Raw genomic sequence first — 57,102 nt, 5'->3', positions numbered from 1 at the left:
TCGAAGAGTTCCCGCGCACCGCTGTAGAAGACGTAGCCGCCGGCTTCGGGTACGCCGATCATCGGGGGCACAGCCATGATGCCGCCGTCCAGATAGCGGGCGCCGCGCTCGCGGGCCCACGTGGCACGTGCGCGTGCCTGCGCGGGAGTACTGGTGGTCAGGTTGACCAGGTCCTTGCCTGCCACGTCGGTGTGGGCCAGCACCTCGTCGACCGAGGCGTCGTCCAGCAGACACAGGACGACGAGGGTGTTCGCGGCGACCGCGTCGGCGGCGGATTCCTCGGCCTTCGCTCCCTCGCCCGCGAGCGTCGCGGCCCGGGCCGGACCTCGGTTCCAGACCGTGAGCGGATGGCCGGCGGCGAGCCAGGTACGAGCCAGCGCGGTGCCCATCGCGCCGAGGCCCAGGAGTGTGAGCGGAGTCTTCTCAACTGCGGTGTGTGTCATGCGATTAGGCTGGTCGCAGGTCCCGTGATGATCAAGTACGCACTTGGCAGTGGGTGGTTACCCCGGGGTGAGCAAGCAGGTCAGGAGGGTGGGGCATGACGACGCTGAATAGGCCGGGCACACCGCGGGGACACATCTGCGGGATCGACGCCGCCATGGAGGTGATCGGCGGCAAGTGGAAGGTGCTGATCCTGTGGGCGCTCCATGAGCACCCACAGCGCCGCTTCGGCGAGCTGCGCCGGCTGCTTCCCGGGGTCACCGAGAAGGTGCTGGCCTCGCACCTGCGCGAGCTGGAAACCGACGGCATCGTACGGCGCGTGTCGTACGACGAGGTGCCGCCCCGCGTCGAGTACTCCCTGACCGCCGCCGGCCGGCGCCTCAATGACGCGCTCCAGCCCCTGGCCGTCTGGGGCCGCGAGTGGTCGGCACCGCAATGAACGGGGGCGAGAGCGCTCAAACCCCGTGCTGAGAGCGCCAGTTATCGCTCAGCGAGGCCGTCGGGGCGGTCGGAGCACGGCGGCCGGGGCCGGCCCGGCCCTCGGTGCGTGTCACCACGGGACGGGCTGCCCGAAGCGGTTCACGTACGCCAAACCCTTGGTGTTCAGGTGGGAGAGGAGCACGTCCACGAGGAGGGGGACGCTCTCCTCCACGGTGTAGGGCGCCTCGTCGCCACCGAGGGCCGTACGGATCCAGCCGGGAGCCAGCAGCAGAAAGGCGCGGTCGGTGTCGGCCTCGCGGACCGCGTAGCTGCGCAGAAACATGTTGAGCGCCGCTTTGCTTCCTCGGTAGACCTCGTGTCCCGCGCGGGTGTTGTTGGTGATGCTGCCCTGCCCCGAGGACATGACTCCGATGAGGCCGTTGGGCGTGACCAGGTCGTCCAGGGCTTCGATGGCCCGCAGCGGACTGAGCGCGTTGGTCACCATGATGTCGGTGAAGTCCCGCGTGGGGACCGCTCCGATGGGTGTCGCGTCGTTGTTGGTGGTCCCCGCGTTCACGAACAGGATGTCCAAGGGGCGGCCAGTCAACCGCTCACGCAGCGGCGCCAGTTGCTCGGGCTCGGTGATGTCGAGGTGTTCGATGCTGACGCGTTCGGGGTGCTGGTCGGCGAGGTCGTGGAGTGGGGTGCGGGCGGCGTCTCGGACGGTGCCGATGACCGACCATCCTCGCTCGGCGAGTTCGCCGGCCATGGCGCATCCCAGTCCACGGGACGCGCCGATGATCAGGGCCGTGGGGACGGGGCCGGGTGTGTGCGGCTGAGGCATGGCGTGTCATCTCCAGAGGTACTGATACGGGTGGATGGTGTGCGCGAGTGGGACAGCGGGGCCCGCCGGTCAGGACCTCATGGGGTCGATGCCGAAGAGGGCGGCCGCGTTGGCCGAGCGCACCTTGTGGCGGTCTGAATCGGTGGCGAGGTGTTCGAAGAAGGTGTCGATGTCTTCCCGGCTGGGCCGCTGGAAGGGGTAGTCCGTCGAGAAGATCAGCCGGTCGGTGGTCGTGACGGTCAAGGCGTGGTGCAGCAGGGCCGGGTTGAACATGCCCGAGGTGGTGATGAAGACGTTGGCACGGATGTAGTCGGAGACCGTGCGCTGGAGACCGGCGAGGCGCGCGAGGCTGTCGGCCCGGTCGAGCCAGAAGAGCAGCAGTTCGCCCCAGTGCCCAAGGACGATCCGCAGCTCGGGGTGCCGGTCGAAGGTGCCGCGCAGGATGAGCCGCAGGGCGGCGGTGGCGGCTTCCAGGTGCCAGCCCCAGCCGAACGTGGCGAGGCCGAGGTCGGTGAGTGGGTCGAAGCCCCGGTAGGTGGCGTCGCGCAGGGGGTCGGAGGGGATCTGGGGATGGATGAAGACGGGCTGGCCAAGGGCGGCGGCGGTGGCGAAGAAGTCGTCGTAGACGGGGTCGTCGAGCAGCAGGTCGCCGGATCTGCCGTAGACCATGGTGCCCACGTGGCCCTGGGCTGCGGCCCGTTCGAGCTCGGCGGCGACATGTCGCGGGGAGGACATCGGGAGGCTCGACAGGGACCGGAAGCGTGCCGGGTGGGCGCGGACCGCTTCGGTGGCGGTGTCGTTGGCGAGGCGGCTGAGGTCGACTGCCCGCTCGGGAGGCAGGGAGTGCGTTCCGGGCGGGGTCAGGGCCAGGACGGCCAGGTCGATGCCCTGGGCGTCCATGGCGGCGATCCGGCCGGCGCCGAGGTCTTCGAGCCGCTGGAGGGTGTCGCCGTGTTCGTTGAAGGCGAGGCTTTCGTCCGGGCGAGGTACGGCCTTGAGGGCGGACGTCAACTCCGGCAGCATCCAGTGTTCTTCGATGGCGATGAGGGTCATGGGCGGCCTTCCTTGGGCGGAGTGAACGCACGGCCTGACGCGGCAGGGCTGCGGCGGCCGGCGGCGTCCGCCCGGTCGCTTCGTTCCGTACCCCGGCGAAGCTAGGCGAGACCCAGTTACCTGTCAAATGATAGCTATCCCACGACAGGTAAATTACACTGAGGACGTGGACAAGAAGCGGGACGAGAAGCAGGTCGTGGACGAGAAGCAGAAGGCCAGGCTGTTCGAGCTGGCCGACCTGATCCTGGCGATCGGCCGGCACATCCATGCCGCCAAGTCGGACCCGGCGGAGGCATGGACACCGCTCGAAGCGGCGGTCATGCGCTTCGTCGACCACCAGCCGGGCGCCACGGCCGGCCAGGCGGCCGAGGCCACCCGGCTCATCTCCAGCAACTTCAGCCGCGCCCTGCGCAAGTTGGAGGAGAAGGGCCTGGTGCGCAGGGAACCCGATCCCGATGACGCGCGACGCGTGCGCCTGTATCCGACGCCGAAAGCCGGTGAGAATCTGCGCCGCCTCGAGGACGTCTGGGGCGGCCTCCTGGCCGAGGCCGTTCCCGACGGTGCCGAGGCGGACGGCATGATCGTCGTGCTCCGGCGCATCGAGGCGCAGCTGCTTGCCCGAAGCCGCGGCGGCGCGCACCGCGACTGAGCCACGGCCGCGCGCGGTGGCGCCGCCCGTCGGCGCGGTGCGGCGCCGCACGAGTACCGGCCGGTGGGGTCCGGGGCCTCCGGTCACGGCGTGTGTCCGGTCGGGCCGTCGCGTGGCCGCCTGTCCCCGCTCATGGGGTGTCGGCGAAGATGGGGCCAGGTCCGTTCGCCGTCCGAGCAGAGGAGTGCTGGCGCAGATGCCCGCTTCCGGTTCCCCCTCCCGTGCCAAGCCGCCGACGATCGCCGATGTCGCGCGCGCCGCCGAGGTGTCGCGTACGACGGTGTCGCACGCGCTCAACGGCCTCGGCAAGGTGGACCCCCGGACCCGGGAGCGGGTCAAGCGGATCGCGCTCGAACTCGGCTACCGGCCCAACTTGCGCGCACAGCGGCTGCGTACCGGCCAGGCGAAGGCCATCGCGCTCGTGTCGTCCATGCCGTTCGCGGTGGCCGGCGGGCCCTCCCGGCTCGGCTTCTACATGGAGGTGGCGGCGGCCGCCGCCGAGAGCGCGCTCGTCCACGATTACGCGCTGGTGCTCGTGCCGCCGGTGCGCTCCGGGTCCGCGCTCGACTCCCTGGACATCGACGGGGCCATCGTGGTCGAGCCCGACATCGACGACGCGGCCATCGCGCAACTGCGCGGGCGCGGACTGCCGTACGTCACGCTCGGCCGGCCGGTCGCGGCCGACGACGAGGCGCCGTACGTGGATCTGTGGGGAGACCGGGTGGCGACCGTGCTCCTGACGCACCTGCGGGAGCAGGGGGCCGGACATCCGGCGCTCATCGTGGGGTCGGGCGCGCGGCATTCGTCGGTCGACGCCCGGGCCGCGTACGAACGGATGGCGGCCGAACAGGGCTGGGATCCCATCGTCGAAGCGTGGCCCGAGACGGGGGGCGAGCGGGAGGCGTACGAACGCTGTACGGCGCTGCTCGCGGCGCACCCCGGGATCGACGCGGTGTGCGCGCTGGTGGACGCGTTCGCGGTGGGAGCGGTCCGCGCCCTTCAGGACAGCGGGCGCTCCATTCCGGACGACGTCCTGGTCGCCACCCGCTACGACGGGCTGCGGGCCCGCACCTGCCAACCGCCGCTCACCGCGGTGGACTTGCATCTGGACCGGGCGGCTTCCGACGCGGTGGAACTGCTCCTGTCGGGGCTGCGCGGCGCCGAGGCCCCTCCCCCCGGGGCCCCGGCGCCCGCCCCCGCGCTGATCGCGCGCGCCTCCTCGCTCAGAGAACGCGGGGAGTTCAGACACCCGCGATGAGGACGGTGCCGGAGACCAGCGCGAAGACCAGCACGAACAGCCTCATCCTGCGCGCGTCGATCCGCTGGTGCACCAGCCGGCTCAGCCACGCGCCGAGGGCGATCGCCGGGAGCAGCGCGGCCGCCCAGCCCAGGTCGGCGACGCGTCCCTTGCCGGTGGCGAACAGCAGCGCCAGCGAAGCCACTTCACCCACCAGGAAGCAGGCGGCGACGGTGGAGCGGAGCTCGGCGGGCGGGCGGTGCTGGTAGACGAGCGCGAGCGGGGGGCCACCGACCCCGGTCGCGGTCTCCGTGAGGCCGGTCACCAGGCCGGCGCCGACGTATGCGGTCCGGCCGGGCGCGAAGGCAGGGGCGGCCAGACTGACCAGCGCCGCGAGGACGGTGGCGCCGCCGACGAACAGTCCGATGCTGCGGTCGGGGATGAGCCAGAGCAGCGCGAGTCCGCCCGGCGTCGCCGCGAGCCGGGCCACGGTGATCCAGCGCGCGCCGCGCAGATCGAGTGAGCCGCGTTCGCGCCACGCGACGTACAGGTTGAGCGGGATCATCGACGCGAGGACGAAGACGGGCAGCAGGGACGGGTCGAGGATGCCGGCGACCGGCGCGACGACCAGCGCGAAGCCGAGCCCGCTGCCGCCCTGGACGAACGCGGCGATCCCCACCGTGACGGCGAGGATCACCAGGGTCTGAGTGTTCACTGTGCGGTGCTCCGGTTCCGTGCCGAGATGTCGCGTGCCGTCGCCGACGTGGGATGGACGCGCGTGACGGGTGCGCGCGCCACGGCCGTTCTGGCCAGGGCCGTGGCGCGGCGCACGAGTGCGGGGCCGTCCCAGTCGGTCGGCTCGCCGTGCCACATACGGAGCCGGCCGGCCACGAACACGGCGCTGATCTGGTCCCGGTTGCCTCGCCGTACCAGTTCCCAGGGCAGGTCCAAGGACAGGGCGAGTTCGGGGGTGGACACGTCCACGAGGAGGAAGTCCGCCGCCAGGCCGGCCGCGATGGTGCCGGTGCGGCCGCCGAGGCCGACCGCGTCGGCGCCGCCCGCCGTGGCGTGCTCCAGCCAGGTCCAGCCCGCTCCGCAGGAGGAGTCCCCCGTGCTCAGGCCGTACGCGATGCGCTGGGCGAACTCGGCGGCCTCGGCGAGCCGGAAGCCGTCGCCCCGGGTGCCGTCGCTGCCGATGCCGAACCGGACGCCGCGCTCGGCCAGGGCGGTGGCGGGGGCCACCGCGTTGCCTTTCCAGGCGCTGGCAACGGGGTTGTAGCTGACGGCAGTCGCGGTGTCGGCGAGGAGCGACACCTCGCGGGGCGCGAGCAGCGTGGTGTGGGCGGCCAGCAGGTGCGGGCCGAGGGCCTTGACGCTGTCGAGGTGTTCGAGCGGGCGCAGGCCGTGGCGCAGCAAGGAGCGTTCGACCGCCGCCAGGTGTTCGTTCACATGCATCTGGACGACCGCCCGGGCCTCGGTGGCGAGGCGGCCGGTCGCGTGCAGCATGGCGTCGGTGGCGGCTTCGGGAACGGAGATCGCCAGGGAGGGATGGATGAGCGGGTCGTCGGTGTAGGCGGCCAGGTGTTTCTCCGCGCGCGCCAGGATCGCGCCCGAGTCGGTGTCCGTGCCGGTGTCGTCGCAGATCAGGCCGAGGACGCAGCGGATCCCCGCGTCCCGTGCGGCGCAGGCGACGACATCGGTGTCCACGTCGGCGCGCGTCCCGGCGTCGGTTACGGTGGTGAATCCGCCGCGCAGCGATTCCAACGCGGCGAGCTTGGCGGCCACATAGGCCGATTCCTCGTCGAGTGCGCCTTCGAGCGGCACCCAGACCCGGCGGAAGATCTCCGAGGGCTCACCGAAGGCGAGAGCCGCGCCGAAGCTCTGGGTCAGATGGTGGTGGCTGTCGACGAAGCCCGGCATGAGCAGGTGGCCGGACAGGCGCAGGGCCTGGAGATGGGGATACCCGCGCTCCAGTTCCTCGGTCGGCCCCACCGCCTCGAACGAGCCGGCGGACACGACCACGGCGTACAACTCCCTGACTCCTTCGGGGAGCAGGACGGCGTCCGGGATGAGGAGCAGCGGGCCGCGGGTGCGCAGCCGGTCCTGGATGAGCTGGTTCATCGGTTGCCTTCGGTGCGGGGAGCGGGGCGTGGGGACAGCCGGGCGGCGAGCGCCGGCCGGACGTGGTGGAAAAGGACATTGAGTACGGCCGCGACGAACGCTCCGACCGCGACACCGCTGTCGAGCAGGATGCGGACGGTGGAGGGGAATCCCTGGTAGACGTCGGGGACCAGGATGGGCAGCAGGCCGAGTGCGAGGGCGACGGCGCAGATGAACGTATTGGTGTGGCGGTCGAGGTCGCAGCGGGCCAGCATCTGCACCCCGAGCACGGTGATCACGGCGAAGACGACCATGGCCGTGCCGCCGACGACCGGCGCGGGCACGACACTGATGGCCCGGGTCACCGGCGCGAGGAACCCGATGGCGATGAGGACGACTCCGGCGGCCGCCGTCACGAACCGGCTGCGTACGCCGGTGACGCGGACGATCCCGATGTTCTCCCCGCTCGTCACCATCAACGGCATCCCGAACAGGCCGCCAACGGCCGACACGAGCGCGTCGCCGCGGATCGTCCTCGGAACCGCGACGCGTCGGTCGATCTTCTTGCCCACGGCCTCGGCGTTGATGACGGTCTGGCCGGTGGCCTCGGCCATGGAGGCGAGGCTGTAGAGCATGAGCGGCAGGGCGGCCAGCACGTCGAATCTGGGCGGGCCGAACGGCATGAGCCGGGGCAGGTCCACCCAGCCGCCCTGGCTCAGATGTCCAAGGCTCACGTCGCCGAGGTACAGGGCGAGGACCGTGCCGGCGATGAGGCCGAGCATGACGGAGAGCTGACGCGCCAGACCGCGGCAGAGCAGATGGCTCAGGACGGTGAACCCGATGGTCGCGAGGCCGAGCGCGAGGTGGCCGGGGTCGGCGAAGCCGTGTTCGCCGGGGCGTCCCGTGACCAGGACCGCCCCGACCTTCACCAGATTGACGCCGACGATCACGATCATCGTGCCGATGACGAGCGGCGGGAAGTACGTCAACAGGCGGGCGAAGAGCGGCAGTACGGCGAAGGTGAACAGGGCGGTGAGGAGGACCGCGCCCGCCGCGACGCGCAGTCCGTGCTCGTCGGCGATGGCCAGGAACAGGACCAGCGGCGCGCCCCCCGGCAGCATGACGAACGGCAGCCGGGGCCCGAACTTCCACAGTCCGAGCGACTGGATCAGCGACCCCACGCCTGAGAGGACGAAGGCGGCGGACAGGAGATCGACGGTCAGGCCGGCGTTCAGCCGCAGGGTGGCGCTCATCAGGAAGATGGCGGAGATGGGCGTGGCCGCCATGACCAGCACGTGCTGCAACCCGAAGAGCAGGATGCGGCCCAGGGGGCGGGACTCGTCGACGGGGTGGACAGCCACCTGCCGGAGGTTTTCGGATTCCGTACGGGGCAAAGCCTCGGACAGCGTGGTGGCGCCGCGCGCTTCGGGCGGCGGGGCGGGGGCCCGGTCCGGGGCGGTGCCTTGGGCGGGTGCGGGTGGCGGGGTGCGGCGAGGACGGGACACGTGCGAGCTCCGTTCGGGTCGCGAGCGCGGAATTCAGCCGTGCACCGGCCCGGACGGGAGCCACACACGATCGGCCAAATCGATTTGGCCGTCAGTATGGGGAGGCCGGAGGAGGGGAGTCAAGGGTGGGGGCGGGCTAAGTGGAGCCGGGGGTTCGGGATTTGCGGGGCGGGCGCCTGAGCGGGGCGGGCGCCGCACCGGGGCGGGCGCCGCACCGGGGCGGGCGCCGCACCGGGGCGGGGGCGCCGCACCGGGGCGGTTCGCCGGTGCGTGGCGTCTCACCAGGGCGGACGGCGCACCGGGGCGGGCGCCTCACCGGGCCGGGTGCCTCACCAGGGCCGGGCGCCTTGCCGGGGCGGACTTCACCGGCGCGTGGCGCCTTGCCGGGGCGGACTTCACCGGCGCGTGGCGCCTCGCCGGGGCGGACTTCACCGGCGGGTGGCGATGTGGGCGAAGCACCCGAGGGTCACCACGCAGGCCAGGGCTACGTAGCTCGCGTACAGAGCGGGGTGTCCCGCGTGCCCGGCGGCCGCCGCCAAGTACGGGGCCGTGCCGCTGAACACGGACACGGTCAGGCAGGACCGACGGGGCTTGGGCGTCCGGCTCGTGGCGGCCCCGCTCCCCCGCCGTGTGCGTCTCGGTCATGCGGCGCCGGAGCACATACGCGTGACCGGCGAGACCGGCGCCGCGCAGAAACGGGATCCGCCAGCCCCAGGACGCCATGTAACTGTGCGTCAGAGGCGTGGTCAGGACGGTCCCGAGCCCGGCCGCCAGGAGGTTGCCGAGCGCGTCGCTCACGCAGAGGGCACTGGAGCAGAGGCCCTTGCGCCCGGCGGGAGCGATCTCCACCACACAGGCGGACGCGGCGGCGAACTCGCCGTCGGCGGAGGGGCCTTGAACCAGCCGCACCACGAGAACGGTCAGCGGGGCGGCCCATCGCGCCGCTGCGCAGGTGGGACACAGGGCGATGAGCGGACTGCCCGAGGCGGCCATGAGCGCCATGAAGAGAGTCAGCGCCGCGCGCCGCCCGAAACGGTCGCCCAGCGTCCGAGGGTGTCCGTCGCCCCATGAACCGGCCGACGGGCGGACGCGAGACCGCCCGGGCCTCAACCGGCCCCGGTCACCTCGGTGTCGGCCGGGGCCGACGGCTGGAAGCACGCCGTCACGTTCTTGCCGCGCGGACAGGGATAGGCGTGCCACTCGTGCGACAGGGCCTCGATCAGCACCAGGCCACGCCCTCCCGGCGCGTCGGCGTCCGGGGCGCGCTGCTCGGGCAGTTGCGGCGAGGAGTCGTGCACGGTCACGTGCAGACACTCCTCGTCCCAGGTGAGGATCAACTGCGCCGCGCTGTGGGCGTGTACGTGGGCGTTGGTGACCAGCTCGGACACGGTCAGGAGCACCGCGTCCACGACCTCAGGCGCCCGCTGGGCCCAGTCGAGCGTCGCCAGATGGGCCCGCGTCCAGTCCCTGGCCTCTTTGACGCCACTGTCCAGCGGCAGGGAGCGCGCCCACCCCACGGCTTTGAGTGATGAGTTCTTCGCCACTGGTTCTCCTTGTCCCTACGGGGGTTCCTACGGGGCCGGCACCCCTCCCGTGTGCCCCGAAAGACCCGGCCCAACTGCGCGCCGGTATACGTCGTCGGGTGCGCCCGTGCGCCGCGAAGAACGCAGCGCGGCCGGATCCGTCACGCCGCCGGGAAGGCGCACGAGCCACCCCAGCTGTCGCAGAAGCCCTTTGGCGCTCGTGACCCTCCAGGAACGCACGGCCATGAATGTTCCACGTCGCCACCGCTCGGGCATGACGTCAGGAGGGGGCGCACAAATGGGCGCGCACGCATACGGATTCCCTGGGAGACGGAGAACGTATCGAAAACGCTCTCGGCGCACTTTACGATTCTGAATGCGCCGGGAAATGCGCGGGGGCATACCGTCGACCCAGATATGCGCCCCAAATCCTTTGCCCAGCAGCCCAAGGAAGGTGAGAGCGCCCCGAATCGAAGCCTTGCGGCCTGGTCAACGCGTAGATCACGGCGGGGTCGGCATCGCACACCAACGGTCCGAGCGCCTGACGAGCAAATTCCGGAACTCGATTTCCTGCATGTCATTTCCGGACAGTGGGACGGTGTTTCGCGTCACCCCGTTGAGACCTGTCGGCCACGCTCGCCCCACACCTTCCAGCGCGCTTGTTCGATATCCCAGCAAGGGAACACAGGTTCCACCTGCGAATCCGAGCACGATGACCTTGCGCCTTGTCGCGAAATTCCGTGATGGCGGATGCCTGCCTTCCGTTCCGCTTGAGTGACGCCTAGGTTTTTTCTGCGAGCGTGCGCCGTCCCAGCACCGCTCGCCTTCTCCTTCCGGCTTTCTGCCGAGCCCCGCGCCTCCCCCTGAGGAAATCCGCGGCTGAACCCGAAGGTGGTATCGCATGACGATCTCGGAAGATCGCACAGTCCTGCCCACGGACCCGGTGCCGGCCACACCCACCCTCAGCTTCGCCTCCTTCGTAGGGGGCAAGGAGGTGGAGGGCGAGGCGGACTGGGCGTACACCGTTCGTGCCGCCGCGTTGATCGACGACCCGCTGGGAGCCACCGCGTACAAGCGGTCGCTCGACCAGGGAAAGATGTCGCCCAGTGAGTACCCGGAGATCGTTCTGGGCCGGTGCGCGCTGGCGGGACCCGAGCTGACGCAGGCCGCGCTGCTGGCCGCCGCGGAAGCGGCCGTCCCCTGGGCCGCGGTGCCGTTCGACCGGCGTCTGCGGTTCGCCGAATCGTTCCGGCGGGCGGTCGAGGAGCACGTGCCACAGCTGATCGAGCTCCTGGTCGGCGAAGGGCACCCGCGGCGGCTGGCCGTGTCGGAGGTCTCCAACCTCCTCGCGTTCTTCGGACCCCAGACCACGGGCTGGTGCGCCGCCCAGATGCTCACCGAAGTACAGGACGGCGACCGCGCCCTCACGCTGCGCCGCCGGCCCGACGGCGTGGTCTGCGTGCAGCCCCCGCAGAACACTCCCCTGCTCAGCGTGGGTGTCGCCCTCCAGGCGCTGATCGCGGGCAACAGCCTGGTCGTCCGGCTGTCGCGGCAGGCACCGCTGGCGGCGATGCATCTCGTGCAGCGGGTGGCCGCTCCGGTCCTCGCGGAGCTCGGTGCGCCACCGGGAGTGCTCTCGGCGCTGTGCGCGGACCCGGGCACGACGCTCTCCGCCTGGCTGGCCAGCCCGTACGTGGACGACATCATCTATTTCGGCGACAGCACGCGCGGCCTGCGGATCCAGCGTGACTGTCTGGAACGCGGCAAGAAGCCGGTGCTCGAACTGGCCGGCAACGATGTGGTCGTGGTCTGGGACGACGCCGACCTCGACCACGCCACGGAAGCCCTCACCGAATCCTTCTACGCGGCCGGCCAGATCTGCTGCGCCCCCAACGTCGTGGTCGCCCATCCCGCGATCGCCGACGAACTCCTCACCCGCCTTGTGAAGGTGGCGCAGACGCTGCGTCCCGGCTACCCGGAGGACCCCGAGGTGGTCCTGGTCCCGACACCCAGCGCGGCGGGCTACGACGCCGCGTTGGCCGACGCCTCCACACACGGCGCCCAGGTCCTCACGGGAGGACGGCACTTGGACGTGGACGGTCAGGAGCGGGACACCGGCATCTTCCTGGAGCCCGCCGTGGCGCGCGTGGACGGCCTGGACCGGGCGCGCCGGCTGCGCGCCGTCAGCCAGGAGACGTTCTTCCCGCTGCTGACCGTGGTGGTTCCCGCAGCCGAGGACGACGCGCCGCTCCTGGACGCCGTCCTGGACTTCGCCGGGGCGAACGCGTACGGACTGCGCTGCTCGCTGTGGGCGCGCGACGAGCACGTCGTCGCGGAGTTCCTTGGGCGCACCGCGACCTACGGCCAACTGCGGGTGAACGACTCACATCTGCTGTCGGGACCGTACCTGTCCAACCACGGCGGCACCGGGCTCAGCGGTGGCCCGTTCGGCGAGGCGAACTATCCGATGCTGCGCACCAGCCATCTCCAGACGGTCTCGGTCGCCAGGGGGGCCTCGCCGCGCGGGATGCTGAGCGAAGCCGTCGAGCGGACGGTCAACGGCGTTCCCCTTCCGCTCCGGGTTCCGCCGCCGGTTCGCGGCAAGGAGACCCACCCTCGGGGGTGGCCGCCGGAGGATCTGCCCGGTGGCTTGCCCGCCCCCTTCACCCCGCGCTTCCAGCAGGACCCGCACCCCACGCTCAAGTGGCTGCGGGAGAACCGCCCGGTGAGCCAAATCGTCACACCGGACGGTGTCGGATGGCTCCTGACGCGGTACGACGACGTACGCACGGCCCACCGGGACAAGCGCGTCAGCTGCGACAGCAAGCGCACTCCGGCCGGGATCCTGTGGGGCGGCGAATGGCCGGCGGAACTGCGTGAGCGGCTGTTCACGCATCTGCTGGACACCGACGACCCGCGCCACGGCGAACTGCGCCATCTGATGGCCCCGCTGTTCACCCCGCAGCGACAGAAGGAATGGCACACCCGGATCACCGAGATCGCCAACGAGCGCGTCGACCGGATGGCCGCTCGCGGCCACGGGGACCTCATGGCCGAGGTCGCCTACCCGCTGGGCGCGCACGTCCTGTTCTCCGTCCTCGGCGCCCCCGCCCCCGACCTGCCGCTCCTGCGCGCCCTGACCTGGCGCCTGGTCGACTGGAACACCACGGTGCCCTACTTCCGGGCGCTGACCTACCAGGCCGACGACATGATGGGGGCCATCCTCGCCGAGAAGCGCCGGCAGCCGGGCGATGATCTGCTCTCCCTGCTCGTACGGGCCTGCGACGAGGAACGGCTCATCACCGAGGACGAGTTGCAGGGCATGTTCTTGCTGATGCTGGTGGCGGGGCAGGACCCCAGCATCAACAGCATCGGGAACAGCATGCACACGCTGCTCACCCACCCCCGGGAGATGGAGCTGCTGCGGGCCGAGCCCGAACTGCTCCCCAGCGCGACGGACGAGCTGCTGCGGTACAACAGCCCGCTGACGTTCACCAGTTGGCGCGGCACGCTGGAGCCGGTGGAGTTCAGCGGGGTGACCGTCCCCGCCAACGAATCACTGATCGTCTCCCTGGGCTCCGCCAACCGCGACGCGGCCCGGTTCACCGACCCGGACGAGCTGGACTTCCGGCGCAGCCCCAACCCGCATCTGGCGTACGGACACGGGGTGCACTACTGCCTGGGTGCGCAGATCGGCAGGCTGACCGCCGAGACGGCGATCGGGACACTGCTGCGGCGGCTGCCCGACCTGCGCCTGGCCGGCGAAGTGCGCTGGCGCCCGGGCCAGTTCGAGCGGGGTCTTGAGGCCCTGCCGGTGGCCTGGAGCCCGGACGCCGTCCGCCCCCAGTGACACCCGCGAGAAGCGGCACTCGCTTCCTCCACTCACCAGGAGCGCGGGGAGCGGGTGCCCGACGGACGCAGAAGGGAGGGCCAGCCATGGCCAGGCAGGACATCGTTCGGGAACTGAGCGCCATCCTCCAGGACGTCACGGACACACCGGCCGAACGGGTCGGCGAGAGCGCCGCGTTCGTGGCCGACCTGGAGCTCGACTCCCTGCGCATGGTGCAGGTCGTCGTGGCCGCCGAGGACAGGTTCGGCGTCACCATCAGCGACGAGGACGCCTGGGAGCTGCGGACGGTGGCCGAGGCGGTGACGTACATCGAGCGGGCGCTGCGGTCCGCCGGACGCGACGTACCAAGCGCTCCGGCGGCGCCCGGGCTCGGGGCCGGGGCGGGGGGTTGGGGCGCATGAGTTCCTTCGCGCACTGCCTAAGGGAACAGGCTGAACGGTTCGGCGACAAGCGGTGGTTCGCGTTCGTGGACCACCGGGGGGACGCGATGGTGGAGACCGGGCGGATCACCTTCGCCGAGCTGGACCGCCGGGCGCGCTCCCTGGCGCTGCGCCTGGGCGAGGAGGGCGTGACCGACCAGGCGGTGCTCCTCCTCTACCCGGCGGGCCTGCCGTTCCTGAGCGCCTTCTTCGGCTGCCTGTACGCGCGCTCCATCGCGGTCCCGGCCCCGCTGCCGGCCACCGATCCACGGGCGCTCGAACGGGCGGAGAAGATCATCCAGGACACCGGCGCCCGGCTGATCCTCACCGACTCGGCGCATGTGGACGCGTTGCGGCGCTGGCTGGGGACGGTCGGCCGGGCCGGCACGGTGGAGTGCCTGGCCACCGACACCGCGCAGCTCCCCTCCGGCGACGCCTGGGTCCCGCCGGCCGTGGACGAGGGGACCACGGCCTATGTGCAGTACACCTCGGGTTCCACGGGTGAACCGCGCGGAGTGGTCGTCTCGCACGGGAACCTCCTGCACAACTCCGCCGCGATCAACACCGTCATCCGCTCGCCGGAGTCGGGATCCGGGGCCGGCTGGCTGCCGCACTACCACGACATGGGTCTGGTCGGTCAGCTGCTGCAACCCGTCTACGGAGGGGGCAACATGGTGTTCACCTCCCCCATCACCTTCGTCGCCCGGCCCCTGATCTGGCTGCGGATGATCGACGAGTACCGGGCCGCCTTCACGATGGCTCCCAACTTCGCCTACGAGTGGCTGCTGCGCGGCACGCGGGACGAAGACCTCAAGAAACTCGACATCTCCTGTCTGCAATGGGCCCTCAACGGCGCGGAGCCGGTCCGCGTCCCCACGCTGCGCAAGGTGGTCGACCGGCTCGGTCCCATCGGTTTCGCACCGCGCGCCTGGGCACCCGCCTACGGCATGGCAGAGTCGACCGTCCTGGTGACCGGAAGCCCGCGCGGCCTGGGTCCTTGCGTGCGGCGCCTCGACCCGGCGGCCCTGGAACGCCATGAGGCCGTCGCAGCCCAACTCGGCGCGCCAGGGGTTGAGTTGGCGTCCAGCGGCCGTCCCGTCGGCGCGGATCTGCGGATCGTGGATCCCGGCTCCCGTACGCAGCTTCCGGCCGGCCGCGTCGGCGAGATCTGGGTGGCGGGGCCGAGCGTCGCCCAGGGCTACTGGCGGCAGGAAACGGCGACGCGCGACACCTTCGGGGCTCGCCTGGACGACGGCACGGGGCCCTTCCTGCGCACCGGCGATCTGGGGTTCCTCCTGGACGACGAACTCTTCGTCACCGGACGCCTCAAGGAAATGATCATCTTGAACGGGCGCAATCTGTACCCCCAGGACATCGAGGAGGCCGGCCGGGACGCGCACGCGGCCACCGGGGCGGCGGCGGCCTTCGGGGTCGACACCGGACGCGAGCACGTCGTACTGGTCCAGGAGGCCGACGCGAAGAAACTCGACGGACTCTCTTACGCCGAGCTGGGCGCTCGCGTCAAAAAGAGCGTGAAGGCCGCGGCCGGCGCACCGGTGAGCCTCTTTCTGGTGGCGCGCAACACCGTTCCCCGCACCACCAGCGGAAAGATCCAGCGCGCGCGGACGCGCGAGGACCTGTTGACGGGCCGCATCGACCCGCTGTACGTCGACGCGCACCCTGAGATCAGGGCGTGCCTCCCGGTCCCCTCTGCCCCGTCCACACCGTCCACACCGTCCACACCGTCCACACCGTCCACACCGTCCACCGCATCAGGATGACGGCCCCTCCGTGGCCGGGGCGGGCGCCCCAACTGGCCACACGGGTCCAGCACTTCAGCGCATCGCGGGCCCGCGCGTCCGTGCCTCGAGTCCATCGTTCGGCACCATCCCTGCACCACCCCGGCACCACCCGACAGAAGGACGGCTCAGCATGACGCGACACCGCAGCGGCCTGTCACGGTTCCTCCACGACATCGTCGCCGACATCAAGGACCTGCTGGACGACGTCACCGACTCACTCGGCGACGTCGAGCACGACACCCGTGCCTCCGTGAGCCGTGCGCTGCGGCCCGACGACCACGACCGCCGCGACGGCCGCGACGGCGAACGGCGGCGCGAGCGGTACGACGACCGCGCCGGGGACCGCGCGGACGGTTTCGCGTCGGAGCTCACCGGGCTGCGGGAAGAGCTGCACCGGCTCGTCAAGCTGCTGGAGAAGGACGAGGAGTCCACGCGAGCCGGGGCCAAGACCGGCTCCGCCTCGAAGTAGCCCACGCGTGGGGTGGCCGTGGCCCTCTTCGGCGCTGCGGCCGCCCCGCGCCCTCCGCCCCCTGGGCGCCCCCCAGGCACGTCATGTGTCCCCCGGCGCGCACCTCACGCGCTCCCGGCGAGGTGTCCTCCACGGTGCGCGAACGACCCACAGGAGACAGCGTGGCCCTCCCACAACGGCAACCGGATCCCCTCAACACCGCGCCGCGCGAGCCCCGCGCGCGGGCTCCCTGGCGTGGCCCGACCGACACGCCCTTGACAGGTGGCGGGGGCGAGCGCCGCCGCACGGCCGGTGCCGCGCCCACCCGCGAGGTGTATCGCAGCCACGGGGAACTGTTCGACGGCGCCTCCGGCCGACGGCTGTGCGTGCACGACCTCATCGCCGATCTGCGCGACAGTGGACGGTTCACGGTGACCGACGCCTCGACCGGCCGGGACCTGACCCTGGACACGTTGCTCCAGGCCGTCTCGTTGGGAGTGGACCGACTGGGCGCCTGGCTCGACCAGATCCAGCGCAACCTGCTGGGAGACCCGTCGCGTCACCACCACTGCCGCGAGAACACCAGCGCTGCGCCGAAACCCTGCTGCGGCGCACCGGAAAGCGACCGTGACGCACGCCCGGCGCCGGGGCGGACCGCCGAGTCCTCCCCGGCGGCCTTCGCCTCCCGGCCCTTCCCGGGAGAGCGGGCGTGAGCCGGGCCCGAGCCCAGCTGCTCCTGAAGGTGGTGGCCCAGCTGGCCGCACGCGAACTGCCCCGCCGGCGCGGCCCGGCCTCTTCGGACACCGGGGACTGCACGGACCGGGCCCGCCGCCGCGCCGCGGACATCCGGGCGTCCCTCGAACGGCTCGGCCCGCTCTACATCAAGATCGGCCAGATCCTCTCCACCCGCCAGGACCTCGTCCCCCAGACCCTGGCCACCGAACTCGAAAGCCTCCACGACCAGACCACGGCCCTGCCCTTCAGCGCCATGAGGCCCGTCCTCGAAGCCGAACTCGGGCCGGCCTGGGCAAGCCGGTTCAAGGACTTCGACGTGTCCCGGCCGCTGGGATCGGCCTCGCTCGCCCAGGCCTACAGTGCCCAACTCACCACCGGGGAGAGCGTGGTGGTGAAGGTGCAGCGGCCGGGGGTGCGCGAAATCGTCAGCGAGGACATGCGCATGATCAGGGCGGCGGCCCGCCTCGGCGCCAGGCGCGCGCCCTACTTCACCATGACCATCGATCTGGAGGCCATGCTCGGCGTCGTCTTCGACGCGATGCGGCCGGAGTGCGACTTCACCCTCGAAGCGTCCAACATGGACGCCGCGCGCCGGTCGGTCTCGGGGTTCGACAACCTTGAGGTGCCCGAGGTGGTCCACGCCACGCCGCGCGTCCTCGTCCAGACCATGGCTCCGGGCACCAGCATCCGTGACGCGGACCCCACGGCGTTCAAGGATGAGGAGCGGGAGGCCATCGGTACCAGCCTGCTCACCTTCATGTACCACGGCTATTTCACCGACCGCAGATTCCACGCGGACCCCCACCCCGGCAACATCTTCGTCTGCCCCTCGGGTCCGACCACCTTGATCGACTGGGGCATGGTCGGCCATGTGGACCGGCGCATCAGCATGAGCGTGGTTCTCATCCTGCTGGGGCTCGCCCGCAACGACGGGCCATCGGTGGCGGCCGGCTGGCTGGAGATGGGACGGCCGACGCAGTGGGCCGATGTGTCCGGGTTCGGCCAGGACATGGCCGCCCTGGTGCCCAAGATCCATGCCGCGTCCCTGGAACACCTCAACTTCGGCGCCGCACTGGGCAATGTCCTCAAGTGCTCCACCAGACGCGGCATACAGACGAGCCCCATGATCTCGATACTGGCCAAGTCCTTCGCCAACATCGAGGGGTCGGTGCGCTATCTGGCCCCCGAACTGTCCGTCACGGACGTCTTCGTGGAGAACATGCGCGACGTTCTCTTCGCCTACGCCTGTGAGGCGGTGTCGGAGGAACAGCTCGCCACCCATCTGATGCAGGTGATCGCGGCCGCCGGGTCCCTGCCGGGCGAACTGCGTGCCATCATCCGCGCTCTGGCGCAGGGCGATCTCACGCTCCAGGCGGCGCCCGTCCAGGCCGGCCGGCTCTCCCTGGTGGAGAACCGCCTGGATGACCGCACCCGGTACCTGACCCGTCGCCTGGTCGCCCTCGGCGCCCTCGCGTGGTGGGCCCACGCCCGCCGCCGCCCGCGCACCTGAATCTCCACCACCGCCCTCGCAAGATGCCACCCGCCCACCGCGACACCCAAGGAGCGCCGCATGGCCGTTCTCAGTGACGAACTCGTGGAGTGCCTGATCCAGGGGCTCGGCGTGCCCCCCGACACCATCGCCCCGGACGCCACCTTCGAAGACCTCGGTCTCGACTCGCTCGCCCTGCTCGAACTCACCGTCATCTACCAGGAGAAGACCGGTTACGAGCCCACCGGCATCACCCCGCAGTCCACGCTCCTTGAAGCCAGCACCGCGCTCCAGGCGCATGACGACCCCGCGGGCGCCGCTCCGCCCCTCGCCAAGGGGACGCCGTGACAGGGGCGGCGGCCATCACCGGCATCGGCCTTGTCACGCCGTGCGACGTGGGGACCGAAGGCTCGTGGAACGGGCTCCTCTCCGGCAAGTCGACTGCCTCCAGGGACCCGGCCCTCGCCGGGATGCCGGTCGACTTCTCCTGCCAGGTGCCGGGTCTGGACGCGGGGTCGAGACTCACCCCCCGGCTCGCGCTGCGCCTCGACCGCTTCACGCAGATGGCACTCGTCGCGGGCCGGGAAGCCGTCGCGGATGCCCGGCTCGATCCCCTCGTCTGGGACGGCGGCCGCGTCGCCGTCGTGATCGGTGTGGGGACCGCGAGCTTCGACCGGCTCGAAAGCGAGGTCGTCAAGCTCTCCTCGAACCGCGTCCGCGCCGTCTCCCCCCTCCTGATCCCCCGCAGCATTCCCAATATGGCCGCGGGTGAAGTAGCCCTCGATCTGCACGCCCGAGGACCCAGCCTCGCCACCAGCACCGCGTGCGCCTCGGGTGCCACGGCGCTGGGGACGGCGCTCATGCTGCTGCGCACCGGCGTCTGCGACATCGCCGTCGCCGGGGGCGCCGAGTCCGTCTGCAACCGCGTCTCGTGTGCCGGGTTCTCCCAGCTCGGCGCGCTGTCGCGCCGCGTTCACGACCCGGCGGGCGCCTCCCGCCCCTTCGACGCCGAGCGCGACGGCTTCGTCCTGGCGGAGGGCGCCGCGCTGCTGGTCCTTGAGCGCCCCGCGCACGCCCGGGCCCGGGGCGCGCGGGCCCACGCCCTGTTGGCCGGCTATGGGGCGACCTGTGACGCCCACCATCCGACCGCCCCGCCCAGCGACGGCCGGGGCGCCGCAGACGCGATGCGCGCGGCGCTCGCGGACGCGCACCTGAGCACCGCCGACATCGACCACATCAACACCCACGGCACCAGCACGCCGCTCAACGACGCGGCCGAATACCGGGCCATCCGCAGCGTCTTCACCGAGCCGCCCGCCGTGACCGCCAACAAGGGGACCTGGGGGCACGCGATCGGGGCGGCCGGCGCCATCGAGGCCGCCGTGACCGCGCTGTCCCTGGAGCACCAGACCATTCCGCCGACGGCCAACCACACGACGCGGGACCCGGCGTTCGACCTCGATGTCGTCACCCAGGAGCCGCGCCCCACGAGGCTGAGGGCGGCCCTGAGCAATTCCTTCGGCTTCGGCGGTCACAACGCCGTACTCGTCCTCACCACCGCGTGACGCGGGTGCCGGCCGGTGTCTCTCGGCGGAACAGAGCGGCCCACAGGAACCCGCGGCCGAAGTGCGGCGACCCGGAATCCTGCTCACGCATGCGGCGCACTTCCACCTCCGACAGATCGGAGAAGATCCAGCGCAGCGCTTCGGGGGTGTACGCCAGGCCGCCCCCCAACGCGGCTGCCCGGTAGAGCTCTTCGTCGGTGAGCTCGCAACCCATGCCCTGCTCGCCGGCGGCGAAAGAGGTGAGGGCGAGATGGCCGCCGGGGGCCAGTACGCGATCGAGGAAGGCCAGGTAGGTGACGCGGCGGTGCGGGGCCAGGTGGTGGAAGCAGCCCGAATCGACGATCAGGTCGTAGGGGCCGTCAAGGCCGGGCAGCGCGAAGGCGTCACCCCGGTGGAAGCGGATGTCGAGACCGGCCTCGCGCGCCCGGTCCCCCGCCCAGGCGACGGCGACGGGGGAGAGGTCGACCGCGTCCACCTCGAAGCCACGGGCCGCGAGATGGAGAGCATTGCGCCCCGGCCCACACCCCAGGTCGAGCGCCCGCCCGCACGCGGGGATCACACCCCGGTCGAGGTGGCCGGCCAGGTGCTCGTCCGGTTTCGCCACGAAGAACGGGACCGGCCGTGACCGGTCCGCGTAGAAGCCGTCCCAGAAGTCCTCGCCGTCTCCGGTCGCCAGGCGGCCCGCTCCGGGTTCGGACGCGAAGAGCCCGTCCAGAAGCGTCAGAACGTCTTCCACCGTACGTACGGTCCGGTCCATCCGGCCCCCCTTCCACAGGGCCTCAGATTATGATCGGGTAGGCGAAAAGACCAGGTCAGAGTGTGTTTAGGGGAGTTCCTGGCAGGGCTCTGCGGGGCGCGGGGGTGGTCGGGAAGGGGCCGTGTCCGGCGCGGGCTGCGCGGGGCGCGCGCGGTCCCGTCAGGGGGCTTGGGGAGGTGTTTCAGGGCCGCGCGGGGCCCAGCATTTCAGCGGGTTTCCAGGCCGGACTCGCGCAGCACCAGGTCCGTCGTCGCGCTCAGCGAGCTGGAGGCGGGGATCACCGTCTCGACACCGCCGGGCAACAGGTCCCGTACCTGGTACCACTCCCGCAGGTCCTTCTCGGTGACCTGGTGGGCGATCGGTTTCGTCGCGTGCCGGAGCAGGGTCTCCTCGAAGGGCACGTCCAGATAGAAGCAGTGCGCGCGACTGCCGAAGTCGCCCAGCAGTCCGGCAAGCATCTCGCCGTAGTGCGCGCTGTACAGGATGCCTTCGAGCACGGTGTGGAAGCCGTGCTCCAGCGCATGACGCACGGTCAGGTCGATCAGGCCGATGTTGGCGCCGCCGGGGACGTCGCGTTCGCGCAGAACGACGCGTCGCAGGTTGTCCTGCCCGACCAGGGCGAGGCCCCGGCCGTATCGCGCCCGCAGCTCGGCGGCGACGCTGCTCTTGCCGCTCGCGCTGTTGCCCCGCAGCACCACGAGCCGGGTGGAGGTGGAGGTGGTCGTCGACACGGGTCCACCGTACGACTCAACAAGGCTTCCGGGGAGGGGAGTTGAACGGCCCGGGCGTCCCGTCGTGGCGCCCGGGCCGGGCCCCGTACTGCGTCAGGCGCCCCGCTGGACCGGTCCGACGACGGTTCCGGCGTGGACGGTCAGCGCGCCGTGGGCCGAGGACTTGCCCGGGATCTCGCCGCCGGGCGCCATGAGGGTGAAGGTCGCCTCGTCGGCGCGGGCGCCGGGGGCCGCGTTGGGGACCTGGATGTCGAAGTGGACCGGGTGGCCGGGGCCGAACGTCACCGCCGTGTGCTGCGATCCGTACCGCCCGACGGCGACCGGGTCGAGCGAACCACGGTGGTAGAACCGCACGTCGGCCGGTGACCCGGCGAGCCGGCACGGCGCGTACCCCGGGGCGGCGGTGAGAGTGACGCGGTAGTGGCGGTGCCCGGAGGAGGCGGGTGCGGGCGTGATCTTCGCGGTGTGGTTGGCGGGACGGCACGCGGAGGGCGCCCCGCCGCCGGCGGCCGCCGAGGGTGACGCGAACGCCACTCCCCCTCCCAGGGCCAACACGGTGGCGGCAGCGGTAGCGGTGACGGCGGCGACAGTGGTGATCTTGTGGACGATACGCATCGCGCGTACTCCCCTCCTGTTCGGCGGCCCACGCGGGGCCACGGGAACGCTGGTCGAAGCCATCCCTCCCCGCCGGCCCGACGGACCAATGTCATAAAGCCGTCACAGTCACGCCATACGCACCACGACCGGCACTTCGGGCGCCTGTCGGCCGGCCGCGCGGCGGGCCTGTCCCGGAGTGGAGCCCGTGGCCAGGACGCGGCCCTCGGCGACGGCGAACCAAGTGCCCTCCGCAACACCCTCCGGTACGGGAACGGCGAGCGCGTCCATCAACTGACCGTCCGGCAGGGCATGTTCGGCGCGCGGCCGGGACATCACGGCTGTGCCCGCGCGCCAGTCGGCCGTCGTGCGCTCGCTCCCGTACCGCCGGGTCCACAGGAGGTACTGCGCCACGATCAAGGGCCCCAGCGCCGTCAGGAGCGGGAATCCCGCCGTCAGGACGCCGAGCGCGAACAGCCGGCTCACCACCCCCGTGACCGCGATGCCCACGCCCGCCGCCACGAACCCGGCGCGACGGCCGAACGCGCGGGTCGCGACGAGGGGGAACAGGACGAGCAGCAGCAGGTCGCCGAGCCCGATGGCCACCGGCCGGTCGCCGCCGGTCAGCGCGAACAGCGGGGCGAAGGGGCGGCCCCGCACCTGGGTCACGAAGTCGAGCGTGACGTGCGTCAGAGCGGTCGCGACCAGGTCGTAGCAGGTCAGGACCGCCGCGAACGACGCCACATGCACCGGCCGCATCCCGCTCTGGGCCCAGAGGTTGGCGACGCCCATCACGGCGACGGCGAGCAGCACGTCCGTGAGGACGCGTACCGCCACCGCGTGCCCGGTGAGCGCGGCGGACACGGTGAGGGCGGTCGCGACGAGCGCGATCAGCCAGGACCAGCGGCCCCCGCAGAGGGGCGCGAGGGTGAACTGCGCGGCCAGGCACAGAACCAGGCCGAACAGCGCGGAGACGGCGGCGCCCGGCAGCGAGAGGTAGAGCAGCGGCGCCACGACGACGCCGCCGCTGAGAACGGCGATGTCACCGGCGGCGTAGACGCCCACCGGGGGCCGTGGCATCCGCACCCGGGCGAAGTAGCAGCCCGCACCCGCGATCAGGGCGGCGACGCAGACGCTGAGCGCGACGAGGGCCAGGGGGTTCATATGCCGCTCCCGGTACGGGTCCCGGCCGCGCGGGCCGTTTCGAAGGTGTGTTCCCGCAGGTCGGCGCGGACCGGCGCGGTGACAGGTAGCGCGGCGCGGTCGTCGTACAGGACGATCCCGTCCAGCGGCAGCGCGCCGGCCGTCGCCCGGTCCTCAAGGCGGCCGAGCAGACCGGTCGCGGGCAGCGCCCGCACCAGGAGGTGCAGGCGGGCGCCGGAGCCGGGTTCCTGGGTGAGCACGTACCGGGCGGGCAGCGGGACCTCCGGTTCGGCCTCGATCAGGTCGAGCAGGGCCCGGGTGGGCAGTTCGGCGCTGAGCGGGCCCGTCCAGCGGCCGAGCACCGCCGAGGTGGCAGGCACGTGGGCCAGTTCGCAGGTGGGCTCCGTGGCGGGCCTGCGGACGAGGTCGCCGGTGGCGTAGCGCAGCAGCAGGGTGCACTCGCGGTAGGGCACGTACGGGGTGTGCACGATCATGCCGGTCGCGCCGGGCGGCGCGGGCTCCCATGTGAGGGGGTCCAGCACCTCGAGATGGCCGAACTCGCTGGTGTGGTGGAGATGTCCGGCCGCGCAGGGGGTGGCGCCCGAGGGCAGGGTCTCGGTCATCAGGTACGAGGTCGACACGGGCGCGCCGAAGGCGGCCTCCGCCCGGGCGGCCAGGGGCGCGGACAGCACTTCGCCGCCGACTCCGATGCTTTCGAGGCCGAAGTCGGCCGCCCGCCATCCGTCGCGTTCGGCGAGTTCCACCAGGGCCGCGAGGTAGGAGGCGGCGACCGTGAGGTGGGTGATCTGCGGGGACTTGCCGGGCAGTCCGAGTGGCGCGGCGAGGCGGTCGAGTGCGACGGCCGGGTCCACCGTGCCGAACTGGACGAAGGACGCGCCGACCCGGGTCGCCGACTCGGCCGCGTTGAGCAGCGGCAGCGTGGCGCGCGAACAGCCCGCGTAGGCGAGGGTGTGCCGGGGGCGCAGGCCGAGGCCCAGGGCCGCGGAGATGGTGCTGAGCGCGATGGTGGTGTCGAGTTCGGCCCGCGAGTACCAGACGGCGGTGGGCACGCCGCTGGTGCCGGTGGTCAGCGCCATCAGGGCGGGTACGGCGGCGGCCGAAACGAACGCGGTGGGCATGGAGCGCAGCGCCTTCTTCGGCGTGACCGGCACGCGAGCCCAACTGTCCACGTCCAACTCGTCCGGTTCCAGGCCCAGTTCACCGAAGACCTGGCGGTAGTACGCGGTGTGCCGGGCGGCGGAGCGGGCGGTGGCGCACAGGCTGCGCCGGGTCACGGTGCGGCGCACCTCGGGGTCGATCCGGGCGGCCTGCCCGGCCTGGCCCGGCAGCAGCGCCGAATCGTCGCCGGGTTCGCCGAACTCGGCGAGGGTGGCCACCAGGTCGCGGGCGATCCGCTCCAGGTCCTGCGGGCGTATGCGCCGGTTGCGCAGGATCGCCATGCCGTAGCGGAGCTGGCTCAGGGCGGTGCCGAACAAGGGGCCTCCTGGACTGGACCGGACGGTGTGTCGCCCGGCCCAGGCCGGGGCCGGATCAGGTCAGGCCATGTGCGCGAACATCGCGGCGGTGAGCGTGCTCAGTGCGTACTTGAGGTAGTGCTTGACCATGTCGGTTCCTCCCTCGTCGGGCGGCGGCTCGGTGCCGGCCACTGCGCGGTGCTGAGCTTTCCGACCCGGATCGGCCGGTTGGCAGCGGCAGTCTAGGGACTCTGGGGAGAGCTTCACCAGATGTGGTCACCACCGAATGTTCACGCATTGCCCGCACCCGCCTCACCATTGCGGCGGGCGGGCTTTCGGCGCTCGGGTTCAGTGGCTCCGTCGGCGCCCGTGGCGGGGACGCGCGTGGTCGGAGCCGTACGCGAGGATGACGGCCATGATGAGTGGCGGAAGCGAAAGCATTACGAACGTCATGCCATGGGCCTGCCCGGCACTCCCGCGATGATGCGCCCCTCGTTCGGGTGCCGGCCGCCGCTCACACATCCTGCGTTCCGGACGCCCGTCCGGGCGTCGGCGGCCGCGCGCGTCGTCGCCGTCACCGCCGCCACCACCCACGCCGCCACCCATGTGGAGTAATTCGCGCATCGTCCCGTGGAGCGCCCGGACGAGGCGTGGCGCGGGTGGTGGCCGTTTCGCGCCAAGAGTTGCGGTAGCTGGGGCGGGCGGGTTGTGGCGGGGTTGGAGGGAGAGGTGCGGCGCCACACGGGATGCCGCGCCTTCCCCCACACGTCAGGAGTGATCCGCATGAGCACTGGTGACATGTTCAACCGCCCCGAGGGGCTCAAGGGCCTGGTGGCCTACGACCCGGAGGGAGAGAAGATCGGCGGTGTCGAACAGGTCTACCTCGACGACGCGTCGGGCCGCCCGGAATGGGTGACGGTCAAGACGGGTCTTTTCGGCACCAAGGAGTCGTTCGTGCCGCTGGCGGGAGCCCGCCGCGACGGCGAGGCCCTGCACGTGGCGTACACCAAGAGCATGGTGAAGGACGCCCCGCGCCTGGACGCCGAGGAGCACCTGGACGCCGACGCGGAACGTGAGCTGTACCGGCACTACGGCGTCGACGGCGCCGGCACGCGCACCCCCGGCCCCGGCGGAGCCGCCGGCAGCGTCGACGTGCCCGGCAGCGCCACCGGCACCAACGTCCACGACCGGTACGCCACGGACCAGGAGGGCCTGGTGCGCTCCGAGGAGCGGCTGCGGGTCGGCACCGAGAACACGGAGGTGGGCCGGGCACGGCTGCGCAAGGTCGTCGTGACGGAAGACGTCACCACGACCGTTCCGGTCAGCCACGAGGAGGTACGCGTCGTCCGTGAGCCCCTGGGTGAGGGCGACCGGGCCCGCGCCGACATCGGCGAGGCCGAGACCGAGGTGACGCTTCACGCCGAGCGCCCCGTGACGCGCAAGGAGACCGTCCCGGTGGAGCGGGTGCGCCTGGAGACGGAGAAGGTCACCGAGCAGCGCGAGGTGAGCGACACCGTCCGCAAGGAAGAGATCCAGTACGACGACGCGACCGCCAAGGACGAGCGCCGGCGCGGCGAGGGCAACCGCGGCGACAGAGGTCGCCGCTGACCGCTCCGCGGTCGTTCCCGGCCGCTTGCCGCCCCGGCTGCCCCGGGGCGGCAAGCGGCCGTGCGCGTACGTCGGACCCGGTCGCGCCGGGTGCGCCCAGGCGTGCACCTCTAAGCCGGTCGACGGCCGTGTTGGCGCGCCCGCCTCAGCCGATCGACGGCCGTGCGCACCCGTCTCAACCGGCCGACGGCCGTGCGCGCTCGCCTCAGTCGGCCGACGGCCATACGCGCCCGTGCATGCGCCGCTCAGCCGGTCGACGGCCCTGGCCGCACCGGCCTCAACGGGCACCTTGCCGTACACGCTCATCTCAGCCGCCCGGCGGTCGTGCGCCCGTCTCTCAACCGGCCGACGGCCATGGCGAACCCGCCTCAGCGAATCGACGGTCGTGCGCATCCGCCTCTCAGCCGGTCGACTCGTGTGGCACGGGGTGGTCGGGGCGGGTGCTGCCGGAGTGCGGGGCGCCCCGGCGGCCGGTGCCCGCCTCGTCGGTGTCCGGGATCTCGGGGTCGGGCTGGTCACCGCGCGGGGTGCCCTCCGCGCCCTCGGCGTCGTCGGCGGCTTCCCAGGGGTCGCCCTCCGCGCCGGCCTGCTGGTCCGGCAGGTCCCGGGGTATGGGCTCGGGTACGGGCGCTCCGGCGTCTCCTGGTCCTTCGGGCCTGCGGTCGCTCACGACGATTACTCGCTTTCGCTCGGCGTTTTGTGCCGGAACGCGTACCCCGGCAGGCCGTGGTGATACCGGCCGATGTGCGACGTGGCCCGGGTCACGCCCCCCGTAAGGGCTGCTCTTCCCCGCATTCCCCGGATCCCGGCCGGATGGATCCTCTACGGTACGAACACGCCGCCGCTCGGCGCGGTCCGTACGGAGGAGGAATCCTGTGCTGTCTCGCTACGGCCCCCAGAACGCCCCCGCCGGCGACGTGGGCACCGCGCTGATGCTGATCGATTCCCGCCTCAAGGGAATTCACAGCGGCTCGACGGACAGCGATCCCGAACAGCAGGAACTGACACGGCAGTTCACCGAGTCGCTGAGCTTTTCGGCCATGGACGACGTCCTTGACGGCACCTGCACCCTCATCTACATGTTCATGACGTGGCTGCGCCATGCCCACGAGGAGCACGAGAAGGACGTCATCGAGTACGTCGTGCCCAACCTCGTGGCCACCATGCGGATGATGCCGAGGAGCATCCGTCCCGAGGCCATCCCCACCATGGCGGGCCTGGTCATCGCCGCGGGCACCGGTCTGAGCCCCAATCTGTGGCGCAAGCAGTACGGAGACTGGACGGACGCGGAGATGACTCCGCTGGAGGCCACCGCCTTCCTCCTCGCGGAGCACATCAACCGCATCGCCGACGACCCCGACTTCGCCACGCGCCTCATCGCCGAGGCCCTTCCGACCTCGGACGACGACGTCTGAGTCGCCCGCCGCGTCAACTTGCCTGTAGAGCAGGCCAGTTGAGCCAATGACGTACGCGCCGCCCTCTGTTGGCGGCGACCCGGCACGGCACGGCACAGCCGATGCCGCCACGGTCCGGGACACTGACGAGGCCCCACAAGCACGCGTCCCGGCCGGCGCGCGTCCTATCCGGCGCGCGCCCCGGACCGGCGTGCGTCTTGACCCGGCGCGTTCCCGCCCCGCCCGCCCGGCGGCCCAACCGGCGCCCCTGGCCGTGCTCGACGCGGGCATCGCCGCCAACCTCCCCTCACGCCAGGTGACTTGACCCCGGCGACGCGACAGGACGGCCCCCGCGATTCTCTCTCGGGCCTCGAATAGGGAAACCCCTCACACTCCGCGCAGTGCCTGGCAGCCGCCCCCCGGAGTGCGGACACTCATGCGTCGGCGCGGCTTCACCCAGAGCCGCGCCGTCCGCCCTCGCACGTGTCCGCCGCCCATTCGGCTTCCCCGCGCGCGGCGATGGCGGACGCCCCCTGCCCGAGGTGAGAGGAACCCCCACTCCCATGCAAATACCAAGAGCCGCGAGACTCTTGACGGTCACGCTGGCCTGTGTCACCGCGTCCGCCATCGCGCTGCCCGCCGCCACGGCGGCCCCGGCCGCCCGGCCGCACCCCGTGCCCGCCGGTGCCTTCGCCCCGGCCCCCTACACGGCCGACCCGACGCCCGGCGTGCGCGCCGGCGTCGTGGACGCCGCGCAGAAGGCGCTGGCAGCGCACGCCGGCGCCGCCCACAAGGCCGACGGGGACGCCTTCTCGGTCCGCAATCTGGTCGTCGACAAGGACGGCGCCGCCTCCGTCCGCTTCGACCGCACGTACAAGGGTCTGCCCGCCTACGGCGGCGACGTGGTCGTGCGCCTGAAGAAGGACGGCGCGTTCCAGTCACTGGCCACCGGGTCCGAAACCTCCGGTGCGGTCTCCACCGAGCCCCGCCTGGCGGCCGCCGACGCCGTGAAGGTGGCACGGGCCGCGTTCAAGGGGCGGATCGGCTCGGTCTCCGCCTCGCACCTCGCGGTGCAGATGGCGGGCACCGACGCCACGCTGGTCTGGGAGACCGTCGTCAGCGGCGTACGCGAGGACCAGACACCGAGCCGCCTGCACGTTCTGGTGGACGCCCGTACCGGCAAGGTCGTACGGACCAGTGACGAGGTGAGCACGTTCGCCGCCGAGGGGGCCGCGAACGCCGCCACTTCGAAGGTCGGTGCGGCGGCTCCCGCCGCCGCACCGACGGTCGCCGGGACCGGCCAGTCGATCTACAGCGGCCGCGTGGCGCTCGACGTCACGCAGAGCGGCAGCGGCTACTCGATGCAGGACCCCTCGCACGGCAATGGCTACACGACCAATCTCAACCACGCCACCAGCGGCACGGGTTCCGTCTTCACCAGCTCCACCGGCAACTTCGGCAACGGCTCCACCAGCGACCCCGCCTCCGCGGGCGTCGACGCGCACTACGGCGCGGCGGAGACGTTCGACTACTACAAGAACGTCCAGGGCCGCAACGGCATCTTCGGCGACGGGCGGGGCGTGCCGTCGCGGACGCACTACGGCAACGCGTACGTGAACGCGTTCTGGGACGGCACTCAGATGACGTACGGCGACGGGCAGTCCAACGCGCGTCCGCTGGTCGAACTGGACGTCGCGGGCCACGAGATGAGCCACGGCGTGAGCGGCGCCCTCACCGGCTGGGACGAGACCGGTGAGACCGGCGGCATGAACGAGGGCACCAGCGACATCTTCGGCACCATGGTCGAGTTCTACGCCAACAACCCGGTGGACAAGCCCGACTACACCATGGGCGAGCTCATCAACATCAACGGCGACAACCGGCCGCTGCGGTACATGTACAACCCCTCCCTGGACGGCTCCTCGCCCAACTGCTGGGACAGCGGCAACGGCAGCCTCGACCCGCACTACTCGATGGGCCCCCTCAACCACTGGTTCTTCCTCGCGGCCGTGGGCAGCGGCGATCACGGGTACGGCAACAGCCCCACCTGCGACAGCTCCACGGTCACCGGGATCGGCAACGACAAGGCCGCCAAGATCTGGTACAAGGCGCTGGCGTCCTACGCCAACAGCAGTGAGAACTACCACCAGGCGCGCATCGACTCGCTCAAGGCCGCAGCCGACCTCTACGGCACGCACTGCGCCGAGTACAACACCATCGACGCCGCGTGGGCCGCGGTCAGCGTGACAGGCGCCGACCCCGTACCCGGCAGCTGCAACAGCCAGCCGGGCTCGCCCTCGGTGACCAATCCGGGCAACCAGAGCGGCACGGTGGGCACCGCCACCTCCTTGCAGATCAAGGCGAGCGACCCCGGTGGTGAGACCCTGACCTACAGCGCGAGCGGTCTGCCCGCCGGCCTTTCGGTCAACTCCTCCACGGGCCTCATCAGCGGAACTCCGACCACCGCCGGCACCTCGTCGGTGACCGTCACGGCGAAGAACACCGACAACGCCACCGGGTCGGCGTCCTTCACCTGGACCATCAGCGGCGGCGGCACCCCGCCGCAGGGCTGCGACAACCTGCCGGCCTGGAGCGCGAGCACCAGCTACGCACCGGGCGACCAGGTCGCTCACAACGGCCACAAGTGGTCCTCGCAGTGGTACTCGACCGGCGCCGAACCGGGCGCGCCGGGCTCCTGGGCCGTCTGGAAGGACGCGGGCGCCTGCTGATCTCCACCTCCGGGTGACCCCAACTCCCGTACGGGGCCGGGCCGTCGGTCGTCGACCGGCGGCCCGGCCCGCGTGTGCGGCGGCCCCACGATTGGTCTTGACCTTTCCCCGAGAGCGGTCCTACATTCGGCGACGGCACCATGAAGGGCAGGTTCATGATCGACGCCTGAGACGTGAACGACGCTGTGTGTCCGGAAGGGCTTGCGATGACCGAGCCGACCACCCTGCCGGCAGGCACCCGGCCGCTCACCGTCCGGCGCGGCGCGGTCCACGACACCCTACGGACCCACCTGACGCGCGGCGGCGGCGTCCTGCTCACCGGCCCCACGGGCATCGGCAGGACCACGGTGACACACCAGCTGATCGCGGACCTGCGTGGCCAGGGGCACCGGATCCTGCACTGCTCCCCCTCCCCCGCCGAGAAGAACACCCCCTTCCTCGGGCTCATCGACCTGCTGGCCGACCTCGGCGACGACGCTCTCGCCGCGCTGGCCGCCCACGAAAGAGCCGCCCTGGAAGGGGCCCTGCTCCGCAGCGCGCCGCGCGCGGGGACCGGCCGGGGCGCCGAGGCCGGGCCCGGCGGCGGTCGCGAAGCACTGGTCCTGCGGATCGCGGTCCGCAAGGTCGTCGCCCTGCTGTGCGGCGCGGGCCCTTGCCTGCTCGTCGTGGACGACGCCCAGTGGCTCGACCGGGCGACGGCGGATGTCCTCAACTACGTTGCCCGGCGCGTCGGTTCGGGCTTTTCGGTGCTTGCCACTCTGCGGTCCGAAACGGAGCCCGGGCCCTCCCCCGCAGGACCGGACGGCGCGGTGAGCGCACTCGACCTGTGTCCACGGCCCGCCCGCCAAATCCCCGTCCCGCCCATGACCGTCCATGAGATCGCCGAACTCCTCGATCGGCACGACCAGCCCTCCTGGCCGCGCCGGCTCGTCGCGCGTCTGCACGAGGCGAGCGGCGGCAATCCCCGCGCGGCCCTCGAACTCAGCGCCGCCCTCGACGAACGCGTCCGGACCGGGGGACTCGACGGCACGGAACTGCCCGACTGCCTCGAAGCGCTCCCGGTGCCGGACTGTCTTCGCCGGCCGCTCATCGACCGGATCGACGCCCTGCCGTCCCGCGCCCGCGACACCCTGGTCCTCGCGGGCGCCGCCGTACGCCCCACGGTGGAGCTGCTGTGGCGCGCGGGCCGCCGGCACGCCGGGGCCGACCTCGACGTCTGCGTACGTCACGGACTCGTCCGCGCCCCTGTGTCATCGGACCACGAGGCCATCACGTTCCTGGATCCGCTGACGCCGGTGGTGCTCAGGGCCGAGACCCCCTACGAACACGTGATGGCGGCGCACCGCGCGCTGGCCGACGCTTCCGACGACGCCGTCGAGCGGGCCCATCACATCGCGCGCCTCACCGCCGCCCCCGATCCGGCCGTCGCGGCCGGCCTGTCCGCCGCCGCGTCGGCCGCGCGGCGCAGGGGCGCTCCCCGGACGGCGGCGCGACTTGGCCACATGGCCGCCGCGTACACACCGGCCGGGCAGGAGTACGCCGACGTCGACCGCAGGCTCACCGCCGCCGAGGACGCCATCGAAGCCGGAGACCTCGGCTTCGCCCGGCAGCTCGCGCATGAGGCCCTGGGCGACGCCGAACGGCCGGCCGACCGGGTACGGGCCTGGAACGTGGTCATCGACTCCTGCGGCCAGGCGATGGCCGAGATCGCGGACGTCTTCCCCGAAGCGGTGCGCGACGCGGCGGGCGATCCCGCCCTCCTGGCCCAGCTGCACTACCGGATGAGCTGGCGGGCGTGGATGGTGGGCGGCTCCGCGGCGCGCGCCCACGGCCACGCGGTGCGCGCCGCCGGGCTCGCCGCGCGGACCGGTGACCGGTACACCGAGCTGATGGCGCTCACCCAGCAGGCGGCCCTTGAACTCTTCCTCGGGCTCCCGGGGGCGGAGACCACCCTGGCCGCCGCGCTGGCCGCGCCGCACCACGTACCGGCCATGACGCACCACAACGGGCCGCTGTATCTCAAGTACCGCTTCCACCTGGTACGCGACGAACTCGACGCGGCCCGAACCGAGTTGCGCACCCTCGTGTACCGGCTGCGTCAGCGCGGGTCGGCGGACAGCCTGAGCCAGTGCCTGATCGGGCTCGCGCAGGTCGAGATCCAGCGTGGCCGCTGCGGGCCCGCGCTGACCATCGCCCGGCAGAGCCTGCGCATCACCGAGGAGGCGGGCCTCAGCCAGGGGCCCGCGTGGTACGCGGTGGCGCTGGCCGAAACGGCCGGCGGGAGCCTGAGCCGGGCGCTCACCGCGGCGGAGGCCGCCAGGCGGCACAGCGAGGACGACAACGACCGGCTCTTTCTGCCCCGGGCACTGCACGCCGAGGGGAGGATCAGACTGTTCCGGGGCCAGGGCGAGCGCGCGGTGGAACTCCTCACCCGTACCGGTGAGTTGGAGACCGCACAGGGGCAGCGGGATCCCGCCACCCGGCGGTGGCACGCCGACCTCGCGGAGGCCCTGGCCGCCACCGGCCGACCCGACGAGGCGGACGCCGTCCTGGCCACGGCCCGCCGCCAGGCCGAACGGCTCGCCAGAACGGGTGTCCTGGCCACGCTCGACCGGGCGGCGGCGGTGGTCGCGGCGCAACGCGGTGAACTGACGTACGCCGTAAAGCTGTTGGAGAGCGCGGCGGGACGCCTGCGGATCTCTGGCTACCCCCTGGAGGAGGCCCGCGCCCGGGTGGCGCTCGGCCGGGTCCGGCGCAGGCTCGGGGACGAGGCCTCGGCGCACGCCGCGTTCGCGGCCGCGCTCCGCGTCTTCACCAAGGCCGACGCCCGCCCCCTGGCCGTCCTGGCACGCGCCGAACGCGACCGCGCGCAGGACGACGCGGTCCGCCTGCCCGAGGGCGGCCCCTGGTCGGAACGGCTCACATCGACGGAGCGGAGCGTCGTCGCCCGCGTCGCGCAAGGCGCCAGCAACCGCGAGATCGCGGCCGGTCTTGTGGTCAGCGTCAAAACCGTCGAAGCCGCCCTGACCCGCGCCTACCGCAAGCTGGGCGCCAAGTCGCGCGTGGACATCACGCGCATGGTGATGACGCGGCCCACGGTCTAGCCACGGCGCAGAGGGCGTCGGGTATGAGTACCCCTTCGCATCAAGTCGCTCGGGCCGATGGGCAGTTGGGCGCTCAGCCGGGAAGCGCGCCGAAGAGCATGTTTCCGGCGCAGCCCCGCTCCTCGCTGGTGAAGTAGTCCTGGAAGGCCTCGTTGAGTTCGTCGAGGCTGATGGCGCCGTCACCGTTGGTGTCCAGGCGCCGGGCCACGGTGAGAGCGTCGGAGGGGGTGACGCCGAACGTGTGGAGCAGGCGCTCGGTCTCCTCGATCTCCAGCATGTTGGTGCCGTTGGAGTCAGCGGTCGTGAGCAGCGCCACCACCATGGGCAGGAAGTGGGCGAGGTACGCCTCGGGCGTACCGACCAACCGGGCAAGGGCCCGCTCGAACGTGTCGCGGTCCAACGGCGCCGGAGTCCGCGCGCCCGCCGTTTCGTACAGGCGCGTCCAGGATTCCTGGAAGGCCTTGGTGAGGGTGGCGGCGCGGGGGGATTCGGGGGTGTGCCCGAACGCGTCGGCGATGTCGCCGGCCGCGTCGAGCCAGTCACCCTCGTCGATCAGACCGTCAGCGTCCTTGTCGAAGAGGCCGAACAGGGCGCCGTATTTGGTGGCGAGGAACGTGGGGACCGCCCCGTCGCGCGGGAGCGTGCCCGACGAGGGGAGCGGCGCGGCGGCCGTCGTGAGGTAGGAGCGGGCGACGGGGTTGGCCGAGGACGCGAAGTGCGGGGAGCGGCCCTGGTCGAGGGCGTCCAGGTACTCACAGGCCGCCCGGTGGCCCGCCGCCGCCCGGCGTTCGTTGACGGCCAGTTCCTCACGCGGGCCGGCACGGAAGGGGGCGTCCACGCCTCCCGGGCCGGCTTCCCCGCTGGGCAGGATGTGCATCCGTACGCCGGGCGGGTGGGCGCTGAGGATCTGCGCGAGCCGGTGCCGGCGTGAGATCTCGAACGCCGTGGGGCCGATCTGCCAGGGCCATCGCGCGGGCCGCAGTGGGCGTTCGCGCTGGCGCATCCGGAGCACGTAGACCGTGGTCGCGCCGTAGGCGACGGCCCTGCCGACCGGTGCGGTCTCGACGATGCCGCCGTCCACGTAGTGCTCGTCGCCGATGCGTACGGGCGGCCAGAGCCCCGGCACGGCGCAGGAGGCGAGGACGGCGGGCAGGAGCGGGCCGGAGTCGAAGTACCGGGCGGCGGCGCGTTCGATGGAGGCGGCCACGCACTGGTAGGGCAGCGCAAGGTCCTCGATGCGTGTCCCGTCACCGAGGTGTGCCCGGACCACCTCGCGCAGGGCGTCCATGGGCGCGAGGGCGGGGTGGCGCCGGAAGGCGTTGACGAGCAGGCCCCCGGGTCTCACCGACATGACGCGCTTTCCCAGCAACTCCCGCCACAGGTCGGTGAGTTGGTCGCAGACCGAGAGGGTGGGGTTGCTCGCGAGCAGCGCGCCCTGGAGGGAGCCGACGGAGGTGCCGAAGACGAGGTCCGGCACGATGCCGCGTTCGAGCAGCGCACGCAGCATGCCGACCTGGTAGCCGCCCAGTTTGCCGCCCCCGCCGAGGACGAACGCGGTGCGGGGCGCGGCCGCACGGTCCGTGGCAGGCGCGTGACTGTCCGCTGGCGGCATGGCTTCCTCCTGATGACGCTGTCCCTGTCATGGTGGCGCCGGGTTGCCGCGACGTCCCGAGGGGTGGGCCAGGCGGGTGGCGGCACACCGGGTCGGCGGCCACCCGTCGGGCTTCGACCACGCGGGTGCACGACCGACCCGGGCGCAGGCCGCTCACCCCGGAAGCCCTCGCCCGAACCCGGCCGACGCGGAGCCCGCTCACCGCAATGGCCGCCCCTCGCCCGCCGCCCCGTCGCGGCGCGTCGCCAGGACCCACGCGTCCAGTTCCGCCCAGCGCTCGTACAGCCAGGTCTCGAAGCCGTCCCGGTCGCGTGGGACTTCCGCCGCTTCGTAAGTCCCCCAGGCGACATGGACCGCCGCGTCGGTGCGGGCCGGGTAGCCGCCGCCGAGACGCCAGGGCAACACGTCCTCGAGCCCAGTGTGTCCGACCACCAGCACCTGCGCGGTGGGTGCGGCGGCGAGCAGGGCCGCCGCGCCCCGGGCGAGCGGAGGCAGCACGCACGGCATCGCCTCAGCGGCGGCGGCCAGGTCGTCCCGGCCGGAGCGCCGCAGATACGCGATGCGCGCCCGGCGGCGCCGGGCGCTGAAGTTCGTGCCTTCGGGCAGGATGACCGCCGCGTCACCGCCGCCGAGCCCGGGCCCCATCGCCGCGAACTCGCGACCCGCCCTGGCCCGGCCCTCGGCGTTCCACCGCAGCGGAATCAAGGGCGTCAGACCCACCAGGGACGCCGCGCCCGGCAGCAGGACGGCCGCGCTCTTGCACACGCCGTGCACGCGCCGACGCAGCACTTTCATGCCCAGATGGATCCCGAGCTGTGTGTTCAGCAGGCCCGCGTGGCGCAGCAGGACCACGACGGGCCGCGCGGGATCCAGGCGCGGCGGTTCGTCGGGCCAACGCACCCGCATTCCCGCCCATCTCAGCCCGGTTGCGAAGAACGCGGCGGTCGACCTCCGCGCCAGCAGGACACGCAGCGCGTCATGGTCGGACGGATCGCCCGGGCCACGGCGGCGCGCCCGCCGCAGGCGGAGCCCGGCAACGAGGGAGCCGACCTCGCAGGTGAGCAGGTACGCCGCGGACAGGAGCACCAGACGCGCCGGGCCACGCACCGGCGCGGGCAGCCGGGGCCCGAGCACCCGCAGGCACAGGAGCACGGGTGACAGACCGATGGCGAGCAGCACGGACGCCACGAGCAGGAGGCCCCGCACCAGCGCGAGGAGCACCGTCAGGGCGCGGGAGGTGACGCGCCCCCACACCTCACCGGGGACCCGCGCGGACGCGACGCGCACCGTCTCGGGGAGGGCGGGGCCGACGCCCTGCTCGATGGGGTTCATGAAGCAACTGGTTCTCACAGCCGGACCCCACCCGCAAACGGAGCCGGACGGGACCAAGGGGTCCGGACGGGGGCGCCCCGCAGACCGAACTCCGCAGGCCGAACTCGCAGGCTGAACTCCGCAGACCGAAGAGGCTGGACTACCCGTTGTGCGCTTCGGGCTCGGTGGCCAGTGACTGCTGGGTGGCCGCCCACGACGCGAGGAGCGCCACATTGTCGGCGGTCGGTGTGCCCGCGGGCGCGGTGTAGATGTTGAGGTGCAGACCAGGTTCGGCGGGCAGTTCCAAGGACTCGATGTCCAAATCGAGCCGGCCCACGACCGGATGGCGCACCCGCTTGCGGCCGGAGCGGTGCAGCCGCACGTCCTGTGAGGCCCACCGCCGCCGAAACAGCTCACTGCGCGTCGACAATTCACCGACCAGGGCGATCAGCTTTTCGTCGTTCGGATCGCGGCCGGCCTCCATGCGTAGCTTCGCGGCCACGGCACCGGCGATCTGGTCGTAGTCGACGAAGAAATCTCTGGCCCCGGGGTCCAGATAGACGAACCGCGCTGTATTCGCGGGCCGTCGCGGATCGGCCAGCACCGGTGAATACAGCGCGCGAGCCAATTGATTCATGGCGAGTACGTCACAGCGGCCGTTACCGATCCAGGCCGGTGCGTCGGAGATCGCGTCGAGCACGCGTCGCAGCGTCGAGCGCACCGTCGTGGCGGGTTTGTGCCGGCGCGGGCCACTGGGCGTCCGGGACCGGCGCGCGAGGTGAAACAGATGGTTCCGTTCGGCCTCGTCGAGTCGCAGGGCAGTGGCCAACGCGTCGAGCACGCCATCGGAGGCACCGGCGATGCTGCCGCGCTCCATGCGCACGTAGTAGTCGACCGATACCCCCGCCAGCAGCGCCACCTCCTCGCGGCGCAGACCCTTGACCCGACGGTTGCCGCCGTAGGCGGGCAGTCCCGCCTGTTCGGGTGCGATGCGGGCGCGACGCGAGCTGAGGAATTCCCGGATCTCGGTGCGTAGCTCCATCGTGGCCATCCCCTCACCGTAGGCGCGTACGCAGTCTATGGGGTGCCCGTCGCGGTCGTGGCGATGCCGCCGTCCACCGGGATGATGGTGCCCGTGAGGTAGGAGCCGGCCCGGCCGGCGAGGAACACGGCGATACCCGCCATGTCGTCGTCGCGCCCGAGCCGGCGCAGAGGCGTCGCCGCCGCGATCGTGTCGCCGACGGCGTCGAGCGTGGACGCCATCATCCGCGACGGGAACACTCCCGGTGCTATGGCGTTCACCGTGACGTGCTGGGGGCCGAGCTCTCTGGCAAGCACTCGGGTGAGTTGATGGAGTGCCGCTTTGCTGCCGGCGTACGAGTAGTTGGGCGACTGGGCGACGTGGATCGCGGCGATACTGCCGATGTTGATGATCCGCGCGGGATCGTCGACGGTGCCCGCCCTGCGAAGTGCGGGGAGGAGCGCCTGTACCAGCCAGAACGGCGACTTGAGGTTGAGGTCGAGCACCGCGTCCCAGGCCTCGTCCGAAAACGTCTCCAGCGGCTCGCGCCGCATCGCTCCCGCGTTGTTGACCAGGATGTCCAGGCGTTCCGATTCGGCCTTGACGAGATCAGCGAGGCGCCGGCACTCGTCGTGCCTGGACAGGTCGGCGGGGATCGCTCGAACGTCGCCGAATTGGGAGAGCAGACGCTGAGTCTCCGCGCATGCCTCAGCGTCGCGTGAGCTGATGACGACACGGGCGCCCGCCTGGAGAAGGCCGCAGGCTATCATCACCCCAATTCCCTTGGTGCCGCCCGTGACAAGGGCGCTTTTCCCCCTCAGATCAAAAAGTTCCGCGTGCGTGGTGAATTGGCTGTCCGCCATTGGTATCCGTCCCCATCTGTCGCTGTCGGCGCTTTCGCCTCGATCAGGTTGACAGGCGTTCGGGAGGTCTGGGAGTTCCTGGTGATACAGGTACTGCGAGAGCCCCCTTCACGCGGAGAGCCCGCGTGACCGCCGCCCCCGGTCCGGCTGGCGCGAATCGGCCGTGGCGGTCCCGCTCGCAGCCGCCGCGAACCCGCCCGCCGCCGCCCGACAACGCCATGCGCGGGCGGATGGTAGCGACCCGCGGCATGTCCCACTGGAAAATGCCAGAACTTCCCCCTTCTCACGACACAGCGCGTAACTTCTCCGTCACTGCGGCAACGGAGTCGGGCCGCTGTGATCTGTCATCACCTGATACCGAGGAGGGGATCTCCGCGTGCCCGGAATCGACGAGTGCCTGCTGGAGACGATGCGGCTGCCGGGCGCGCTCGGGGCAGCACTCGTCGACTGGACCAGCGGGCTCGCTCTCGGCACCATCGGCGATTCACCGGGCGGCGACCACGAGGCGGCCGCGGCGGAGACCGCCGAGTTCGCCAGGAGCGCCATCGAGCATCCCGTGTTCGCACTCGGCGCCAAGGACTCTGCCGACGAACTCCTGCCCGTGGAGGACGTTTTCGTCGCCGCGCACAGCGGATACCACCTTCTGCGCTTCATCAGGACGGCGTACGACAGCAGCGTCTTCCTCTACCTCTGGCTCGATCGTGAGCTTGGCAACCTCGCCCTCGCCCGACTGCGGCTGCGCGACCTGGCGGAACGGCTGGTACTCGCGTGAGCCGGACAGCCGAGTCCACCGACGAGCACCAACTCTCGCCCATGCTGCGGCGGTTGGTGGCCGAACGGGCCACCGGCGCGCTGCTGCGCGACAGCGGCACGCTGTATCTCGTCGACGGCCAGGTGGTGCACGCCGAGAGTCCGTCCGCCCCCGGCATCGACGTGCTGCTCACGGTCGGCGGCCGGTTGCGTCCCGAGGGCTGGCAGTGGGCCGTCGACCAGGCGGGAGCGCGTGGCTCGGTGGGCCGCTTCCTCGTGGACAGCGGTCAAGTGAGCGACGGAGAGCTGGAGTTGTGCCATCTCGGGGCGCTGTTCGACGCGGCGTTCTTCACGCTCACACCCGGCAGCGGCCCGACGCGTTTTCGCTACGGTGTGGCGCACTGGATCGGGCCGGTGCGGCCCGTGCCGGCCGGCGCGGTGGCGCGCGAGGCGGCCCGGCGGCGGGAGTTGCTGTCCAGGCTCTGGCCGCACCCCGAGGTCGATACCGCCCCGGTGGTGGCGGCGCGAGGTGCGCGCGGCGTGCCGGTCACCGGGCGCCAGCGGGCGCTTCTCGCGCTGGCCGACGGGCTCCGCACCCCGCAGGACATCGCGCGGCTGCTCGGCCGCCCGGCCTTCCACACCCTGGTGGACGTCCGCAGACTCGCCGCGTGCGGCGCGATCGAGACCCCGCTCGCGACCGTGCCGCAGAGCGGCATGCCCCCCTCCGTCGCGCTGGCGTCGGCCGAGGCGGAATCCATTGCGGACGTGGCTCTGCTGCGCAGGCTGCGGGACGGCCTTGAGGCCACCCTGTGATCCGCGTCCGCAGGCAGCGTGCCGAAAGGAGACAGATGATGGCGGCAGAGGCGGACGTCCTCGCCGAACTGCGGCGGCTGCGGGTCCGGTTGCCTCAACTCAGCGGCGCCATGGCCGCCAGCGTCGATGGGCTGGTGCTCGCCCAGGACGCCCCGGGCGACACCGAGCCGCTGGCCGCGCTGACCGCCGCCGCGCTCGGCGTGGCCCAGCGCCTGACCGACACGGCGGGCCAAGGCGCGTTCCTCGAACTCCTGTTGAGAGGAGACCAGGGCTATGTGGCCACGTACGCGGCGGGCTCGTCCGCCGTGCTCACCCTCCTCGCCGAGCCCCGCGTGAACGTGGGGCGGCTGCATCTCGAAGCCCGCCGGGCCGGCGCCCGGATCGGCGACCTGGTCGACGGCAGCCTCGGCCGACTGGAGGCCCCATGAGTCCCACCCGTCCCCGGGCCGACCGGCCGGGGAACACGACAGACGTCAAACAGCGGAAAGGAAGCACGAATCCCATGGCCAACACGGAAGCCGCGCTCAAGGAAGCGATGACCACCATCGACGGAACCATCGGTGTGGCGCTCGTCGACTACAGCAGTGGCATGGCCCTCGGCACCCTGGGCGGCGGCAAGGACCTCGACCTCGCGGTGGCCGCCGCGGGCAACACCGATGTGGTGCGCGCGAAGGTACGCACCATGGAACTCCTCGGCCTGAAGGACGAGATCGAGGACATCCTCATCACGCTGGGCACCCAGTACCACCTGATCCGCCTGCTGACCGGGCGCAATCACAACGGGCTCTTCCTCTACCTTGCGCTCGACAAGGGCCGCGCCAACCTGGCCATGGCGCGTCACCAGCTCAGGAAGGTCGAGGCGGAACTGGAGGTGTGACCCGCGCCCGGCGCGGCACCATCCCGCGGTGGCGCCGCACTCCCCGGAGGCGGCGCCGCGCGGGGCGGGCGGTCTCAGCCGTGCGACGGCGCCGCGCTCAGCCCGTCGAGGGTGAGCGCGAGCAGGCGTTCGGCCTGGCCGCGCTGGGCCGGCTCGGCCGAGGTGAGGGCGATTCCGGCCAGGGCGGCGAACAGGTCGGAGGGCAGGATGTCGCGGCGCAGCTCTCCGGCGGCGACACCGGCCTCCATGAGCGTGGTGATGGCCGTCTGGATCATTTCGCGGCTGTGGCCGTAGGGGTCGCCTCCCGAGGCGACGACGGACCGCAGCGCCTCGGCCATGCCGAGTTTGGCGGTGGCGTAGTCGATGAAGTGCCCCATCCAGGTGCGCAGGGCCTCGCGCGCGGGAAGGGTCTCGAGCAGCCCCGGAACGGCGTCGCACAGCCGGCCCACCTCATTGCGGTACGCGGCCTCGATCAGGGTCTCCCGGGTCGGGAAGTTGCGGTACAGGGTGCCGGTCCCCACCCCCGCCACCTTCGCCACGCGCTCGTAGTGCGCGTCCAGTCCTTCCTCGGTGAACACCCGCACCGCGGCAGCCAGGATCTTGTCCCTGTTGCGCTGCGCGTCCGCCCTCAGCGGGCGTCCCGTGTCCTGTGCCATCGACGGCTCGCTCCTTCGTCCACGTTGCTAAGTGGAGGCTCCTCCACTTAGTGTGGGATCAACCGGCGGCGCCTCCGGTTCCACCGTAGAGCACGCGCCGCGCCCCACTCTTCTCCCGGAGGTTCCACCATGTCGGAAATCGAGGGCAAGGTCGTCGCGATCACGGGCGCCAGCAGCGGAATCGGCGAGGCGACCGCGCTCCTGCTCGCGGAGCGCGGCGCCACCGTGGTGCTCGGCGCCCGCAGGCCGGACCGCCTGGAGGCGCTGGCCGCCCGCATCGAGAAGGCCGGCGGCCGGGCCGCGTACGCGCCGACGGACGTCAAACGCCGCGAGGACCTGGCGGCCCTCGTCGAGCTGGCCCTCGACCGGTACGGCAGGCTCGATGTCCTGGTCAGCAACGCCGGCGTCGGTCTGATCTCCCCGATGGACGAGCTGCGGGTCGAGGACTGGGAGGAGATGATCGACGTCAACCTCAAGGGCGTCCTGTACGGGATCGCGGCCACCCTGCCTGTCTTCCGCCGCCAGGGTTTCGGGCACTTCGTCAACACCGTGTCCACCGCCGGGCTGCGGATCGTGCCGCGCCAAGCGGTGTACGCGGCGACCAAGAACGCCGTACGCACCCTCTCCGAGGGCCTGCGCCAGGAAGCCGGCGACCGCCTGCGCGTGACGGTCGTCTCGCCCGGCATGACGCGGACGGAGTTCGCGGATTCGATGGCGCCGGACATGAGGAGTGACATCCTCGACAGCATGGCGAAGATCGCGATATCACCGGACGCCATCGCCCGCGCCATCGCCTTCGCGATCGAGCAGCCTTCCAGCGTGGACGTGGGCGACATCGTCGTGCGGCCCACAGCGCAGAGCTGAATCGCGTCGTTCAACTGGCCTGCGGATAGGGGTAGTTGAGGCCGCCCGCGCCTTCGCCTCAGACCTCTCGCGTAACCTCTTCCCGTACGCATTCGATGAGGTAGTCGCCCGTGTCCGGGTCGATGACCACGCCGTGTGCCTCGCTGTGGAAGCCGGGAAAGGCGCGGTCGAAGGCCTCAAGGGCGCCGAGGTAGCGCAGGACCGGCCCGTCGGGGGCGCCGAGTGCTTCTCCCGGCATGAGAACGGGGATGCCGGGCGGGGTGACCGTCACCATGGCCGCGGCCACGCGACCCGCCGCGTCCGCGAGGCGCAGGCGTTCGGTGCCGCCCCGGATGAGCTGCTGATAGCAGTGCCTCGGTGGGACCACGGGGCGGGGCAGGTCGCGAAAGGCGGTGTCCAGGGCGTCGATCAGGTCGGCGCGTGTCAGATGTTCGTGCATGTCCTGGCACAGGGCGCGCAAGGTGATGTCGCCGTAGCGCTTGGGGTGGCTCTCGACCAGGTGCGGCAGCACCTGCCGCAGCGTGGCCTCGCCGTCGTGGAGCGCCTTGAAGTCCATCAACGCGTCCATCAGGGTGCCCCACTTGCCCTTGGTGATGCCCATGGAGAAGAGGATGAGCGTGGTGTACGTGTCGGTCTTCTCCACCACGATGCCACGCTCGGCGAGGTAGGAGGTGAGGACGCGGGCCGGAATGCCCCAGGGCTCGCTCGCGCCCGCCGCCGTGACGCCGGGGCAGGTCAGCGTCACCTTGATGGGATCGAGCATGCACTGACCCCGGCCGAGGCCCGAGAAGCCGTGCCAGTCCTCGTCGGGGTCGAGCTCCCAGCAGCGCGGTTCGGTGGCGAGCAGCGCGGGGGGCGCGTCGGCGAAGGGGGTACGGGTCCCGGTGTCCGGTTCGAGAACGGTCTCGGGCTGCCAGACGCCGAAGAACCAGGCCGGCCGGTCCCCCGCGTAGGCGATGCGGCGCCCGGTCCGCACGACGGCCTGCCGGAACCGGACGGCCTCGGTCACGGCCTCGTTGATCAGCCACTCCCCCTGGGGTCCGTCCATCATGGCGGCGGCGACATCGAGTGAGGCGATGGCGGGGTACAGCGGTGAAGTGGTGCCGTGCATCATGAACGCCTCGTTGAACCGGTCGTGCTCGACCGGGGCGCGCGGAGCGGACCGCACGTGCACCATGGCGGCCTGTGACAGCGCGGCGAGGAGTTTGTGGGTGGACTGGGTGGCGAAGACGGTGGGCCGCTCCTCGCCAGGGAAGGTGTCCGGACCGACGGCCATCCCGTAGCGGCCGGCGTAGAGGGGATGGAAGCGCGCGTAGGCGAACCACGCCTCGTCGAAGTGGAGCCGGGGCGTGCTCGGCGCGAGGGCCCGCGAGGTGCCCACGGTGTCGTAACACAGGCCGTCGTACGTGGAGTTGGTGATGACGGCGTACTGGGCGTCGGGGGACACCGCCCCGGGGGTCAGGGGGTGCGCGGCGATCCGCGCGGCCACCGCGCCGGGCGCGGTCTCGCTTGCGGGGAGCGGGCCCGCGAGTCCGTAACCGTTGCGGGTCGGCACGAGATAGACGGGGCGGGCTCCGGAGATCACGAGGCCGTGCAGGACGGACTTGTGGCAGTTGCGGTCGACCAGGGCGATCTCGTCCGTGGTGACGCAGTAGTGGCCGACCATGCGGTCTGCCGTGGAGTCACCGTGCAGCACGAAGTAGGTGCGGTCGGAGCCGAAGATACGGGAGGCGTTGCGCTCCGCGTCCCCGATGGGCCCGTTGTGCTCGAACAGGGAGCCCAACTCCCCCACGGAGATGGAGAGATCGGTGCGGAAGAGCCGTTCGCCGTAGTAGTCGAAGAAGGCCCGGCCCACCGGTGACTTCAAGAAGGCCACGCCGCCCGAGTGCGCGGGGGTGTGCCAGGAGTATTCGTGGGCGTCGTCGAAGCGCCGCAGCGCCTTGAAGAAGGGCGGCAGGACGGCGTCCCCGTAGGCGTGCGCGGCGTGGGCCACGCGGCCGGCGATGAACGAGGGGGTGTCCTCGAGCGGCCAGACGTACCCGATCACCGTCTCGGCCACCCACAGCGGCAGATGGTCGAGACCGTGGTCGGAGTCCTCGGCCATCACGACGAAGACCGGCAGGTCCTTGAACCGGCGGGAGATCTGCCGCAGCACGCCGGCGCCCCCCGCCTGCGTCTCGTCGTCACCGGCGCCGGCTCCGCCGCGCTCGGAGGGAAGCTCCCACGCCACCATGGCGGCGGTCAGACCGGCCTCGGTCCGCAGGGCCGCGCAGGCCGCCTCGGCGGTCCGCGCCCACCGCACTTCGAGGCCCCGGTTCTCCAACTCCTTTCCGATACGCCGCAGTTGCTCCGTATCGGCTCCTCCGCCGAGGGGGTCCTCACGCAGAGCCAGCAGGACACTTCCGTTCGCCATGACCATCTCCACGCTTCCCGACCCCGACCGACAGACGGCAAGCATCCTGGGGATCAAGGCGGAAACGGAGCGGAGCGGGCGCAAACCACCTGTACGGGTCACATGGCGTGACCCCGGTGGCCGACTGTCAAATGGTCATCGCCTCCTGGATCCAGCGGTTCACGCGGTACGGCATCCACCATGCGAGTCCGCCCACCTGGAGCACCAGACGCTCCTCGATGAAGTCCGCGAGGACGGCGGCCGGCACCTCGCCCGCCGGGGCGCCGTAGGCCAGGGTCTCGATGACGCGCTGGTATTCGGGCTCATCCGCCGTGAAGCGGCGCAGTTCCCCCCAGCGCCGGTCACGGATCTGGACGAAGCCGGGGCCCTGCCGCCACAGGCACTTGCACAGGTAGTGGCCCTCGCGCCAGCCGCGCAGGGCGCCGGCCGCGTCGGCAGGACCGTGCAGGCTCTGCGGCGGCTGGAGGTGGCTCAGGGCTCGCCAGGTGTCGTCGGGCGCGGCCGGGTCCAGACGCAGCTTCCACTCGACGAGGATGGCCCGTGCCGTCAGGTCCCGCACCAGACTCAGGAGGCGTACGGCCCGCTCGTCGGCGCCCGGAGCACCAAGGTCGGCGAGGGCGGTGAGGTCGACGGGTTCGCGCAGCCGCACGAGACGGGCGCCCGCCTCCCACAACCGGTCGCACTCCTCGTCCAGGGGGCCGGTCAGTTCGATGTCGCCGAGGTGCATGCCGGGCAGGGCGCACGCCTCGGGGTCGTAGTCGCGCCAGGCGGCGACCGTGAGGGCGTCGGCGCCGGTGGTGAGGGCGGTGCTCATCGCTTCTGTTCCTCCTGCTGCTCGGTCGGTCACGCGCGCTCAGACAGTCATGGGCTCGGCGGTCGCGGGCGCGGGCCTGCCGCCGGCGTCGAGCGCGGCCTGCGCGTGGCGCATGAAGTCGAGCCGCAGCAGGTCCTCATTGACGGCGCCGGGCGCGATGTGGACGTACTGGCCGCCGTCGGTGAAGACCAGGCCGAGTGCGACCCAGGAGTCGAGCAGCCGGCGCACCTCGTGCTCCTCGCGTGCGGCGCCCCGGGCGCGGGCCGCCGCCTTGCGGGTGAGCGCGGCGGGCGCGTGGGGCTGGTCGAGGAGGCGGAAGACGGCCAGTTCGAACGGGTCGGTCAGTTCCATCGCACGCCAGGCGAAGGTACGCCGCCGGCTGACCAGGACGATGCGGTCGCCGAGGTCGGTGTGGGTGAGCCGGGCGTCGGCGTGGTGCTTGCGCCAGGCGTCTAGCGCGTCGTTGAGCGCGGTGACGGTGGGCTCGGTGATGCCGCGCTGGGGCGCCTCGAAGACGTACGCGAGGTCGTAGAGCTCGGACTCGGGCAGGTCGTAGGTGAAGCGGTAGTGCTCGTCGGGCCGCAGCCCGTCGAAGCCGAGTTCGGGCCGGTTGAAGTAGGGGCTGAAGCGCTCGATGGCGATCCGCGCGGACAGGTCGACGGGCGGGTCGAGGTGTTCGAGCGCGGGTATCTGGGCGATGACGGGGTCGTAGTCCTCGGCCGTCTCGCCGGGGAAACCGTGCAGATAGTTCCACGCGACGGAGAGGCCGGTCTCGGCGCCGTCGCGCAACATGCGCACGTTCTGGCAGCCGCTGACGCCCTTGTCCATCAGGTCGAGCACCCGGTTGTTCAGGCTCTCGATGCCGGGCTGCACGTAGATGAGTCCGGCCTCGGCGAGCGTGCGCAGCTGGCTGCGGCGCATATTGGCCTTGATCTCGATGTGCATCCGCAGGTCGTAGCCGCTCTCCATGATCCGGGGCAGCACGGTGGTGAGGTAGCCCATGTCGAGGATGTTGTCGACGAGGTACATGTCGAGCACACGGTGCTTGCGGGCCAGCTCCATGATCTCTTCGAAGAACGTGTCGGGGCTCTTGGAGCGGAACTGCATGAACGAGCCGTTCAGGCCGCAGAACGTGCAGTGGTGCTTCTCGCCCCACCAGCAGCCGCGCGCGCCCTCGACGACGAGTTTGGGCTCGGCCCAGTTGCGGGCCACGGAGGCCGCGAGGCGTTCGAAGTAGCCGCTGTAGTCGGGGGCGAGGATGGTGGCGGGTGGCAGTGGGCTCGTGGCCATCGGGTTGACGACGCTCGTGCCCTCGGCGTCGCGGTGGCACAGGCCGGGCACGGTGGCCAGTTCGTCGCTGCCGGCGCCTTCGATGATGGCGGTCAGGAGCTGCGGGAAGGCCGCCTCGCCCTCGCCCCGGATGACGAAGTCCACGAACGGGAAGTTGCGGTGGACGGCCTCGCCCTGTTCGCCGTCGCAGTTGGCGCCGCCCATGACGGTCACGATGCCCGGGGCGAGCCGTTTGACGTATTTGGCGGCGGCGAGGGCGGCGGTGTTCTGCTGGAAGGTGGAGGTGAAGCCGACGACGTCGGGCGCGTACTCCACGATCCGCCGGGCCATCATCTCGACGAACTCCGGCGCCTGGCGGTGGAGTTCCCGTGACATGTGCAGCCGGGACTTGCGCAGTTTGCCCTTCATGGCGGTCGCGAATTCCTCGTCACGCCAGGTGGGGTCGTCATAGAGCGCCGAAGAGAACACCCAGTCGCCGCAGCCCAGGAAATAGGAGGACAGCGAGTAGAACTGGTAGTCCTCGGGGGCGAATTCGGTGCGTTCGGTGATCCAGTCGGTGAATTCGAGATTGGCGTGCAGGACCTCGGCGCCGGCACCGGGCACACGTTCGTCCACGCTGCGTTTGAGGATTCCCAGCGCGAGCGAGGGAAGGTCGATCGGCGACCAGGGCATATTGACCAGCAGGACACGCATGTCGGCTCCTCGGTGGGTGCGAAGACGTGACGGGACGGGGGCCAAGGGGCCGGGGGCCATGGGGCCGAGGCTGTGCCGGCCCGGCGGCGGACCGCCGGGCCGGCCGCGAGGATCAGTCCTCTTCGCCGTCTTCGGCGTTGCGGAACGGAACCGTCACGGATATGCCGATGCCGGGCTTGCGGTTTTCCTCGTCACCCGCGAGCGGGTCATTGTGGATGATGTCCTTCTGCATGGCCGGAACTCCTCTCTGTGTGGTGGTGCCTTGTCCGGCGGGCGCTCAGGAGCGCACCCGTCCGGGATCCCCGGCCCGTTCGGAGCGGGGAGACTGGGGGGCGGCGCGGTGCCGCCGGCGCAGTGCGCCGTCGAGGAAGACCACGGCGCGGCGCAGGACGGCCACATGGTCGTCGGCCTCGTAGCCGTCGTGGCCGGTGTCCAGCCACATCGACTCGTGCGGTACGCCCGCGTGGCGCAGGGTCTTCAGGTAGTCGCGCACCTGGCCGGGCGGGCACTTGGCGTCCCGGCGCGCGGCGACGACCAGCAGGGGTGCCCGGACGGCGGCCGCGTAGGTCAGGGGTGAGCTGCGCGCGTAGCGTTCGGGCACCTCGTCGGGGGTGCCGCCGAACAGCCGCTCGTCCAGGGCGCGCAGGGCGGGGGTGGTGGTGCGGTGGGCGGCCGCGCAGTCGGCCACGGGTTTGACCGCCACGCCCGCCTGCCACAGCGCGGGCTGTGTGCCGAGGGCGAGCAGCACCAGGTAGCCGCCCCACGAGGTGCCCCACAGGCCGGTCTCCTCGGGGCGCACCACACCCCGGGCGACGAGGTCGGCGCGGACGGAGGCGAGGTCCGCGACCTGGGTGAGGCCGACGCCTTCCCCGAACGCGCCGCGCCAGCGGGGCCCGTATCCGGTCGAGCCGCGGTAGTTGACGCGGACGACGGCGAAGCCGGAGGCGACGAGTGAGTGGACCACCGCGTCGTAGGCGTCCCGGTCGTGGTCGGCGGGCCCGCCGTGGACCAGGAACACCGCGGGGCACGCGCCGCCCTGCCCCTCGGGCAGGCTGAGCAGTGAGTGCACCGGCCCGTCAGGGCCCGGCGTCCACAGGTCGCGGTGCTCGCCGGGTACGCGGGCCGGCACGTCGTGGCTGGGAGGCAGCGGGGTGCCGGCGGTGGAGAGGATGCGGGGCGAGGTCGCGGTGTCCGTCCACAGGTAGTGCACGTCGTCACCGGCGCGGGGCGCGGCGTCGAGCAGGGTTCCGCGCGGTGTCGGCAGGGGTTCCACGGTGCGCTCCGCGAGGTGGACACGGTGCAGGGTGCTGCGGCCGTGCCGGTCCTGGCGGACCAGCACCGTGCGTCCTTCGGGATGCCAGCGGGCGGTGATCTCGGTGTCGAAGGCGCACCAGGAGTGGGTGACAGTGCCCTTTTCCGGGCTCCAACTGGCCAGCAGATAACGGTCGTTGCTCTGGCGTACGAGGAGGAGTTCCGCGCGGCCGGCGACGGGGGCGAAGCCCAGCGACCACAGGCGCCCGTCCGGGCCGTCCCCGGCCAGGACCGCGTGCGGGGTTCCGTCGGCGCCGAGGACGGTCACGGCGCGTGCCGAACCGGCCGCGCCGCTCAGCGCGATGAGCCGGCCGTCACGGGTGATGCCGGACACGGTGGCGTGTCCTTCGACGCGTGCCACCTCGCGGGCCGCCGCGCCGCGCGGACCGAAGCGCACGGTGGTGGTCCGGGCATCGCCCAGACCCATGGCGACGTACGCGTCGTCGCTGAGGGCCAGTCCGCGCGGTTCGCCTCGTGGCACGCCCTGGAGGCCGGGCAGATCGGCGCCGCCCGCGAACGGCTGGAACCACCAGTGTCCCGCGCCGTGTTCGTCCTCGTCGAACCACCACACATGGCCGTCACGGTCGATCGCGCCGTGCAACGTGCCGTGCGGGCGGTCGGTGACCTGGCGGGTCCGTCTGGTGGCGGCGTCCCAGGTGAACACCTCGCAGCGGCCGTCGGCGTCGCCCGTGAACACCATCCGGCCGGCGTCCGCGGCGCACACCTCGGGCAGCGCCGCCCGGTAGACCTGGTAGCGGCCGCTCATGCCGTCGCCTCCGCCAGACGCGACCGCACCGCGGTGGTCCGCCAGGCGAGCGCGAGCAGGACCCCGGCGCACACCGCGGCGGGCGCGGCCGTCCCCGCACGGGTCACGAACGCGCCGGCCAGGACGGGCGCGAGCGCCGCCGAGCCGCCGACCGCGCCGGCGAGGACCACGCCCGTACGGGCCTGGAGGCCGGGCGGGGTCTCCCGCAGGGCCCGGGCCTGAAGGACGACGGCGACCAGCGGCATCACCAGGCAGAACGCCCCGAACAGTGCCCCGTACGCCCAGGGTCCTTCGGCCGCCGCGAGGCCCGCGGCGAGCGGGACGAGCAGCCACGTCACCGTGACGAGCAGCCGCGCGGCGTCGATCCGGCCCGCCAGGCGGGGCGCGGCGAGCGATCCGGCGAGTCCGGCCGCCCCGGACAGGGCGAGCACCATACCCATCGGCCAGCCGCCGTGGCCGCCCTCGTGGAGGGTGAAGACGGCTCCGTAGTACAGCGCGACGATCACGCCGTTGACGGTGGCGGTCCAGGTCACGACGAGCCTGAGCAGGGGTGAGCTGCGGACCAGGGCGTATCCGGCACCGAGTTCGTCCAGGAGGCGGCGCAGGCGGCGGGTCCGAGGGGCGGGGGCGGTGGCGCCGGGATCCGCGGGGGTGGTGCGGCTCGTGGCAGCGGGGCACGCGTCGGCGTCCGTCGGGGGCTCAGCACTCGTCCGGGCCGACGCGGCCGCCCGGCCCTGCTCGGTCGTCCGGCCCTGCGCGGTCGTCCGGTCCTGCGGGCGCAGGTCCGAACGGAGCGCCCGTACGCATCCGGCGGCGACGGCATAGGACAGCGCGTCCGCGAGGAAGGGCAGGGCCCGGGCCGCCTGGTAGAGCGCACCGCCGAGCGCGGGGCCCAGGATCAGCGCGCCCTGGTCGCCCGCCGAGAGCCCGGCCACCACGCGGGGGCCGTCGGCGGGCGGGGCGATCATGGCCACGGTGCCGGCGGCGGCGGCTTCGTACACGGCCGTGGAGAAACGTTCCACCAGGACGGCGCCGAGCAGGAGCGCGAGCGGCGGGCCGCCCTCCCCCTGGCCGACGGCGGCCGCGGCGACCCCGGCCATGGCGACGGCGGAGGTGGTGGCCGACCAGAACATCACCGGCTTGCGGGCGCCCCGGTCGGCCGGGATGGCCGCGAGGGGGGCGAGCAGCAGACCCGCCGCCGTGGAGGCACCCGCGACGAGCCCCACCACTGCCGCCGAGTGCCCGAGCCCGAGGAGCAGCAGCGGAAGCACCACCCCGGACGCCTGGGTGCCGAGGGCGTCGGAGGCGCTGGCGCACCAGAAGAGCCGGACGTCACGGGAGATGGGCCGTCGGGCTGCCCGCCGGGCGGCGGTGGTGCCAGGACTCATCAGCGTCCCGCCAACGCCGCAGAAGTCCCCGGGAGTTCGGGGAAATCCGTTGCACGCACAGCCCACCCCACAGCTTGGTCAGGTTGCGAAGAATATGTGCAGGAATCGAAACGAGCGGGAGCCTAACCAGGCGTCCGGCGGAGCCACAAGGGTTCCGTCCCCGAGGCCGGAATCGAACCCCGTAAGCGCCGGGCAAAGAAACCGGTTGCACTGTCCGGAGCGCCGCCCGGTGGGACGGATTACTCGGGCCGGGTCCGAGGGCGGGCGCGGCAAAGGCGGCTCGCCGTTCCGGGAGCCCGCTCAGGATTGCCGCTTCCGCTTCGCGCCGGCGAACTGCCGGGCCCCGCCCATCCATTCGCGCACGCCGCCTGGCATATGCACATTCCCGCCGGCGAACCGGGCGCCGCCCCGCGCGCCCGGCCGGGCCCCGGCGCACCGGCTTCCCGCACGGACCGCCCGGCGGCCCCGGGGGCGCTCCCCCGCCTCCGGCCCGCGCCCGCGCGGACGGGTTGCCTCTCACGCGCGCATTGGCCAAAAACGTACGCTCCACCGGCACGGAGGGGGCCAACGCGACGAGTCCCCGGCCGCGTGATCGACCGGGGACCCGTCAGGGTGTCTCATCGGGCGCCGTCAAGTCGCCCGTAGCGCAAGGGCGTTGACTAGGGAGCCATCTCGTAGGCGCCGGCCAGTGCCTCGACGCGCTCCCACACGCGCGCCGAGCGGGCCTCGTCGACGATGGGGCGGCGGACCGCGCCCAGCGCCCAGTTCTGCTGCTGCTCGGTGGCGGAGTCCTTGCCGTGCAACTCGACGGCGTGCGCGGAGAAGTCACGTACGAGGACGGCGAAGAGCTCGTCGAGCACGTCCTGCTCAAGGCCGGTCAGTCGCGCCTGCTCCAGGATCAGCTGCCCGTGCACGACCAGCGCGAAGAGCTGACCGACGGCGAGCAGCAGGTCGAGGTCGCGGCTCTGCTCCTCGTCGGGGGCCGCCGTGGTGACGAACTCGCAGAGCGCGTCGGCCTGTTCACGGAAACGGGCGACGTTGGGCACCTGCGCGAAGGCGTCGAAGGCGGCGCGCCAGTCGTGGAAGCGGATCGCGCCCAGGCCACGGGCGGGCCCCTGCTGGAAGAGGAACGCGTCGTCGGTGGCGTCGAGGCGCGTCGCGACGGCCGGGTACTCCACGGGGCCCAGGAGGTGGTTGCCCATGAACTTCAGGATCAGCGCCAGGTTGACGTGGACCGTGCCCTCCAGCTTGGGCAGCCCCCGGATCTCGACGGCCGCCTGCGCGAAGTAGTTGTCCTTCTCGAACCCCTTGGCGGCGATCACGTCCCACATCAGGTCGATGACCTTCTCGCCCTCGGTGGTCACCTTCATCTTCGTCATGGGGTTGAAGAGGAGGTAACGCCGGTCGTCGGGTCCGGCGGAGCGGAAGTAGTCGACCGCGCGGTCACTGAAGAGCTTCATCCCGACCAGGCGCACATACGCGTCGGTCAACTCCCGCCGCACATGCGGGAAGGCGGTGACCGGGCGGCCGTACAGAACGCGGTTGTGGGCGTGGGTGACGGCCTCGTACATCGCGTGCTCGCAGATGCCGATCGAGGCGGTGCACAGGTTGAACTTGCCGACGTTGACGGTGTTGAGCGCGGCGTCGAAGGCGGCGCGGCCGGTGTGCAGGACGTCGGCGGGGCGGACCGGATAGTTCGCCAGGCGGAACTCGCTGACGTACTTGGAGGAGTCCACGACGTTCTTCACGAGGTGGTACGCCTCGTGACGGCTGTCGGCGGCGAAGAAGACGTAGCCGTCGGGGCCTTCGACGTCGGTGCGGCGGCCGAAGACGGAGACGAGGCCGGCCGCGTTGCCGTTGCCGATGTAGTACTTCGAGCCGCTGGCCAGGAACCCGCCGTCACCGTCGGGTTCGAGCAGCATGTCGGTGGAGTAGATGTCGGCGCCGTGGCTCTTCTCGGAGAGCCCGAAGGCGAACACCTCGCCCTGGTCGAGGAGTTCGGCCGCGCGCAGGCGCGCCTCGGCGTTGTCGCTCTGCCACACGGGGCCGAGTCCGAGGATGGTGACCTGCCAGGCGTACCAGTAGTCGAGCCCGTAGAAGCCGAAGATCTCGTTCAGGGCGGCGATCCGGGCGGTGTCCCAGCGCTTGTCGTCCTGCCCCTCGCCGGCGGCGGACGCCGGGGTCAGGAAGGTCGCGAACAGCCCTTCCTTCGCGGAGAAGGCGAGGAAGTCCGCAAGCCAGGCCCGGGAGCGGTAGTCCTCGATCAGCTTGCGCTTGCCGCGCTGCTCGAACCAGTCGACGGTGGCGCGCAGCAGCCTGCGGGTCTCGGGGTCGAAGTGTGCCGGGTCATAGGTGCGGGGGTTGAAGAGCAGCGGGTCGGTCATGGCCAAGTGCCTTTCGTGATAGGGGAGTTGAGGGGGCGGCTCAGGGAGCCGGGAGGGCCGGGGGGCCGGGCGGAGGGGCGCCGCGGGTTCGGTCGCCGGCGCGCGTCGGCGGCGCCGGTTCAACGGACGGCGGCGAGCCGGTTCAGGGTGGCGATCACGTCGTCGAGCCAGGTGAGGGTCATCCGCTCGTACGCGATGCCGCCGCGCAGGACGACATGCTGGAGCTCCCGGCCCGCGTCGGGCGTCTCGGGGGCCTCGGCCTCGATGAAGTCGCGCCGCTCCCCCGCGAGGTACCGGGCGAGCCGGTCGGCGTGCGCCCGGCGGTGCCGCTCCACCTCGCGCAGCAGCGCGGCCGGGTCGTCGAAGGCGGCGCCCCGGATCTTCACGGCGAGCTCGTGCCGGACGCTCTCCGGCTCGATGGGGGCGTGCAGCCACTCGGAGAGCGCGTCCCGGCCGGGAGCGGCGACGGAGTACTCCTTCTTGTCCGGCCGCATCCGCTGGGCCACCTCGCGGGCGTCGATCCAGCCGTCGCTCTCCATGCGCTTGAGGACGCGGTAGATCTGCTGGTGGGTGGCGGTCCAGAAGTAGCCGATGGACCGCTCGAACCGCCGGGCCAGCTCATAGCCGGAGCCCGGCTTCTCCAACAGCGAGACGAGAATCGCGTGCTCAAGCGCCATGCTCGAATCCTTCTATGCAACTCGTTGCATAGACAAGCGGCACCGGCCAGGTGAGACACGGCTCACCCGCGCGGACAGCCTAGGAGTGTGTCCGGCGGGGCGCCCGGGCCGTTTGGGACGGCGCCTCACGGGCACCGGCAGGGATCGGAGCGGAAAGCGTACGAACCGGCCTTTACCGGCCGCAGGACCCGACCCCAGAACCACGAGGTGAGTCATGAGTGACAACGGCATGGCGGACGACGTCTATCAGCCCACGGGCGACAACGAGGAGCAGGAGGACGCCGCCCCGCTCGACCTCCAGGACGCGCTGGGCGAGCGCACCTATGACGACATGCTCGACGAGGGGTACTCGCCGCCGGAGAAGCCGTTGGGTGTCACCAAGACGGGTGTGACGGCGGCCGAGCAGCATGAGGGCGAGTCCCTTGACGAGCGGCTGAGCCAGGAGGTGCCCGACACGGCCGTCCCGGCGGGCGACGGCATCGGGGACCTGCCCGACGGCGAGGGCGAACCACTCGACCCCGAGTCGGGCACGGAGCGCGCCGGACGCCTGGTGGCGCCGGACGAGGGTGTCCGCCCGGACACCACGAAGGAACTGGTCGCCTCCGACGAAGGCATCGACGCGGGCGCGGCGGGCGCGGAAGAGGCGGCGATGCACGTCATCCCCGAGGACGAGCTGCCACCGGAAGCGGAAACCGGAAGCTGAGCCCTGGCCGGGGGCGGGTACGCGCTGGTGGCAGGCGCGGCCCGGGGCGTGCCGGGCCCCGGTGGGCGACGGGCGGTGTCGCACGGTGTGCGGGTCGATCGGTCCGCCCGTGCTGGATGCGCAGGGCGCAACACACCCGCTCCCCGCAGCTTGAACGCAGCGGGACTCACCGGTACGTGCAGCTCATCCGCGCGCGCCCCGCTGCGGACCGGCGGCCGGGTCGCGCGAGGCTCACGCGCCGCGGCCGATGCCGACCTCGACCGCTCCGGTCTCGTACGCCGCGATCACCGCTTGGGCCCGGTCTCGTACCTTGAGTTTGCCGAAGAGGCTCGTGATGTGGTTCTTCACCGTCGACCCGCTGACTCCCATGACTTCGGCGATCTCCGCGTTGTCACGGCCGGTCGCGATCAGCCGCCACACCTCCGTCTCCCGGGGCGTGAGGTCATCGCGGGGCATGCTGGACACGGCGGGGTGCTGTGGGGCCCTGACGAAGGTGGAGATCAGGCGGGTCATCAGGCGGGGCGCGACGGCCGCCTCGCCTCCGTGCACCACCCGCACCCCGGCCACGAGGTCTTCCGGCGACACATCCTTCGGCAGGAACCCGCAGGCGCCCGCGCGCAACGCCGCCACCACGTACTCGTCCATGTCGAAGGTGCTGAGCGCCAGCACCCGGCAGTCGGGCACTTCCTGAGTGAGCCTGGCGGTGGCGGCGACGCCGTCCAGGACGGGCATGCGGATGTCCATCACGACCACGTCGGGGCGCAGCCGGTGTGCGAGGGCCACGGCCTCTTCGCCGTCACCGGCCTCCCCCACCACCTCGATGTCGGGTTCGGGAGCGAGGATCAGGGCGAGCCCGCGCCGCACGAGCGGCTGATCGTCCACGATCAGGACCGTGACCGGCCGCCCGGTGTCCGTCCCGTTCATCACCGCGCCCCTTGTCCCACGGCCAGCGGAAGGGTGGCCGCCACCCTGAATCCCGCCCCGTCCAGGGGCCCGGCCTCCAGCGTGCCGCCGTGCAGCACCGCACGCTCCCGCATCCCCATCAGGCCGTAGCCGGAGCCCGTACCGCCCGAGGCACGTGCGATTCCGGCGCCGGTTCCGTCGTCCGATATCTCCACCGACACCGCGCGCGGTTCGTAGGTGAGCCGCACCTCCGCGCGCGCCGTACCGGCGTGTTTGCGGGCGTTGGTCAGGGACTCCTGCACGATCCGGAACACCGTGAGGCCGACGCTCGGCGGCAGCGGCCGTTCCTCGCCGCGTACGGCGAGGGCGGTGGGGAGTCCGGCGCGGCAGGACTCCGCGACGATCCGCTCCAGGTCACCGACGCCGGGCTGGGGCTGGGTTGGCTCGTCCTCGACGTCGTCGCCGGCCCGCAGGACGTCGAGGAGCTGTCGCATCTCGTGCAGGGCGGTGCGTCCGGAGGCTTCGAGGGTCAGCAGGGCTTCCTTCGCCACGTCAGTGTCGCGGGCCAGGTTGGCACGGGCGCCGCCCGCCATCAGCTGCATGGTGGTGATGTGGTGGGCCACGATGTCGTGCAACTCCCGTGCGATACGCCGCCGTTCGGCGGCCACCGCCCGGTCGGCGAGCCCTCGGCGCCTGGCCTCGGCGTCGCGCTGCCAACGCCCCACCTCCACGGCGGCGACCACCACGATCACCGCGGCGGCGATGTTGCTGAGGGCGTCCATGAGCGAGGGGTGCGGCCAGGACGACGGGTCGGACAGGAGCAGCAGCACGCCCAGGAGCGATGCCACGACCTGGGTGCGCCGGCAGGTCCGTACGACGGTGTAGAGGGCGACCACGACCGCGCCCGTGAAGTGCTGCGTGATCGACACGGTCACGTTGAGGACCAGACCGAGGGCGACGATCACGGCGAGCACCGGCAGCGGCGCACGGCGCCGTACGAGCAGGGGCAGCGCGGTAGCCACGATGAGCAGACACCCGCCGACCGGGACGTGTCCCAGCTCGGACTGGGTGGTGAGACTGAACCCGATGAGGTCGAGGGCCGCGACCCCGATCGTCACGAGACCGTCGTTGCGCGACCACGGCAACGCGTCGTCGGCCGACCGAATCCCGAAGGCACGCGGCCCGGCCCCGGCGGCACGCGATCCGGCCCCGGCGGTATGGGGTCCGGTCCCGAAGGTACGCGGCCCCGTCCCGGCGGTGTGGGGTCCGGCCCCAGCGGCACGAGGCTCGGTCCCGACGGTATGGGGTCCGGTCCCAGCGGTATGGGGCCCGGCCCCGACGGCACGCGATCCGGTCCCGGCGGTGTGGGGTCCGGCCC

Annotated in this window: 49 protein-coding genes and 1 pseudogene (1 of these 50 cut by a window edge); 21 read left to right on the top strand and 29 right to left on the bottom strand. The window is 71.9% G+C overall.

Going from position 1 to position 57,102, the window contains the following annotated elements; all coding sequences use genetic code 11:
- Nucleotides 1–443 carry the 5' portion of an NAD(P)-dependent oxidoreductase gene (locus ACFYM2_RS11555; RefSeq protein ID WP_388835405.1) on the bottom strand. 439 nt of this gene lie to the left of the window's left edge, so only the first 443 of its 882 coding nucleotides appear in the window; the start codon lies at nt 441–443; its stop codon lies beyond the left edge, outside the window.
- A gap of 95 nt (nt 444–538) precedes the next feature.
- Between ACFYM2_RS11555 and ACFYM2_RS11550 the strand changes: the two genes are divergently transcribed.
- Nucleotides 539–880 (top strand): winged helix-turn-helix transcriptional regulator, encoded by a 342-nt coding sequence (locus tag ACFYM2_RS11550; RefSeq protein WP_388835402.1) that lies wholly within the window; start codon nt 539–541, stop codon nt 878–880.
- Nucleotides 881–991: 111 nt separating this feature from the next.
- On the opposite strand, the gene ACFYM2_RS11545 is transcribed toward ACFYM2_RS11550, so the two are convergent.
- The gene (locus tag ACFYM2_RS11545) at nt 992–1,705 is read right to left on the bottom strand and encodes an SDR family NAD(P)-dependent oxidoreductase (RefSeq protein ID WP_388835399.1); all 714 of its coding nucleotides are present in this window, start codon (nt 1,703–1,705) and stop codon (nt 992–994) included.
- 69 nt (nt 1,706–1,774) lie between these two features.
- Complete coding sequence (locus tag ACFYM2_RS11540) at nt 1,775–2,758, bottom strand: amidohydrolase family protein (protein WP_358997192.1); 984 nt, start codon at nt 2,756–2,758, stop codon at nt 1,775–1,777.
- Nucleotides 2,759–2,924: 166 nt separating this feature from the next.
- Here ACFYM2_RS11540 and ACFYM2_RS11535 point away from each other — a divergent pair, with 166 nt between their 5' ends.
- A complete protein-coding gene (locus ACFYM2_RS11535) occupies nt 2,925–3,407 on the top strand; it encodes a MarR family winged helix-turn-helix transcriptional regulator (RefSeq protein WP_388835396.1) in 483 nt (160 codons plus the stop codon).
- A gap of 196 nt (nt 3,408–3,603) precedes the next feature.
- Nucleotides 3,604–4,665: a LacI family DNA-binding transcriptional regulator gene (locus ACFYM2_RS11530; protein WP_358997198.1), complete on the top strand. Its 1,062-nt coding sequence runs from the start codon at nt 3,604–3,606 to the stop codon at nt 4,663–4,665.
- On the opposite strand, the gene ACFYM2_RS11525 is transcribed toward ACFYM2_RS11530, so the two are convergent.
- From ACFYM2_RS11525 to ACFYM2_RS11500, 6 genes and pseudogenes are all read right to left on the bottom strand, one after another.
- Nucleotides 4,649–5,359 carry a sulfite exporter TauE/SafE family protein gene (locus ACFYM2_RS11525; protein ID WP_358997200.1) on the bottom strand — a complete coding sequence of 237 codons (711 nt, stop codon included), beginning with the start codon at nt 5,357–5,359 and terminating at the stop codon, nt 4,649–4,651. The two genes, ACFYM2_RS11530 and ACFYM2_RS11525, sit on opposite strands and share 17 nt — an antisense overlap.
- Complete coding sequence (locus tag ACFYM2_RS11520) at nt 5,356–6,765, bottom strand: amidohydrolase family protein (RefSeq protein ID WP_388835393.1); 1,410 nt, start codon at nt 6,763–6,765, stop codon at nt 5,356–5,358. The genes ACFYM2_RS11525 and ACFYM2_RS11520 overlap by 4 nt, the downstream gene beginning before the upstream one ends.
- The gene (locus ACFYM2_RS11515) at nt 6,762–8,105 is read right to left on the bottom strand and encodes a uracil-xanthine permease family protein (RefSeq protein WP_388835390.1); all 1,344 of its coding nucleotides are present in this window, start codon (nt 8,103–8,105) and stop codon (nt 6,762–6,764) included. The genes ACFYM2_RS11520 and ACFYM2_RS11515 overlap by 4 nt, the downstream gene beginning before the upstream one ends.
- Nucleotides 8,106–8,677: 572 nt before the next feature.
- A complete protein-coding gene (locus ACFYM2_RS11510; RefSeq protein ID WP_388835808.1) occupies nt 8,678–8,818 on the bottom strand; it encodes a hypothetical protein in 141 nt (46 codons plus the stop codon).
- 46 nt (nt 8,819–8,864) lie between these two features.
- Nucleotides 8,865–9,407, bottom strand: a pseudogene (locus ACFYM2_RS11505) (MFS transporter); the annotation flags it as partial.
- A complete protein-coding gene (locus ACFYM2_RS11500; protein WP_388835387.1) occupies nt 9,356–9,793 on the bottom strand; it encodes an ATP-binding protein in 438 nt (145 codons plus the stop codon). The pseudogene ACFYM2_RS11505 and the gene ACFYM2_RS11500, both read right to left, overlap by 52 nt.
- 880 nt (nt 9,794–10,673) lie before the next feature.
- On the opposite strand from ACFYM2_RS11500, the gene ACFYM2_RS11495 reads away from it, so the two are divergent.
- The 8 genes from ACFYM2_RS11495 to ACFYM2_RS11460 all read left to right on the top strand — a co-directional run bounded on the left by ACFYM2_RS11495 (nt 10,674) and on the right by ACFYM2_RS11460 (nt 20,080).
- Nucleotides 10,674–13,622 carry an aldehyde dehydrogenase family protein gene (locus ACFYM2_RS11495; RefSeq protein WP_388835384.1) on the top strand — a complete coding sequence of 983 codons (2,949 nt, stop codon included), beginning with the start codon at nt 10,674–10,676 and terminating at the stop codon, nt 13,620–13,622.
- An 86-nt stretch (nt 13,623–13,708) separates the two neighbouring features.
- A complete protein-coding gene (locus ACFYM2_RS11490; protein ID WP_358997214.1) occupies nt 13,709–14,023 on the top strand; it encodes an acyl carrier protein in 315 nt (104 codons plus the stop codon).
- Nucleotides 14,020–15,822, top strand: coding sequence for a fatty acyl-AMP ligase (locus ACFYM2_RS11485; RefSeq protein WP_388835381.1), 1,803 nt, complete (start codon nt 14,020–14,022; stop codon nt 15,820–15,822). Before ACFYM2_RS11490 ends, ACFYM2_RS11485 begins: the two co-directional genes overlap by 4 nt.
- A gap of 151 nt (nt 15,823–15,973) precedes the next feature.
- On the top strand, nt 15,974–16,312 hold the full coding sequence (locus tag ACFYM2_RS11480) for a hypothetical protein (protein WP_388835378.1): 339 nt from the start codon (nt 15,974–15,976) through the stop codon (nt 16,310–16,312).
- Nucleotides 16,313–16,566: 254 nt separating this feature from the next.
- The gene (locus tag ACFYM2_RS11475) at nt 16,567–17,004 is read left to right on the top strand and encodes a hypothetical protein (RefSeq protein WP_388835375.1); all 438 of its coding nucleotides are present in this window, start codon (nt 16,567–16,569) and stop codon (nt 17,002–17,004) included.
- Nucleotides 17,001–18,536, top strand: coding sequence for an ABC1 kinase family protein (locus ACFYM2_RS11470; protein WP_388835372.1), 1,536 nt, complete (start codon nt 17,001–17,003; stop codon nt 18,534–18,536). The genes ACFYM2_RS11475 and ACFYM2_RS11470 overlap by 4 nt, the downstream gene beginning before the upstream one ends.
- A gap of 60 nt (nt 18,537–18,596) precedes the next feature.
- The gene (locus ACFYM2_RS11465) at nt 18,597–18,863 is read left to right on the top strand and encodes an acyl carrier protein (protein ID WP_358997228.1); all 267 of its coding nucleotides are present in this window, start codon (nt 18,597–18,599) and stop codon (nt 18,861–18,863) included.
- Entirely contained in the window at nt 18,860–20,080 is a 1,221-nt protein-coding gene (locus ACFYM2_RS11460; protein WP_358997231.1) for a beta-ketoacyl-[acyl-carrier-protein] synthase family protein, read from the top strand. The genes ACFYM2_RS11465 and ACFYM2_RS11460 overlap by 4 nt, the downstream gene beginning before the upstream one ends.
- Here the strand turns inward: ACFYM2_RS11460 and ACFYM2_RS11455 are convergent.
- The 5 genes from ACFYM2_RS11455 to ACFYM2_RS11435 all read right to left on the bottom strand — a co-directional run bounded on the left by ACFYM2_RS11455 (nt 20,067) and on the right by ACFYM2_RS11435 (nt 24,801).
- Complete coding sequence (locus ACFYM2_RS11455; RefSeq protein WP_388835369.1) at nt 20,067–20,837, bottom strand: class I SAM-dependent methyltransferase; 771 nt, start codon at nt 20,835–20,837, stop codon at nt 20,067–20,069. The genes ACFYM2_RS11460 and ACFYM2_RS11455 overlap by 14 nt on opposite strands.
- Nucleotides 20,838–21,043: 206 nt before the next feature.
- Nucleotides 21,044–21,568: an AAA family ATPase gene (locus ACFYM2_RS11450; RefSeq protein ID WP_388459673.1), complete on the bottom strand. Its 525-nt coding sequence runs from the start codon at nt 21,566–21,568 to the stop codon at nt 21,044–21,046.
- 93 nt (nt 21,569–21,661) lie between these two features.
- Nucleotides 21,662–22,183, bottom strand: coding sequence for a DUF4232 domain-containing protein (locus tag ACFYM2_RS11445; RefSeq protein ID WP_388835366.1), 522 nt, complete (start codon nt 22,181–22,183; stop codon nt 21,662–21,664).
- 108 nt (nt 22,184–22,291) lie between these two features.
- Nucleotides 22,292–23,326 carry a hypothetical protein gene (locus tag ACFYM2_RS11440; protein ID WP_388835364.1) on the bottom strand — a complete coding sequence of 345 codons (1,035 nt, stop codon included), beginning with the start codon at nt 23,324–23,326 and terminating at the stop codon, nt 22,292–22,294.
- Nucleotides 23,323–24,801 (bottom strand): phenylacetate--CoA ligase family protein, encoded by a 1,479-nt coding sequence (locus ACFYM2_RS11435; RefSeq protein WP_388835361.1) that lies wholly within the window; start codon nt 24,799–24,801, stop codon nt 23,323–23,325. Before ACFYM2_RS11435 ends, ACFYM2_RS11440 begins: the two co-directional genes overlap by 4 nt.
- 762 nt (nt 24,802–25,563) lie before the next feature.
- Here ACFYM2_RS11435 and ACFYM2_RS11430 point away from each other — a divergent pair.
- Nucleotides 25,564–26,388 (top strand): PRC and DUF2382 domain-containing protein, encoded by an 825-nt coding sequence (locus ACFYM2_RS11430; RefSeq protein WP_358997248.1) that lies wholly within the window; start codon nt 25,564–25,566, stop codon nt 26,386–26,388.
- Nucleotides 26,389–26,788: 400 nt separating this feature from the next.
- Here ACFYM2_RS11430 and ACFYM2_RS11425 read toward each other — a convergent pair whose 3' ends face one another.
- The gene (locus tag ACFYM2_RS11425; protein ID WP_358997251.1) at nt 26,789–27,058 is read right to left on the bottom strand and encodes a hypothetical protein; all 270 of its coding nucleotides are present in this window, start codon (nt 27,056–27,058) and stop codon (nt 26,789–26,791) included.
- Nucleotides 27,059–27,263: 205 nt separating this feature from the next.
- Between ACFYM2_RS11425 and ACFYM2_RS11420 the strand changes: the two genes are divergently transcribed.
- From ACFYM2_RS11420 to ACFYM2_RS11410, 3 genes are all read left to right on the top strand, one after another.
- Nucleotides 27,264–27,803 (top strand): hypothetical protein, encoded by a 540-nt coding sequence (locus ACFYM2_RS11420; protein ID WP_358997254.1) that lies wholly within the window; start codon nt 27,264–27,266, stop codon nt 27,801–27,803.
- Between the two features lie 542 nt (nt 27,804–28,345).
- Nucleotides 28,346–30,511 (top strand): M4 family metallopeptidase, encoded by a 2,166-nt coding sequence (locus tag ACFYM2_RS11415; protein ID WP_388835358.1) that lies wholly within the window; start codon nt 28,346–28,348, stop codon nt 30,509–30,511.
- Between the two features lie 206 nt (nt 30,512–30,717).
- On the top strand, nt 30,718–33,615 hold the full coding sequence (locus ACFYM2_RS11410) for an AAA family ATPase (RefSeq protein WP_388835355.1): 2,898 nt from the start codon (nt 30,718–30,720) through the stop codon (nt 33,613–33,615).
- A 73-nt stretch (nt 33,616–33,688) separates the two neighbouring features.
- Here ACFYM2_RS11410 and ACFYM2_RS11405 read toward each other — a convergent pair whose 3' ends face one another.
- The 4 genes from ACFYM2_RS11405 to ACFYM2_RS11390 all read right to left on the bottom strand — a co-directional run bounded on the left by ACFYM2_RS11405 (nt 33,689) and on the right by ACFYM2_RS11390 (nt 38,422).
- Nucleotides 33,689–35,227, bottom strand: coding sequence for a patatin-like phospholipase family protein (locus ACFYM2_RS11405; protein WP_388835352.1), 1,539 nt, complete (start codon nt 35,225–35,227; stop codon nt 33,689–33,691).
- A 198-nt stretch (nt 35,228–35,425) separates the two neighbouring features.
- Entirely contained in the window at nt 35,426–36,559 is a 1,134-nt protein-coding gene (locus ACFYM2_RS11400; RefSeq protein WP_388459680.1) for a hypothetical protein, read from the bottom strand.
- Nucleotides 36,560–36,698: 139 nt separating this feature from the next.
- Complete coding sequence (locus tag ACFYM2_RS11395; protein WP_388835793.1) at nt 36,699–37,580, bottom strand: helix-turn-helix transcriptional regulator; 882 nt, start codon at nt 37,578–37,580, stop codon at nt 36,699–36,701.
- Between the two features lie 35 nt (nt 37,581–37,615).
- The gene (locus tag ACFYM2_RS11390; RefSeq protein WP_388835349.1) at nt 37,616–38,422 is read right to left on the bottom strand and encodes an SDR family oxidoreductase; all 807 of its coding nucleotides are present in this window, start codon (nt 38,420–38,422) and stop codon (nt 37,616–37,618) included.
- A gap of 376 nt (nt 38,423–38,798) precedes the next feature.
- On the opposite strand from ACFYM2_RS11390, the gene ACFYM2_RS11385 reads away from it, so the two are divergent.
- The 4 genes from ACFYM2_RS11385 (at nt 38,799) to ACFYM2_RS11370 (ending at nt 40,862) form a co-directional block, all read left to right on the top strand.
- Nucleotides 38,799–39,194, top strand: a complete 396-nt coding sequence (locus ACFYM2_RS11385) for a hypothetical protein (protein ID WP_350234153.1) — start codon at nt 38,799–38,801, stop codon at nt 39,192–39,194.
- A 41-nt stretch (nt 39,195–39,235) separates the two neighbouring features.
- A complete protein-coding gene (locus tag ACFYM2_RS11380) occupies nt 39,236–39,985 on the top strand; it encodes a transcriptional regulator (protein WP_350234883.1) in 750 nt (249 codons plus the stop codon).
- Nucleotides 39,986–40,023: 38 nt separating this feature from the next.
- Nucleotides 40,024–40,413 (top strand): roadblock/LC7 domain-containing protein, encoded by a 390-nt coding sequence (locus ACFYM2_RS11375; protein ID WP_358997453.1) that lies wholly within the window; start codon nt 40,024–40,026, stop codon nt 40,411–40,413.
- Between the two features lie 74 nt (nt 40,414–40,487).
- Nucleotides 40,488–40,862, top strand: coding sequence for a hypothetical protein (locus ACFYM2_RS11370; protein ID WP_350234151.1), 375 nt, complete (start codon nt 40,488–40,490; stop codon nt 40,860–40,862).
- A gap of 74 nt (nt 40,863–40,936) precedes the next feature.
- Here ACFYM2_RS11370 and ACFYM2_RS11365 read toward each other — a convergent pair whose 3' ends face one another.
- The gene (locus ACFYM2_RS11365; RefSeq protein ID WP_358997275.1) at nt 40,937–41,518 is read right to left on the bottom strand and encodes a TetR/AcrR family transcriptional regulator; all 582 of its coding nucleotides are present in this window, start codon (nt 41,516–41,518) and stop codon (nt 40,937–40,939) included.
- Nucleotides 41,519–41,647: 129 nt separating this feature from the next.
- Here ACFYM2_RS11365 and ACFYM2_RS11360 point away from each other — a divergent pair, with 129 nt between their 5' ends.
- Nucleotides 41,648–42,382: an SDR family oxidoreductase gene (locus tag ACFYM2_RS11360; protein ID WP_388459684.1), complete on the top strand. Its 735-nt coding sequence runs from the start codon at nt 41,648–41,650 to the stop codon at nt 42,380–42,382.
- Nucleotides 42,383–42,440: 58 nt separating this feature from the next.
- Here the strand turns inward: ACFYM2_RS11360 and ACFYM2_RS11355 are convergent, their stop codons facing one another.
- The 7 genes from ACFYM2_RS11355 to ACFYM2_RS11325 form a co-directional block, all read right to left on the bottom strand.
- Nucleotides 42,441–44,795, bottom strand: coding sequence for an Orn/Lys/Arg decarboxylase N-terminal domain-containing protein (locus tag ACFYM2_RS11355; RefSeq protein WP_388835345.1), 2,355 nt, complete (start codon nt 44,793–44,795; stop codon nt 42,441–42,443).
- Between the two features lie 127 nt (nt 44,796–44,922).
- Complete coding sequence (locus ACFYM2_RS11350) at nt 44,923–45,609, bottom strand: DUF5825 family protein (RefSeq protein WP_358997284.1); 687 nt, start codon at nt 45,607–45,609, stop codon at nt 44,923–44,925.
- Nucleotides 45,610–45,648: 39 nt separating this feature from the next.
- A complete protein-coding gene (locus ACFYM2_RS11345; protein ID WP_358997287.1) occupies nt 45,649–47,592 on the bottom strand; it encodes a RiPP maturation radical SAM C-methyltransferase in 1,944 nt (647 codons plus the stop codon).
- A gap of 277 nt (nt 47,593–47,869) precedes the next feature.
- Nucleotides 47,870–49,669, bottom strand: coding sequence for an alpha/beta fold hydrolase (locus ACFYM2_RS11340; protein ID WP_388835342.1), 1,800 nt, complete (start codon nt 49,667–49,669; stop codon nt 47,870–47,872).
- Entirely contained in the window at nt 49,666–51,057 is a 1,392-nt protein-coding gene (locus ACFYM2_RS11335; protein WP_388835339.1) for an MFS transporter, read from the bottom strand. Before ACFYM2_RS11335 ends, ACFYM2_RS11340 begins: the two co-directional genes overlap by 4 nt.
- A 659-nt stretch (nt 51,058–51,716) precedes the next feature.
- Nucleotides 51,717–53,441 (bottom strand): acyl-CoA dehydrogenase family protein, encoded by a 1,725-nt coding sequence (locus ACFYM2_RS11330; protein WP_388835336.1) that lies wholly within the window; start codon nt 53,439–53,441, stop codon nt 51,717–51,719.
- Between the two features lie 119 nt (nt 53,442–53,560).
- On the bottom strand, nt 53,561–54,118 hold the full coding sequence (locus ACFYM2_RS11325; protein WP_388835333.1) for a PadR family transcriptional regulator: 558 nt from the start codon (nt 54,116–54,118) through the stop codon (nt 53,561–53,563).
- Nucleotides 54,119–54,332: 214 nt separating this feature from the next.
- Here ACFYM2_RS11325 and ACFYM2_RS11320 point away from each other — a divergent pair, with 214 nt between their 5' ends.
- Nucleotides 54,333–54,821 (top strand): DUF5709 domain-containing protein, encoded by a 489-nt coding sequence (locus ACFYM2_RS11320; protein WP_388459690.1) that lies wholly within the window; start codon nt 54,333–54,335, stop codon nt 54,819–54,821.
- Between the two features lie 231 nt (nt 54,822–55,052).
- Here the strand turns inward: ACFYM2_RS11320 and ACFYM2_RS11315 are convergent, their stop codons facing one another.
- Together ACFYM2_RS11315 and ACFYM2_RS11310 are read right to left on the bottom strand one after the other, a co-directional pair.
- Nucleotides 55,053–55,745, bottom strand: a complete 693-nt coding sequence (locus ACFYM2_RS11315; RefSeq protein WP_358997305.1) for a response regulator transcription factor — start codon at nt 55,743–55,745, stop codon at nt 55,053–55,055.
- Nucleotides 55,745–56,842, bottom strand: coding sequence for a sensor histidine kinase (locus ACFYM2_RS11310; protein ID WP_358997308.1), 1,098 nt, complete (start codon nt 56,840–56,842; stop codon nt 55,745–55,747). The genes ACFYM2_RS11315 and ACFYM2_RS11310 overlap by 1 nt, the downstream gene beginning before the upstream one ends.
- Nucleotides 56,843–57,102: the final 260 nt, after the last annotated feature.

The organism is Streptomyces sp. NPDC006711, from assembly GCF_042869775.1.
GTDB lineage: Bacteria > Actinomycetota > Actinomycetes > Streptomycetales > Streptomycetaceae > Streptomyces.
This window is presented reverse-complemented; position numbering and strand designations above follow the sequence as displayed.

Coding starts and splice junctions, on each gene's coding strand:
- ACFYM2_RS11550 (WP_388835402.1), top strand. CDS start 539: ATGACGACGCTGAATAGGCCGGGCACACCGCGGGGACACATCTGCGGG.
- ACFYM2_RS11545 (WP_388835399.1), bottom strand. CDS start 1,705: ATGCCTCAGCCGCACACACCCGGCCCCGTCCCCACGGCCCTGATCATC.
- ACFYM2_RS11540 (WP_358997192.1), bottom strand. CDS start 2,758: ATGACCCTCATCGCCATCGAAGAACACTGGATGCTGCCGGAGTTGACG.
- ACFYM2_RS11530 (WP_358997198.1), top strand. CDS start 3,604: ATGCCCGCTTCCGGTTCCCCCTCCCGTGCCAAGCCGCCGACGATCGCC.
- ACFYM2_RS11520 (WP_388835393.1), bottom strand. CDS start 6,765: ATGAACCAGCTCATCCAGGACCGGCTGCGCACCCGCGGCCCGCTGCTC.
- ACFYM2_RS11495 (WP_388835384.1), top strand. CDS start 10,674: ATGACGATCTCGGAAGATCGCACAGTCCTGCCCACGGACCCGGTGCCG.
- ACFYM2_RS11490 (WP_358997214.1), top strand. CDS start 13,709: ATGGCCAGGCAGGACATCGTTCGGGAACTGAGCGCCATCCTCCAGGAC.
- ACFYM2_RS11485 (WP_388835381.1), top strand. CDS start 14,020: ATGAGTTCCTTCGCGCACTGCCTAAGGGAACAGGCTGAACGGTTCGGC.
- ACFYM2_RS11480 (WP_388835378.1), top strand. CDS start 15,974: ATGACGCGACACCGCAGCGGCCTGTCACGGTTCCTCCACGACATCGTC.
- ACFYM2_RS11465 (WP_358997228.1), top strand. CDS start 18,597: ATGGCCGTTCTCAGTGACGAACTCGTGGAGTGCCTGATCCAGGGGCTC.
- ACFYM2_RS11455 (WP_388835369.1), bottom strand. CDS start 20,837: ATGGACCGGACCGTACGTACGGTGGAAGACGTTCTGACGCTTCTGGAC.
- ACFYM2_RS11445 (WP_388835366.1), bottom strand. CDS start 22,183: ATGCGTATCGTCCACAAGATCACCACTGTCGCCGCCGTCACCGCTACC.
- ACFYM2_RS11440 (WP_388835364.1), bottom strand. CDS start 23,326: ATGAACCCCCTGGCCCTCGTCGCGCTCAGCGTCTGCGTCGCCGCCCTG.
- ACFYM2_RS11430 (WP_358997248.1), top strand. CDS start 25,564: ATGAGCACTGGTGACATGTTCAACCGCCCCGAGGGGCTCAAGGGCCTG.
- ACFYM2_RS11415 (WP_388835358.1), top strand. CDS start 28,346: ATGCAAATACCAAGAGCCGCGAGACTCTTGACGGTCACGCTGGCCTGT.
- ACFYM2_RS11410 (WP_388835355.1), top strand. CDS start 30,718: ATGACCGAGCCGACCACCCTGCCGGCAGGCACCCGGCCGCTCACCGTC.
- ACFYM2_RS11405 (WP_388835352.1), bottom strand. CDS start 35,227: ATGCCGCCAGCGGACAGTCACGCGCCTGCCACGGACCGTGCGGCCGCG.
- ACFYM2_RS11400 (WP_388459680.1), bottom strand. CDS start 36,559: ATGAACCCCATCGAGCAGGGCGTCGGCCCCGCCCTCCCCGAGACGGTG.
- ACFYM2_RS11395 (WP_388835793.1), bottom strand. CDS start 37,580: ATGGAGCTACGCACCGAGATCCGGGAATTCCTCAGCTCGCGTCGCGCC.
- ACFYM2_RS11390 (WP_388835349.1), bottom strand. CDS start 38,422: ATGGCGGACAGCCAATTCACCACGCACGCGGAACTTTTTGATCTGAGG.
- ACFYM2_RS11380 (WP_350234883.1), top strand. CDS start 39,236: ATGCTGCGGCGGTTGGTGGCCGAACGGGCCACCGGCGCGCTGCTGCGC.
- ACFYM2_RS11375 (WP_358997453.1), top strand. CDS start 40,024: ATGGCGGCAGAGGCGGACGTCCTCGCCGAACTGCGGCGGCTGCGGGTC.
- ACFYM2_RS11370 (WP_350234151.1), top strand. CDS start 40,488: ATGGCCAACACGGAAGCCGCGCTCAAGGAAGCGATGACCACCATCGAC.
- ACFYM2_RS11365 (WP_358997275.1), bottom strand. CDS start 41,518: ATGGCACAGGACACGGGACGCCCGCTGAGGGCGGACGCGCAGCGCAAC.
- ACFYM2_RS11360 (WP_388459684.1), top strand. CDS start 41,648: ATGTCGGAAATCGAGGGCAAGGTCGTCGCGATCACGGGCGCCAGCAGC.
- ACFYM2_RS11355 (WP_388835345.1), bottom strand. CDS start 44,795: ATGGCGAACGGAAGTGTCCTGCTGGCTCTGCGTGAGGACCCCCTCGGC.
- ACFYM2_RS11350 (WP_358997284.1), bottom strand. CDS start 45,609: ATGAGCACCGCCCTCACCACCGGCGCCGACGCCCTCACGGTCGCCGCC.
- ACFYM2_RS11345 (WP_358997287.1), bottom strand. CDS start 47,592: ATGCGTGTCCTGCTGGTCAATATGCCCTGGTCGCCGATCGACCTTCCC.
- ACFYM2_RS11340 (WP_388835342.1), bottom strand. CDS start 49,669: ATGAGCGGCCGCTACCAGGTCTACCGGGCGGCGCTGCCCGAGGTGTGC.
- ACFYM2_RS11335 (WP_388835339.1), bottom strand. CDS start 51,057: ATGAGTCCTGGCACCACCGCCGCCCGGCGGGCAGCCCGACGGCCCATC.
- ACFYM2_RS11330 (WP_388835336.1), bottom strand. CDS start 53,441: ATGACCGACCCGCTGCTCTTCAACCCCCGCACCTATGACCCGGCACAC.
- ACFYM2_RS11325 (WP_388835333.1), bottom strand. CDS start 54,118: ATGGCGCTTGAGCACGCGATTCTCGTCTCGCTGTTGGAGAAGCCGGGC.
- ACFYM2_RS11320 (WP_388459690.1), top strand. CDS start 54,333: ATGAGTGACAACGGCATGGCGGACGACGTCTATCAGCCCACGGGCGAC.
- ACFYM2_RS11315 (WP_358997305.1), bottom strand. CDS start 55,745: ATGAACGGGACGGACACCGGGCGGCCGGTCACGGTCCTGATCGTGGAC.